Genomic DNA, 57671 nt, shown 5'->3' with positions numbered 1-57671 from the left:
TGCGTTCAGCTCCAGGCCGTCCAGGTAGTCTCTTGCCAGTTTAACGTCACAATCCAGTGCGTCGTTCAGGTAGTTAACAACAGGCTGCAGAGAGAATTCTTCAGCGTACTCGCCTTCGGTCGGACGACCCAGGTGAGAAGTAACCATCACTTTCGCGCCAGCTTCCAGGCAGTGTTTGATGGTTGGCAGAGACGCCAGAATACGCGCGTCAGAAGTCACTTTACCGTCTTTTACTGGTACGTTCAGATCGGCACGGATAAATACACGTTTGCCAGCCAGATCCAGATCGGTCATTTTGATTACAGACATTTTCGTCCTCTCTCTAAGTTGCAAAAATCAAAAATTTGCTGTGGCTTTCTTTACTTCGGAAAGCCGTGGCTCAAGCCTTCGAGCCACTGGTAACTGTTGCCATGGCCAACGCTGTATCCAGCATCCGGTTGGCAAATCCCCATTCGTTGTCGCACCAAATCAACATTTTTATCAGATGATGATTACTAACTCGTGTCTGCGAACCATCCACAATGGCGCTGTGGGGATCATGGTTGAAGTCTATCGAGACAAGTGGTGCCTCGGTATAGTCGACGATGCCGTTCAATGTACACCGAGCAGCCTCCTCGAGTGATTGATTTACGTCATTAACTTTCACTTTTGTGTGAACAGTAACACTCAAATCCATTGCTGTGACGTTAATTGTTGGCACTCTAACCGAAATCGCTTCAAATTTGTCAGAAAATTTCGGAAAGATTCTTCCAATTCCTAAATGTAATTTGGTGTCGACCGGAATAATAGACTGACTGGCTGCGCGCGTGCGTCGCAAATCTGGGTGATAGGCATCGATCACCTGCTGGTCGTTCATGGAAGAGTGAATCGTGGTGATGGTGCCTGACTCAATCCCAAACTGCTCATCCAATACCTTAATCACAGGCACGATACAGTTGGTGGTGCAAGAACCATTGGAAACAATGCGATCCGTCGGTTTGAGGGTTTCTTCATTCACACCAAAGATGATGGTGTTATCCAGGTCGTTACTGCCTGGATGGGAGAACAGCACTTTCTTGGCACCGGCGTCCAAATGTGCCTGACCGTGTTCACGGTTGCCAAACACACCCGTACAGTCGAGCACGATGTCGATGTCCAGATCTCGCCAAGGGAGCAAATTGATATCACTGAGGTGCAGGATGCGGATTTTATCGTCGCCAACAAACAGGGACTCCTGACTGTTGGTCACTTTCTTGAAAAAGCGGCCATGACTGGAGTCATACTGAAGCAGATGCGCCATGGCATCAGGCTCAGCTAATTCGTTCACCGCAACCACTTCTATCTGGTCACGTTTGTCACTTTCATACAGCGCGCGGAGCACGCTACGGCCAATGCGGCCAAATCCATTAATTGCGACGCGTAATGCCATATCCCTGCTGATCTGTGTCGTTAATGAAATGCGGCTGACAGTCTATCTCAAGCACGTGAATTTCGCACGCAGAATGTGACTGGTCTCTCATCAATTATTCTTAAGGATTGGATAAAGAGCGGGAAAGAAAAAACCCGCCAGTTGGCGGGTTTTCAGCATTGATTAGGTACTTACGCCAGCAGTTCTTTTGCTGTCTCAACCACGTTTTCAGTGGTGAAGCCGAACATCTTGAACAGCTCACCCGCCGGTGCAGATTCACCGAAGGTGTGCATGCCGATGATGCGACCGTCAAAGCCCACGTACTTGTACCAGAAGTCCGCAATGCCCGCTTCGATAGCCACACGTGCTGTCACGTCTGATGGCAGTACCGCTTCACGGTAAGCCGCATCTTGCTTATCGAACACGTCAGTCGATGGGATTGAAACCACACGAACATTGAAGCCCTGCGCTGACAGTTCAGTGCTTGCTTCAACCGCCAACTCAACTTCTGAACCAGTAGCAATCAGGATGAGCTCAGGAGTGCCAATGCAATCTTTCAGGATGTAACCACCCTTGGCGATGTTTGCCACTTGCTCGGCGTCACGCTCTTGTTGAGCCAGATTCTGACGCGAGAAGATCAGCGAACTTGGGCCGTCTTTTCGCTCAATCGCCAGTTTCCATGCGACTGCAGATTCCACCTGGTCACATGGACGCCATGTGCTCATGTTTGGCGTCAGACGCAGAGACGCGATTTGCTCAACTGGCTGGTGCGTTGGGCCATCTTCACCCAGACCGATAGAATCGTGGGTGTAAACCTGAATGTTCTGCACTTTCATCAGTGCTGCCATACGCATCGCGTTACGTGCGTATTCCATGAACATCAGGAAGGTCGCACCGTATGGGACGAAACCACCGTGCAGCGCGATACCATTGATGATCGCGGTCATACCGAACTCGCGTACACCGTAGTGGATGTAGTTGCCAGATGCATCTTCACCGGTCAGGGCTTTTGAGCCAGACCACATGGTCAGGTTTGAAGGTGCCAGGTCAGCTGAGCCACCCATGAATTCAGGCAACATCGCACCAAACGCTTCCAACGCGTTTTGAGATGCTTTACGTGAAGCAATATTCGCTGGGTTCGCTTGCAGGTCGGCGATGATTTGGTTGGCTTTTTCTTCCCACTCAGCAGGAAGGTCACCGTTTACACGGCGTTTGAATTCTGCCGCCAGCTCTGGGTGTGCAGCTTCGTACGCAGCCAGCTTCTCGTTCCAAGCCGCTTCTTTTGCAGCGCCTGCTTCTTTCGCGTCCCACTGACCGTAGACGTCAGCTGGGATTTCAAATGCTGGGTGTTCCCAACCGAGGAATTCACGCGCTGCTTTGATTTCGTCTGCGCCCAGTGGGGCGCCGTGACAGTCGTGAGAGCCAGCTTTGTTTGGTGAACCGAAACCGATGATGGTTTTGGTACAAATCAGGGTAGGGCGACCGGTTTCCGCTTTCGCCGCTTCAATCGCTGCGTTGATAGCGTTTGCATCGTGACCGTCGACTGCCGGGATTACGTGCCAGCCGTAAGATTCAAAACGCTTAGGCGTGTCGTCAGTGAACCAACCTTCAACGTGACCGTCGATAGAAATGCCGTTGTCATCCCAGAATGCGATCAGTTTGCCCAGACCCAATGTGCCTGCCAGTGAACATGCTTCGTGAGAGATACCTTCCATCAGACAGCCATCGCCCAGGAACACGTAAGTGTTGTGGTCAACGATGTCGTGGCCTTCACGGTTGAACTGAGCAGCCAGTGCTCTTTCCGCAATCGCCATACCCACAGCGTTGGTGATGCCTTGACCCAGAGGACCGGTCGTGGTTTCTACACCTGGCGCGTAGCCGTACTCAGGGTGGCCCGGTGTTTTCGAGTGCAGTTGACGGAAGTTTTTCAGATCGTCGATAGACAGATCGTAACCAGTCAGGTGCAGCAGAGAGTAAATCAGCATAGAGCCGTGACCGTTTGACAGCACGAAGCGGTCGCGGTCTGCCCACTCAGGGTTTTGCGGGTTGTGGTTCATGTGGTCACGCCACAGGACTTCGGCGATATCTGCCATGCCCATTGGGGCACCTGGGTGACCAGAGTTAGCTTGTTGTACACCGTCCATGCTGAGGGCACGGATCGCGTTTGCTAAAACCTTGCGAGAAGACATGTCTGCTCCTGAGATCATTAGAGGTTTTGAGTTATAGGCAATCCGGCACAATACTTGTAAACAAAAGCGGCCAGATTGCTGAATTCGGCGGGCAGATATTGTCGCAAGAGTCCGTCGGCTCTGCAAACGTTTTACATGGCTGATTTTATGGGATTCTGTCTGTTCAGAGCGTGAAATCTCTGCATCTATTTGTAACTACAAGATTACAGGCGCAAACGTTTACTTATTTACGCGGACTATTTGTGAGGTTGATTTATACGGCTCTCCGCGTAGAATGGACGTCCAGATGGCAAAGCATCTATACTTTTATACGGTCAAAAGACCAAAGGTGCTTGTGCAAACAGATATTCGGTATCAACCAAATTTATTATTGCTAGGGAAAAGACATGGCTAAACACCTGTTTACTTCTGAGTCAGTGTCAGAAGGTCATCCAGACAAAATCGCAGACCAGATTTCAGACGCCGTTCTTGACGCGATTCTGGAACAGGATCCAAAAGCACGCGTAGCCTGTGAGACTTACGTGAAAACCGGCATGGTGATGGTAGGTGGTGAAATCACAACCTCAGCATGGGTTGATATCGAAGAGCTGACCCGCGAAACCGTTCGCGAAATCGGCTACGTTCACTCTGACATGGGTTTCGACGCAGATTCATGTGCGGTTCTGAACACCATCGGTAAACAGTCGCCAGACATCAACCAAGGCGTTGATAAAACTGACCCTAAAGAGCAGGGCGCAGGCGACCAAGGCATCATGTTCGGTTACGCATGTAACGAAACTGATGTATTGATGCCAGCACCTATCACTTACTCTCACCGTCTGGTTCAACGTCAGGCAGAAGTTCGCAAAAACGGCACGCTACCTTGGCTGCGCCCGGATGCAAAATCTCAGGTTACCTTCCAGTACGACCAAGGTAAGATCGTGGGCATTGATGCGGTTGTTCTGTCTACCCAGCACTGCGACAGCATCTCGACGCCAGACCTTCGTGAAGCAGTGATGGAAGAAATCATCAAGCCAGTACTGCCAGCAGAGTGGCTGAACAAAGACACCAACTTCTTCATCAACCCAACTGGCCGTTTCGTTATCGGTGGCCCAATGGGTGACTGTGGTCTGACTGGCCGTAAGATCATCGTTGATACCTATGGCGGCGCGGCTCGTCACGGTGGTGGTGCATTCTCGGGTAAAGATCCATCAAAAGTTGACCGTTCTGCTGCATACGCTGCACGCTATGTCGCGAAGAACATCGTTGCTGCAGGCATGGCAGACCGCTGTGAAATCCAGCTGTCTTACGCTATCGGTGTTGCGGATCCAACGTCTATCATGGTGGAAACCTTCGGGACCGAGAAAGTGTCTCACGACATCATCATCGAAGCGGTTCGCCAACACTTCGACCTGCGCCCTTACGGCCTGCAGGAAATGCTGAACCTGCTGCAACCTATCTACAAGAAGACAGCAGCCTACGGTCACTTCGGTCGCGAAGAGTTCCCTTGGGAAAAGACCGATAAAGTGGCAGCACTGCGCGATTTCGCTCAAATCAAGTAATCGCAGTCTGAATACGAAAGGGAAGCTCAAGCTTCCCTTTTTTGTTTCTGTTCCCTACCCTGTCGGCTCCTGAATCTAAACTGCCGAACATGAACGAACTCCACTATCGTCTTACTCAACGCGTCAGCGAATGCATCACTCTGGCTAACAAGCAGCTTGGGAGTGAATTTGCGGTGCCTGCAATCCGGTTTGATATTCGTGGGAAAACGGCAGGAATGGCATTGCTTCAACGCTGGCAACTCAGGTTTAACCCGGTATTGCTGGAAGAAAACGTCGAGGCTTTTTTTGACGAAGTGGTGCCGCACGAAATCAGTCACTTGGTTGTCTATGCCCGTTTTGGAAAAGTGCGGCCGCATGGCAAAGAGTGGCAGGCGGTGATGTCACAGGTGTTTGGTGTAATACCCAAAACCACCCACAGCTTTGATGTCAGTTCTGTTCAGGGAAAAACTTTTACCTATCAGTGCGGCTGTGACCATATCGAGCTCTCTATTCGTCGTCACAATAAAGTTCAACGCGAACAGGTTCAATATGTTTGCCGCCGCTGTAAACAGCCGCTTGTTTTCATCCCCCCTATTGCATAAGCAACGCTTTACTTATCAATAAACTCTTCAATTAACACTAATTTAGTGCGATTTCGCTCGCAATAGTCTGTAATAATCAAACCACACAATTCCAACACCGAGCACTAATTACACATGAGAACATTTCTGATGCTGCTTTCGGCACTGATGATCCCTTCGATCACAACAGCAGCCGAGCATCCGCAATCCTTCAGTAAAGCCAAACGCATCGCGCAAAAAATCTATCAGGACTACCCCACTTCGTTTTACTGCGGCTGTGACATTGAATGGCAGGGCAAGAAGGGCGTGCCTGATTTTTCTGAGTGTGGTTATCAAGTTCGCAAACAGGAAAAGCGTGCCAGCCGCATTGAATGGGAGCATGTGGTGCCTGCATGGCAATTTGGCCACCAGCGTCAATGCTGGCAAGATGGAGGACGCAAGAACTGCAATCGCAATGACGTGGCTTTCAAATTGATGGAAGCTGACCTGCACAATCTGGTTCCAGCCATTGGCGAGGTCAACGGTGACCGCTCAAACTTCCGCTTCTCGCAATGGAATGGCAACGACGGGGCTTTCTACGGTCAGTGCGCGGCGAAGGTGAACTTCAAGCAACGCGTATTTGAGCCGCCAGCACAAAGCCGCGGTGCCATTGCGCGAACCTACAAGTACATGAACAAACAGTATGATTTCCGTTTGGCATCCGCTCAGAAAAAGCTGATGGACGCCTGGGACAAGACCTACCCGGTAAATGAGTGGGAATGTGAGCGTGACCGCCGCATCGCCCGCGAGCAAGGTAATCATAATCCGTTCGTGCAAGCTTCCTGCGAAAAGGCCGGTCTATAACCTCAGCGCCGGACTACTGACTACAGGCAGCAGCGTGATACACTGCTGCCTATTGTTATCCAGTCATGAAAACACCATGCGTATCCCAAGAATTTTCCATCCTGAGCCCCTGCCTGACACAGGCTGCGTTGCCCTAAGCGATGACGCTGCCAATCACGTTGGCCGTGTGCTTCGTATGCAGGCAGGCCAGGAAGTGTTGTTATTTGATGGTCACGGCGCAGAGTTCCCTGCCGTCATTGCCGAATCAGGTAAAAAGTCTGTCAGTGTCGATATTGTTGAGCGTGTTGAACGCAGCATCGAATCTCCGCTGGATTTGCACTTGGGGCAGGTCATCAGCCGCGGCGACAAAATGGAGTTCACTATTCAAAAATCGGTGGAGCTGGGCGTCAACGTCATCACCCCACTGATCTCTGAACGTTGTGGTGTCAAACTCAATGCAGATCGCTTCGACAAGAAACTGCATCAATGGCAGAAAATCGCGGTTGCAGCTTGTGAGCAATGCGGGCGCAACGTGGTGCCAGAGATTCGCCCTGTGATGTCGCTGGATGAGTGGATGCAGGAGACATTCGACGGGCTGAAATTGAACCTTCATCCACGTGCAAAATACTCAATCAATACCCTGCCCGAGCCAGTTAGCCGTGTGCGTTTGCTGATTGGCCCTGAAGGTGGTCTGTCATCAGAAGAAATTGAACGAACCCGTGAATTCGGGTTTGAGGAAACATTATTGGGGCCACGTGTTCTGCGCACTGAAACCGCAGCACTGACGGCAATCACTGCCCTGCAGGTTCGCTTTGGCGATCTGGGTTAAAGGCGACCTCGGTTAATAAGGATAAATTAATGATCAAACTGGGCGTAGTGATGGATCCAATCGAGTCCATCAACATCAAAAAAGACTCCTCCTTTGCCATGATGCTGGAAGCGCAAAAGCGCGGCTGGGAAATTCATTACATGCAAATGAATGACCTGTCTTTAGAGCAAGGCAAAGCGCTAGCACGCACCAAGATTGTCACGCTGGAAGAAAACCCGGAGAAATGGTTCGAGGTGGTCAGCGAGCAGGAAATTGCGCTGGCCGATCTCGACGCTGTCTTGATGCGTAAAGATCCGCCGTTTGATACCGAATACATCTACGCGACTTACATTCTTGAGCGTGCGGAAGTAGAAGGCTGTCTTATCGTCAACAAGCCGCAGAGCCTTCGTGACTGTAACGAAAAACTCTTCACTGCTTGGTTCCCAGAACACACGCCAATCACGCTGGTGACCCGTCGTGCAGACCAAATCAAAGCGTTCCAGGAAAAACACGGCGACGTGATCCTGAAACCTTTGGATGGCATGGGTGGCTCGTCTATCTTCCGCGTGAAGCAAGGCGACCCGAACCTGTCAGTGATCATCGAAACCCTGACTGGCCTTGGCAATAACTACTGTATGGCGCAGACGTTCGTGCCAGACATCAGCAATGGCGACAAACGCATTCTGGTGGTAGATGGTGAGCCGATGCCTTACTGTTTGGCTCGTATTCCTGCCAAAGGCGAAACCCGTGGCAATCTGGCAGCAGGCGGCCGTGGTGAAGCGCGCCCACTCAGCGACACTGACTGGGCAATTGCCCGTGCAGTGGCACCAACGCTGAAAGAGAAAGGCCTGATCTTCGTGGGTCTGGACATCATTGGTGACAAGCTGACCGAAATTAACGTGACCAGCCCGACTTGTATCCGCGAAATTGAAGCCGCATTTGATATCAATATCAGTGGCAAATTAATGGATGCCATCGAAGCTCGCCTGCAAAAATAACCGCACGGCAAACCGGGCGAAACTGCTCGCCCGGATCTGACATTCTTCAGCTTACTGCTCATAATGAAAGTAGGCTCATACGCAATGAAGGGCGCAATGTGGAAGACACAGTGAATTTAAAAAATCATTTCTTGGTCGCAATGCCCAGCATGGCCGATGAACGCTTCCAGCACAGTGTCGTTTACATGTGCGAACACAATGAAGACGGGGCCATGGGGCTGGTGATCAACCAGCCTATCAATATCTCCATTGCCAAGATGCTGGATCAAATCGAAGTGGAGCGCGAGCAGGATGTTACCCATCCAGTCAGCCTTGACCAGCCCGTGCTGTTCGGCGGTCCAGTTTCGGAAGATCGCGGTTTTGTCCTGCACAAAAACCTCAAGCTGTATGGCTCCAGTATCCAGCTATCTGATGAGCTGACCGTAACGACATCCAAAGATATTCTCAGTATTTTGGGAACCACTGAGGAGCCTGAGCAATTCATTGTTGCACTTGGCTACGCAGGTTGGGATGCGGGTCAATTGGAGCAGGAATTGGCAGAAAATAGTTGGCTGACGATTGAAGCCGATCCGAAAGTGATTTTCGACACCCCCATCAACGAGCGCTGGGAAAAAGCCCTCAAACAAATGGGCATAGACGCCTTGAACCTGTCCGCGGACATTGGACACGCATAAGAGTTTTCCATGAGTAACATTCAGACTGTGCTGGGTTTTGACTACGGCACGAAAAGCATCGGCGTGGCCATCGGTCAGGCCATTACCGGCACTGCCCGTCCGCTAAAAGCCCTCAAAGCCAAAGATGGCATCCCTAGCTGGGAAGCCATAGAAGTCATTTTGAAAGAGTGGACACCGGACCTGGTTGTCGTCGGTTTACCATTGGATTTACACGGCGGCGAATTGGAAACCATCACGCCCCGCGCCCGTAAATTTGCCAACCGCCTGAAAGGCCGTTTTGGTGTGAACGTGGAACTGCACGACGAGCGACTGACCACAGCAGAAGCCCGTTCTTCATTGTTTGAATACGGTGGCTATAAAGCCCTGGGCAAAGGGGAAATCGATAGCCAGTCAGCGGTCATCATTGTCGAGAGCTGGTTTGAAAACCAATACGGTGAATAAAAGAAAAGCGCCCTGAGGCGCTTTTCTTTCTCTGTGAACGACAACTTTCTACTGCCCCTCAATGCTGACATTCGCCAGCGACAAACTGCTGGATGACTGTTCCGCCATCTTCATCATAAGTTTGAGATCGTTGCGCGAGTCCGCATGATGAAGCGCTTCGTCTTTCGACACTTTGCCCGCCTGGAAAAGCTCAAACAGGGACTGGTCAAAGGTACACATTCCCGCGTTCTTGCCTTTGCGGATCGTTTCTTTCAGCTCATGCAACTCACCACGGCGAATTAAGTCCGACACATGAGAGGTATTGAGCAGAAGCTCATAAGCGCCATGACGACCGATGCCACTGACATCTGGCACCAGTTGCTGAGCCAGAATACCGCGAAGGTTGAGCGACAAATCAAACAGGAACTGTTCGCGACGCTCTTTCGGCACCAGATGCAACACCCTTTCCAGTGCCTGATTGGCATTGTTGGCGTGTAAGGTTGCGATACAAAGGTGACCGGTTTCAGCAAACTGCATGGCATATTCCATGGTTTCCTGCGTTCGGATTTCACCAATCATGATCATATCCGGCGCCTGGCGCAGCGAGTTTTTCAGCGCCACTTCGTAGCTGTCCGTATCAATGCCGATTTCACGCTGGGTCACGATGCATTTGTCATGCGGATGGATAAACTCAATCGGGTCTTCCACCGTCAGGATATGGCCGCTGCGGTGTCGGTTACGGAACCCCACCATCGCTGCCATCGAGGTTGATTTACCCGAACCTGTCGCACCGACAATTAGCACCAGACCACGTTTGGCTATCGACAAATCCTGAATCACATCCGGTAAACCCAGCGAGTAAATATCAGGGATTTGGGTTTCAATGCGGCGAAGTACCATACCCGGCAAGTCACGCTGCCAGAACGCACTAACACGGAAGCGTCCATTTTCAGTGACCAAAGCAAAATTCGCTTCACGGTCGGCATAAAACTTCTGCTCGGTTTCGGCATCCATGGCCTCAGTAACCAGCGCTTTGACACCTTCTAAGTCGAGCTTTCCAGCCACTGGTTTTAGGCTACCATCGACACGCAACATACAAGGCGCATCAACCGTGATGTAACAATCCGACGCTTTCTGCGCCAGCATCTTATCCAGAAGTTCTTGGAGCGTGTTCTGCATGGTTAGAAGCCCATCCCTGCGTTATCCAGTGCTTTGTTAGCTTCTGCCGTGTCCACCAGCCCTTGCATGGTGAGGTTACGAAGTGACTGTTCCATCGTCAGCATGCCAAGACCTGAGCCGGTTTGGATCATCGAATACATCTGGGCAATCTTGTCTTCACGGATAAGGTTTCGAATCGCCGGTGTCGCAATCATCACCTCATGGGCAGCAATACGGCCACCGGAAATCTGCTTCACCAGTTTTTGCGACACCACCGCACGCAGCGATTCAGACAGCATGGAACGCACCATCGGCTTATCCGCCCCCGGGAAGACATCGATAATACGGTCGATGGTTTTTGCTGCGCTGGAGGTGTGCAGCGTACCAAATACCAAGTGACCGGTTTCAGCTGCCGTCAGCGCAAGGCTAATGGTTTCCTTGTCACGAAGCTCACCGACCAGAATCACATCCGGATCTTCACGCAACGCCGAGCGGAGCGCATTGTTGAACGAATGGGTATCGCGGTGTACTTCACGCTGGTTGATCAGACAGTTTTTCTGTTCGTGGACAAATTCAATAGGGTCTTCGATGGTCAATACGTGACGATGCTGACTGCTGTTAATTTTGTCTATCATCGCCGCCAGCGTGGTCGACTTACCTGAGCCTGTCGGTCCGGTGACCAGTACCAGACCTTTCTGATATTCGGTAAATTGTTGGAACACTGCTGGTGCGTTAATCGCATCAAGTGTCGGAATTTTCGAAGGAATGCTACGGAAGACCGCGGCACAACCACGGGATTGATGAAACGCATTGACACGGAAGCGGCCGACAGACGCCAGCTCAAAAGAAAAATCGACTTCGAGGTTTTGTTCAAACTCGCGCTGCTGGGCATCGTTCATGATATCGAAAATAAGACGGTGCACCGCATTGTGGTCTAGCGGAGGCAGGCTAAGCTTGCGGACATCACCATCTACGCGGACCATTGGGGGAACCCCAGCTGAAAGATGTAGATCTGAAGCGTTATGCTTTACACTAAAGTCCAGTAATTCAGTAATATCCATTAACTCGTTTCCTCGCAGAATCTAACATGTGTAGTATCAAACAAAACCTAGAACAGGTCACCAGCCAAATAGACAGTGCCGCACAAAAATGCGGGAGAGACGCCTCTGTCGTGCAATTACTCGCTGTCAGCAAAACCAAACCCATTGAAGCCATCGCAGACGCCGTGGAAGCAGGTCACACCCTGTTCGGTGAAAACTATGTGCAGGAGGGTGTCGAAAAAATCACCCATTTCAGCGCCATTCACCCCAATCTTGAATGGCACTTTATTGGCCCTATCCAGTCCAATAAAACACGGCCGATTGCCGAGCACTTCGATTGGGTTCATTCGATTGACCGCAGCAAGATTGCGCAACGCCTGAGCGATCAGCGTCCGGATGAATTAGCGCCACTTCAGGTGCTAATTCAGGTGAACACCAGCGGGGAAACTTCTAAATCCGGTACCGGCTTTGAAGAAGTGAAAGCGCTGGCTGATGAAATCGATGCATTGCCGAACCTGGCGCTTCGCGGCCTGATGTGTATTCCGCAGCCGGAAGACGATCACCAGAAACAGCTTGAAGCCTTCGCGCCGCTGTCCGCGCTGTTTGAAGAAATGAAAGCAGGTCGACCGCAATTTGATACCCTGTCGATGGGTATGAGCGGCGACATGGATGCAGCGATTGCTTCCGGCAGCACCATGGTGCGTATCGGCACCGCGATTTTCGGTGCGCGTGATTATAGCAACCGCAAATAACCAATTAATCTAGGGTCTGTTGACCTTCTCAAAGGAGATATCATTGATGGAACAACGTACAGTCGCTTTTATCGGTGCCGGCAACATGGCTCGTTCAATCATCGCCGGGCTACTTGAGTCAGGTTATCCTGCTCAAAAACTCATTGCTGTCGATAGAAGCCCTGAAGTCAGTGCGAAACACAGAGAAACTTACGGCATCATCGCCAACGAAGATGCTGTTGCCAGCGCAAAGCAAGCCGACGTAGTTGTTCTGGCTGTAAAGCCTCAAGATATGGAAACACTGCTCCAAAATATGGAAGGTGTAGATTGGTCGAGCAAACTCGTGATTTCAATTGCTGCTGGCATTTCCAGTGCTCGCCTCAGTGAAATGGCAGGTTCACAACTTAAACTGGTTCGCGTGATGCCGAACACACCTTCACTAGTTAGTGAGGGTATGAGCGGTCTTTATGCGCCAGACTTCGTTAGTGATGCAGACAAGTTGTTCGCAGGACAACTGATGAAAGCTGTAGGCGAAATTTGCTGGGTTTCAGAAGAGTCTGGAATTAACGCTGTTATCGCCGCAGCGGGCAGTGCGCCTGCGTATTTTTTCCTGTTTATGGAAGCAATGCAGGCTGAAGCTGAGCGACAAGGCTTTGACAAGGAAACAGCTCGCTTATTAGTGCAACAGTCTGCACTGGGCGCGGCTAAAATGGTGGTTGCCAACCCAGACATTGAACTGGCAACCTTAAGAGAACAAGTCACGTCCAAAGGCGGCACCACCGCTGAGGCACTGAACGTATTTAATAACAAACAACTCACGGAAACGGTCTCTGAAGCCATGCAGGCTGCAGTGCGCCGCGCCGAAGAGATGGAATCGCTATTTTAGGGCTAATTTATGAACTCGATGAATTTTCTCGTTTCAACACTGTTCGATCTTTACATCATGGTGGTGTTGCTTCGGGTCTGGTTGCAGTGGGCACGCGCTGACTTCTATAACCCATTCAGCCAATTTGTGGTGAAAGCCACCCAGCCAGTGGTTTCACCGCTGCGCCGTATCATTCCTTCAATCGGAAGCTTGGATTTAGCGACTGTACTGTTTGCGTACCTGCTGTGTGTGGCGAAGTTCTTCACCCTGCAATTGGTCGGCTCGGGCACCCTGGTGTTTGATTCCAGTTACTTGCTGATTGGCTTGGTGGCGTTGGTGAAAGCCGCAGGTGGTTTGTTGTTCTGGGTACTGATCCTTCGCGCAATTCTGAGCTGGGTGAGCCAAGGCCGCAGCCCAATTGAATATGTGATGGTGCAGCTTACTGAGCCACTGGTCGCGCCAATTCGCCGCGTGATCCCACCTCTGGGCGGTCTGGATCTCAGCATCCTGTTCCTGTTCATTGCACTGCAGTTCCTGAATTTCTTTATCGGCGATCTGCTGAGCCCATACTTCGGCAATCTGTGGTTCGTGCTGTAAGTCATGACCGCACCACGCCCTGCCTGGCTGGATAACGATGACCTTATTTTAAGGCTCTATATCCAGCCCAAGGCCAGCAGGGACCAATGGATGGGGCAACACGGCGAGGAAATTAAACTCGCCATCACCGCTCCACCTGTTGATGGCAAAGCCAACGCCCACCTCACCAAATTCCTGTCGAAACAGTTCAAAGTGGCCAAAGGCCAGATTGATATCGAAAAAGGTGAGCTTGGCAGACACAAGCAAGTTCGCATTCATAGCCCTTCGCTTTGTCCCGATGCCATCAGTGATCTGATCCCCGCACTTAAGCAGTAATTAAAAGGTGCGTTCTTTCCCGGGCTACTAAGCAAATGGTCTTAGGCGACTCAGCAAATGGACGCACTGGTTTCACCCGACAAGGATATCCGTCATGAAACGTTTCTTTCTCCCACTGTTCAGCGCACTGATGCTGCTCTCCCCGTTCGCTCACGCTGGTCAGTCTAAAGATATCGGCACGCTGGAAGTGCATTACTCTGCGTTTAACTCCACGTTTATCACCCCAAAAGTTGCCAAGGCCTATGATCTGAAACGCAGTGGTGTAAATGCCATCCTGAACATCGCCATTTTAGATAAAGCACAGGCAGGAAAACCGGCACTCACAGCCACACTGACTGGCGAAGCGCGTAATCTTCTAGGAACCAAAAAGCCACTGACCTTCCGCGAAGTGCGTGAAGGCGATGCGATTTACTATCTGGCAGAGCTTCGGTTTGCCAACGAAGAAAATTATGCCTTCACTATTGATATCAGCGCTGAAGGAAACCGCAGCGGAAAACTGACCTTTAACCAGACGTTTTACGCTGACTGACCCCTGTTTATTCAGGTATCATGGCGCCCCATTGCGGCGCCTTTTTTTGGTTTTCGATTCGCGGCCGCCCCCAAATTCAGGAGAGAACAATGAGCAAAGTGGTTCTGGCAACAGGTAACGCTGGCAAAGTCAAAGAGATGGCTGATCTGCTACAGGATTTCGGTCTGGAAGTGTTTGCACAAAGTGAGTTCGCGGTAAAAGACGCTGACGAAACCGGCACCACCTTCATTGAAAACGCCATCATCAAAGCGCGCCATGCAGCAAAAGAAACTGGCCTGCCAGCCATCGCAGATGACTCCGGTTTGGAAGTGGATTACCTCAACGGTGCACCGGGTGTTTACAGCGCGCGTTATGCCGGCGAAGGAAAAGGCGATCAGGCGAATCTGGAAAAGCTGCTGGAAAACATGGCGGACGCACCGGATGACAAACGCACCGCGCGTTTCCACTGTGTACTGGTTTATATGCGCCACGCCAACGACCCAACACCACTGGTTTGCCATGGTAAATTTGAAGGCACCATCGCCCGCGAAGCGTCGGGCTCACACGGCTTTGGTTACGACCCAGTGTTTTACGTGGAAGAACATGGCTGCACGCTGGCAAACATTGAGCCTGCGGTGAAAAAGCAAATCTCACACCGCGGTCAGGCGCTGAAGAAGCTGTTTGCTGCCATGAGCGAAGAGAAGAAGTAATCCCCGATGGCGGTTCACATTCCCCTGAGCCTTTATGTTCACATCCCCTGGTGTGTGCAAAAGTGCCCGTACTGCGATTTTAACTCCCACACGCTGAAAGGCGAGGTGCCGGAGCGCGACTACATCGATGCCTTACTTGATGATTTGAGGAAAGACCTCAACCGTTTCAAAGGGGTGAGTGGCCGCGGGTTGCATTCCATCTTCATTGGTGGTGGTACACCGAGCCTGATGTCACCGGAAGAGATCACCCGCTTGCTGCAAGGCATCGAAGCGCAGATCCCGTTTGATGATGACATTGAAATCACCATGGAAGCCAACCCCGGCACCGTGGAAGCCGACAAGTTCGTGGCTTACCGCAAAGCTGGCGTGAACCGCATATCGATTGGCGTGCAGAGCTTTGATAACCAAAAGCTCGCCCGTCTTGGTCGCATTCACGGCGCGGATGAAGCCAAACGCGCCGCTAATCTTGCGCACGAAGCTGGGCTTAACAGCTTTAACCTCGATCTGATGCATGGTCTTCCTGATCAAACACTCGAAGGCGCGCTGGATGACCTCAAACAGGCGATTGCGCTCAATCCGCCGCACCTTTCCTGGTATCAGCTCACTATCGAGCCGAACACCCAGTATTACTCTAAGCCGCCCACACTGCCGGATGATGACGATCTTTGGGACATCTTCGAACAAGGCCACAAACTGCTGTCTGATGCCGGTTATGTGCAGTACGAAACCTCAGGTTACAGCAAGCCGGGATTCCAGTGCCGTCACAACCTCAACTACTGGCGTTTTGGTGATTATCTGGGTATCGGTTGCGGTGCTCACGGCAAAATTACCTTGGATGACAATACTGTACAGCGCACAGTAAAAGTGAAACATCCGCGCGGATATCTCGATCCTGAGAAAGACTACCTCAGCGAATTGCATATAGTGGAAGCAGATGAACTGCCGTTCGAGTTCTTCATGAACCGATTCCGACTGGTGGAGTCCTGCCCGAAAGCCGACTATCCGGCAAGAACCGGGCTGGCACTCGACACCGTCGAAACGCCGCTTCGACATGCGATTGAGGAAGGCTTGCTGGCTGAGACTGACACCCACTGGCAAGTGACAGAGAAAGGGCGATTGTTCCTGAACGATCTACTCGCAGGGTTCATCAACGAGTAGGCAGCCAATGCGACGCTGCCTTTTGTTCTCGATAGCAATGGACAGCGTTGTAGATGAAGAAGTATCTGATTGCCCTTGGCGCTCTGGCGAGTTTCCCGCAACTCGCTTTGGCGCAGAATGCCTTATATGCCGCTTTGCCCGATTGGGTAAAGCCTATCTCCCAAATTCCAGAGATCGACAAAAGCGCCCACTATTACGATCAACAATTTCTGATTGTTGATCGGCAGCTTAACCTTGTCGCGACAAATCCCATCGAATACAAACGCTACACCAGCAAAGTGGTGTCAATTGAAGGTGTTGAATCCGGCTCCCAGATCTCGATCGATTTCGATCCGTCCTATCAAAAAGTCGCTATCCACCGCCTCGAACTGGTGCGCGATGGCAAAGTGCTGGATCGAAAAGAAACTGCGGAGATCGACCGATTCAAACGGGAGGTTGATCTCGATTCACTGCTCTACAACGGCGATGAAACCCTGCATATCGTCCTCAATGACGTTCAGATGGGCGATGTGATTGATGTTAGCTACACAATAACCGGCTTCAATCCCGTGTTTGGCGAGCGTCGCGAATGGTACCTCAAAACCGGCTGGGCAAGTACAGTGGCGCTGGTTAATGCGCGTATTCTGGCCCCTTCAGACAGTGGCATTTCGGTCACCAATCTAGACGGAAAAGGACAGGGCGATTTTCGCCAGACCCGCGATGATGGCATCACCACCTTCACCTATCGTGAAACGAATGGCCTGTATGATTTCGACGAGCCAGAGCAGCCGCGTTGGTATAACCCCTACCCATATCTTCATGTTTCTAGCTATAGCAGTTGGAAAGATGTGGTGAGCTGGGCTTTACCACTTTACCAGGCCACGCCGGACGACGAAGAAGTGCAGGCATTGGTGAAAGACATCCAACAAACTTATCCGGATGCGCCGGAGAAGCAGGCTGTGGCTGCGATTCATTTTGTGCAGAACAACATCCGCTATCTGGGTATTGAAAACGGCATTGGCTCGCACAAGCCACGCCCACCAGAGCAAATCCTTTCTCAAGGCTACGGCGATTGCAAAGACAAAGCCCTACTGCTGGTTTCCATGTTGGAAGCCATGGGGATTGAGGCCTATCCGGCGTTAGTCGACACTTTCTGGCGTGAACAGCTGCCACACCAGCCTGCTGCCCCTTTCAGTTTCAACCATGTGATCGTAGCGCTGAAAAAGGACGGCGAATGGATTTGGGTGGATGCCACCCGCACCCATCAAGGCAACCGCCTCGATACCCTTGCCCAGTCAAGACTCGGCTATGGTCTGATCCTCAAACCTGACAGCAAGGAGCTCACCCAGATGGCAACACAGGAAGTTCCTGTGACTCAGGACATCGAGCAGCGTTATGTGGTCAATCATGCCAACGCGCAGAGCTATCTGGCGGTGAAAACCACCTATCGAGGGCTGGAAGCGGAACGCTGGCGCCGGTATTTGGAGTCAAAACCGTTGCGTGAACTGGGCGAGGAATATGCCAACTACTATGCAGGCTTCTTCAGTGGTCTCGATTTCTTGCGTCCGTTGTCTATCAGCGACGATAAAGATCTGAACGAGCTGACACTCAATGAAGCGTACGTGATTGAAGATCTCTGGTCGAAGACCGATGACACCTACTCGTTTGTGATTTCCGGTGACATTGTCGATGACTACCTGACCAAGCCGGATCTCATCCGTCGAAAAACCCCATTCCGCTTTGGCACCGATGGGGCAGTTCGCCAAAAAATCAAATTGAGCCTTCCTGAAAACTGGGACATTGAGCAATCGGAAAACACGGTGAGCAATCCGTTTTTCGAATTCAAAAGCTCACTGAAAACCGTGGCCGAACCCGGTGAAGTACTGCTCAATAAAACCTATGTAGAGGCAGATTATTATTACCGGGCGAAAACCCGCTATGTAGAAGCCAAAGAGCTGCGCCAGTACATGCGACATGTGGATGACGCCTGGCAAAACGTGGATTACGAGTTTACCTACAGACCGTAAAAAGACAGACAGCAGAAACAAAAACAGCGCGGAAATCCGCGCTGTTTTTCTATCATGTTTTCACTAGCGAACAGTGACAGTTTTCCAGCCTTTCAGCGCAGGAATAAGTTCAGAAATCTCTGATTCCCGATCCTGCCAGACGCCAAGACGAGAACACAGCTCCTGTCTGACACCCACGGTACGATTGCGCTGCACGCGGACTTCATTGGCAAGCTTGTCCTGAAGCGTTGCCATCTTCTTGGAGATAAATTCCATGCGATTGTTCTGACCAGCGCTCAATGCCGCAATGTCCATCAAACCACGGCTCGAAACGGTGGCGATTAACTGCGGCAGGCTTGATTCCAGTTCGCGTACTGTGTGGGTCAGCGCTCTGTGGTTAAGCTGTGGCGAATGATCTTCAGCGTAAAACGAGGCACTGACGCTGCGTTGCAGGTGCTGGTGGAACTGACCAAACTCACCACGAAGGCTGCTTTGCTCACCCAATTCGGCAGCCAACACGCCATCAAGCGCACGCCAGGAGGTTTGCAGCTCATCAGACAGCGATTTACTGATAAACGGTAAATCAGCACGCACTCTCTCGCTGTAAGCGGTGAGAGAAGCCTTCTGCGCGTCATTCAGACTAACGCGGTGTACATCAACATAGAGGTTGCCGTTGGGTTCGATACGGAACGTATTATTGTTCTGCTCGATAAAGATACTGTTGGACTTGATTTCGATATCGCCATGGAGCTCAGGGCGACAAGCGTCCGCCGCCGCAAGAAATGGCAGCATCGCCAACAACGCACAGGATACTTTCAGCATATTTGTCAGACTCACAATTCCCATAAACCTTCTCCGCATCTCAGGCTTAGACGGTGTCACCCGGTTTTGAAGTCACACCTGTCCAGGCACTAGAGTCTGACTGCAGACCCTAGAAGATTGAACGGCCGATGCGCTCTGCCAGCAGTTCTAGTGCTGCTGTGCCCGCGAGGGAGTTGCCTGATGGATCCAGCTCCGGTGACCAGACGGCGATAGACATTTCGCCCGGCACGATTGCAATGATCCCACCACCGACGCCCGACTTACCCGGCATGCCAACTCGGTAAGCAAACTCCCCTGCGCCATCGTACAAACCACAGGTCGCAAGAAGTGCATTGACCTGCTTACTTTGAGTCTGGCTGACAATTGTTTTTTCTGCGCCTAAAGGAAGTCCCTTATTTGCCAGATAGTTAAAGGTCTTTGCCAAATCCACACAACTCATTTGAAGTGCGCAGTAATGGAAGTAATTGGCCAGCACGGGCATCACATCGTTGTCAAAATTGCCAAAAGCCCGCATCAGATAAGCAATCGACGCATTTCGGTCACTGTGATCCATTTCGGAAGAGGCCACCATTTTGTCGTAGCAAATATGCTCGTTACCGGACAGGCGACGAACGAATTCCAGCATGCGTTGACGAGGGGCAGAAAGACGGCTGTGGAGCATGTCGCACACCACCAGCGCGCCGGCATTGATGAATGGATTTCGGGGGATCCCCTGCTCCATTTCCAACTGGATCATCGAGTTGAATGCCTGACCGGAAGGCTCTTTACCCACCCGATGCCAAATCTCCTCTGGCTGGTAATTTTGCAGGGCTAGCGTGAGACTGAGCACCTTGGAAATAGACTGAATAGAAAAGGCTTCTTCGGCATCACCCGCTTTGATGATTTCGCCGTCGTTGTAGCACACCGCGATACCCAATTTAGAGGCAGGCACTTTTTTCAGAGCCGGAATATAGTCGGCGACTTTGCCCTGTCCGATCAGCGGACGAACTTCTTCCAGGATACCGCTCAAAAGCTCTGGGGTGGGTTTCATTGCTATCTCCAGTGGTCAAAAAAGCCAACACGAGGTTGGCTTTAGGCTTTGCGACACTTTACACAGTCATGTCGCAAGAATGGTATGAGTTTTTTATTAATCGACGCGGGCGTACTTCATATCCCAAACGCCGTGGCCAAGACGGTGGCCGCGCGCTTCGAATTTAGTCAGTGGACGCTCTTCAGGGCGTGGAATGTATGGACCATCTACTGCTGTGTTTTTGTAGCCCGGTGCCACATCCATCACTTCAACCATATGTTCAGCATAGTTTTCCCAGTCCGTCGCCATGTGGAAAATGCCACCGATTTTCAGCTTGTCACGCAGCATTTGAACAAATGCTGGCTGAACGATACGACGCTTGTGGTGACGTGCTTTGTGCCATGGGTCTGGGAAGAAAAGCTGAACGGTATCAAGGCTCGCAACTGGCAGCATGTGCTCGAACACTTCAACCGCGTCGTGACACATGACGCGCAGGTTAGTAATTCCTGCGTCGCGCGCTGCCATCAAACATGCACCAACACCTGGGCTGTGTACTTCAATACCGATGAAGTTTTTCTCCGGTGCGTTTTTTGCCATTTCAACCAAAGATGCGCCCATACCGAAACCGATTTCCAGCACGACTGGGTTGTCGTTGCCGAACACTTCTGTCCAATTGAGTTGCTTCTCTTCGAAGTCGATCCCCATGGTCGGCCAGCAATCGTTCATTGCTTGCTCCTGACCTTTGGTCAAACGCCCTTCGCGACGTACAAAGCTTCTGATCTTACGAATAACTTTGCCGTCTTCGTTCAATTCGGTTTTGATGACTTCTGCCATGGTGTTATGCCTGCAACTCAATAATGAAGAAAAGTTAAGCGGATCGCGCATTATCCAAAGATTGCGCCTCGGTGCAAGTCTTGGACGCTTACCGTACAAATCTTTCCAGAAAACGTGGTCTTTTTTAATCAGCGACCGTAGTAGACTGTCCGCCAATAAAGATAACAAAGAGCAAGTAAAGTGAGTCAGTCTTTTTCCGATGCCATTTTGACGTGGTATGACAAATACGGCCGTAAAACCCTGCCGTGGCAGCAAGAAAAAACACCTTACAAAGTGTGGCTGTCAGAAATCATGTTGCAGCAAACACAGGTTGCGACGGTTATCCCCTACTTCGAGCGCTTTATGGCACGCTTTCCAACGGTTGTGGACTTGGCAAATGCCGAGCTCGATGAAGTGCTGCACCTCTGGACAGGGCTTGGCTACTACGCCCGTGCCCGCAACCTACATAAAGCGGCGCAGAAGATCGCCACTGAATTCGGTGGCGAATTCCCAACAAATATTGAAGACGTGATGGCGCTACCTGGTGTCGGCCGCTCCACTGCTGGTGCTGTGCTTTCACTGTCACTCGGTCAACATCATCCGATTTTAGATGGTAACGTGAAGCGTACCCTTTCCCGTCACTTCGCGGTTGAAGGCTGGCCAGGCAAAAAGCCTGTCGAGAATCTTCTTTGGCAACATGCCGAAGCAAACACGCCTGCCGAAGGTGTACAGCGCTACAACCAGGCAATGATGGACATGGGTGCGATGATTTGTACCCGAAGCAAACCCAAGTGCGATATCTGCCCCGTCAATTACAGCTGTGAAGCCAATGCTCAAGGACGTCAGGCCGATTTTCCCGGCAAGAAACCTAAGAAAACCATTCCGGAAAAAGAAACCTGTTTTGTTTTGTTCCAGTACCAAGACCAAATCTGGCTGGAGCAGCGACCACCAGCAGGACTTTGGGGAGGTTTGTGGTGCCTGCCAGAAACCTCAGAGCAAACCGCTGAGGGTTTCATCTCCCGTAAATTGGCGGAAAACAGCTATGAGAAACCTGAACATCTGACGGCGTTTCGTCACACCTTCAGCCATTTTCACCTAGATATCGTGCCTGTTCGCGTCAAGTTACACAGTAAACCCGATAACATTGGGGAAAACGGGATCATGGAAGGCAACGGCGGGCTTTGGTATAACTTAACCCAACCAGCGAAAGTCGGGCTGGCAGCACCAGTACAAAAGCTGCTTGAAAGCCTGACCAGAGAGCTAGAAGTCTAAAATAACTAGGAGCTTAATGATGAGCCGCACTGTATTTTGTCAGCGCCTGAAAAAAGACGCTGACGGTCTGGATTTTCAACTTTATCCGGGTGAGCTGGGTAAGCGCATCTTCGACAACATTTCCAAAGAAGCGTGGGCGTTGTGGCAGAGCAAACAAACCATGCTGATCAATGAGAAAAAGCTCAACATGATGGATCCAGAGCACCGCAAACTGCTCGAAGATGAAATGGTGAAGTTCCTGTTCGAGGGCCATGACACTGTGATCGAAGGCTACACTCCTCCTTCAGAGTAAGGCTTTCTGCACACAATCTGCCTTATAGCTTTGTATTTAAAAGCATCTTGATTACGCTAATCGGGATGCTTTTTGTTTTTACACGGGAACTGATCTTGCGCCGCTTATTCACTTTTCTTTTTATGGCAACGCTCATCTCCGGCTGCAGCCGGGAAATGGTCGAATCGACACTTGGGGTGAGTTATGAAACCACCAACCGTTTTGCCAAAAACCTCGCTCCCCTGCCGGGTCAGTTTGAAAAAGACTTTGCCGCACTCGATAAACTGATCAACGGTTTCAGCGGAGACATTGAGGTACGCTGGGGTAAAGACGAAGTCTACATTTCCGGTAAGCGCGATTACGTAAAATACACCGACAACTACATGAGCCGTGCCCGCGTCGATTTCGCCAACGGTCTGGTCACCATCGAAACCGTTGCCACCACTGAGCCAAAACAGCATCTCAAACAGGCAATTGTCACCACCCTTTTGACGCCAAACGATCCTGCATCGGTTGATCTTTATTCTGCCGCAGATGTTCCCTTGTCCGGCGCACCTTTCTTGCAAGGTCAAATTTTGGATCAGGATGGCAAAGAGATCGCTTGGGAATGGCGTGCCAATCGCTACGCCGATTATCTGGTCGCCAATAAAATCAAAACCAAATCACTGCGATTCCAGAAGGTTTTCTACGTCGAAATCCCCATGGTGAAAGATCACTCCAGTAAGCGTCGCTATCAATATGCCGATCTTATCCGTGACGCTTCACGTCGCTATGGCATCTCCGAAGAGCTGATATATGCCATCATCAAAACCGAAAGCAGCTTCAACCCCTATGCCGTCAGCTGGGCTAATGCCTATGGTTTGATGCAGGTCGTCCCCAAAACCGCAGGGCGTGATGTTTTCAAGCTGGTGAAAAAACGCCCGGGTGAGCCTTCGCCGGAATACCTCTTCGACCCGGCAAAGAATATTGATGCGGGTACCGCGTACTTCTACATTTTGAAAACGCGATACCTGAAAGATGTTCGCGATCCGCTGTCAAAACACTACAGCATGATCTCTGCCTATAACGGCGGAACCGGTAATGTGTTGAAAACCTTCCACCGTTCTGACCGAAAACGGGCAATGAACGATTTAAACCGCTTAAATCCTAATCAAGTGTATTGGGCATTAACCAATAAACACCCGTCGTCAGAGTCGAGACGTTATCTTCAAAAGGTCACTAAGTTCCAAAAAGAATTTCGTTCTATGCAATAAAAACGCGGGAAGCACTGGAAAAGCTGAGGCTTTTTAAACCAAACAGGTGAAAAAGCCATCAAACGGTCTTATTTGACGTTTTTTTTAAAAAAAGGTGTTGACGGTAAGCCTCAAAATCCGTTTAATGCACCTCGTTGCCTCGATAGCTCAGTCGGTAGAGCAGGGGATTGAAAATCCCCGTGTCGGTGGTTCGATTCCGCCTCGAGGCACCATATTCAGTGAAATGGTGCAGATACATCAGCAACGTTTCCACGGTTTGTGTGCCGGCTTAGCTCAGTTGGTAGAGCAACTGACTTGTAATCAGTAGGTCACCAGTTCGACTCCGGTAGCCGGCACCACTTTTTTGATGTAGAGTCTTGCGCTTACATCATTGCCTCGATAGCTCAGTTGGTAGAGCAGGGGATTGAAAATCCCCGTGTCGGTGGTTCGATTCCGCCTCGAGGCACCATTATTAAAAATGGTGTTTGATAAGGTAACTTATCAACAACATACAATTCCCCCTTAGTTCAGTCGGTAGAACGGCGGACTGTTAATCCGTATGTCGCTGGTTCAAGTCCAGCAGGGGGAGCCACTTAAGAAGCCTAGTCGAAAGACTGGGCTTTTTTTCGTCTATACGTTGGCGCGTTGCGCCAATATGCCGCTGACGGAAGGCCGCCCCACCTGCGCGGCCCGGTTCAAGTCCAGCGGGGGGAGCCACTTAAGAAACCTAGACTAGGCGTCCCCGACGAAAGACTGGCTTTTTTTCGTCTGTACATTGGCGAAATGTCACTGACGAAAGACTGCACCAATAAGAAAGCCTGCTTGTGATAGCAGGCTTTATCGTCTCAGTTTTACCCTTCTGACGTTTAAGCGTTGTATTCCATGCCCGCTGATAAGCGGAATGTGCCACGCGCGGTGCGTCCTTCATCAAGATAGGAAAAGTCTTCGCACAGCTCTGTGACCAAGGCTATTCCCCGGCCGCATCGGGCGACTGAGTCTTCGAGTGTGCTGTCACTTTCTTCGTAATAGAAGCCTTCCCCGTTGTGCGAGACGTAAAAGGTAAGTTCACGCTTAACCGGATTAAACGAAATCCCCACTTCCATAAAAGCGAAGCTGTCTAACGCATCAAGACGGGACTGACGCTCGATGTAGTAATCCAGAAAACCTTCATCATCGACTTTCAAATCAGAGGCCAGTTTCAGCAGGCCATGTTCCAACGCATTATTGGCAAGCTCCGACATGATGGTACACATCAAATCCAGATCGATATTGCTTCCCAGCGTGCCTTTGAGCATGCGACGGATTTCTCCCACCAGATTGACCTTTCTAAGCTCATTGGCACCAAAGTAAACCGTTAGCTGAGCGGGAGAGCGTCTGTCGTAAAAGTCCGGGTCGCCTGGCTGCAATTCAACGCGACTAAAAATAGGGGCTGTCATTTCAAGCATCGACATATCATCCCCGACACCACCACCTTTGGTGAAATTGCCCACATGGTCGCGCGTGACGTCGATGATGCTTGGCATGTTGTCTGAAAAAATCGCTTCCAGTCCTTCTTCGCCCAGCTCTCTACCGTCAGCATCGCGCGCTTCGATGACACCATCAGTGAAGAAAAACAGCTTGTCCCCTTCATCCAAACGCAGCGCAACGAGATTGGCTTCAAACTCATCAGAGTCCATCGCCCCCAGCGCCATATGCGCAGACGGCAGTCTTGCCTTGATGTCACCATGTTTATCGAGCAGGTAGCCGTCCGGCATTCCCCCGCCCCACCAATTCACCTCGAGCCCATTGGCAGACACTTCGAGCAAATTGGCAGCGACCAGCATGCCGGGAGGAAGAAACTTTTTAAGCGTTTCATTCATTTCTTTCACGATGTCGCCCAGAGCGAAACCGTGTTTAGTCATGGCAAAAAACGCCTTGGTGGCAGGAATAGTCGAAATAGCGGCAGGTAGGCCATGGCCGGTCGCATCCGCGAGCATGGCATAAATGCCACCCTGAGGTCTTGGCGTGACCAGCACAACATCACCGTTGAAGTTGGTGAACGAGCTGGTATAAAACTCAACCCCTTCCGCTTCCTGATAACAGGCCTGCATCAGGTTACTGAAGATGGTTTCCGCCATGGTGTGCTCATACAGGGTATGCGCCTGAAAATGCTTGAGCTTGTCACGCTGTTCAGAAACCTCGTTATACAAACGAATGTTACGGCAGTGGGCGCGAACTTTGGCCACAATGGTAGTGCGGCTGACCGGCTTGGTTAGGAAGTCATCCCCCAGCGTCATACAACGGTTAAAAGCATCGTTATCCGTAATCCCGGTCAAAAACACAATCGGCAAGTACTGGGATTTGTGACGCATGCGGATTTGCTTGGCCGCTTCAAACCCATCCATCACGGGCATCAGAACATCCATAATGACCAGATTGGGCAGCTCGTCGAGCGACTCCAGCATATCCAATGCCATCTGACCGTTATCCGCGATCAGCAACTCTTCAAATTCATCCTTGAGTACGTGCTCAAGGAAGCATTGCAGCGAGACTTCGTCTTCAACAATTAACGCTTTCACCCGCCACCTCCGAAAATCGAATTACTCGATGATAAATTTCTTTTCGAAACGGGCGATCACCAACACACGTTTTATCTGTGGCATGGTGTTGATCAGGCGGATATCGCCTTCCTTTTTATTGAGGAAGCTTTGCATATTCAGCAGCATGCCAAGTCCCGCACTGTCAATGTATTCGGTACCGCGAAAATCGACCACGATATCCTTGCCCTGACAATCGGTGTAGGCATCCCGAAACTCCTGTACAACGCTGAAGTCAAATTGCCCGTTAACATGGATTACGACTGACTTGCCGTCATTTTTTTCTTCACGACTGATGGCCATAGTGTCTCCTAAAACAATTCGATGTCGCCTTCATCTGCAGACATTTGTTTTGCCGGTGCTCGCTCCGCTGAGCCAGCCATTTCTTCGATATCGTCGACTGCTTGGTGCAGCGCGACCCAATCCACATTGCCAGACTCCAAGCTCGCCATGATGAGGGCGTTCAGGTCTTCCAGAATGTGGAGGTTGTTCAATACGTGTTGACCCTGCTGTGACACGATGTCCGCGAACTGCAGGCCCTGAATACTCTTCGATACTTCAGCACGCACCGCATCCCCCTGCTCAGTCATCTTGCCAATCTCCAGCGTGACCTGATGATTGACTTCCTGAACCCCTTTTAAGAGGGATTCAATGCGTGTTTTAGATTCAATTGATGTCGTCATATCAAGAGTGGCAATCTCACCCACAATTGCGCTGGTCTGTTTCACCGTGTCTTGCGCAAGGTTGATGTCACGGTGGATTTGACTGTTGAGTGACGTTGCACGGTTTGCCAAATCGCGAACCTCTGCCGCCACAACACCAAAGCCTCTGCCCAATTCACCTGCACGGGCTGCCTCAATCGCCGCATTCAACGCCAACAGATTGGTTTGGTCAGACATCGCCTGCACCTGATCAAGAAGACCAAACACCGCTTGCAGTTTTTCCGACATGTCATGAATGCAGTGAATCGCCGTAATGGACTTCTCTGATACCTGCACCAAAAGATCAATATACTGATCGATGGCCTGCTCGGTTTCAGGCAACACTTTGGCTAGGTTGAATTCACTTTCCTGATTGTTCAGCAGATCTGTCACCATGTGTTTTGCCAGAGTCGATTGCTCCCCTACCGCACGCTCCATACCAAAGAAGCTCGAGTTCAGGTTGTGCACAGAGTCGTTAATCACTTCCTGCTGCCTGTCGAGTTGCTCCCGAATCGGGATCAATTCAATGTTAAGGATGCTGTGAATCTTGCGCAGAATAGCCGTTGATTCATAGGAGACACTATTGTCATCCTGCGGCACCTCAACGGTATACTCTGCCTCAACGTGCTCCACCTTCCCATCTTGTTTGACCAACAACAACACAGCCAAAGACACAATGACCGCTGCAGATATCGTTAACGGTGTTTGTGCAATGACCAGCGGATAACAACCCGCTGCAATGCCCAATAATGCGATGAACCATCTCACACTTTGTTTACCCATATACTTTGCCTACTAGGTAAGTCGCGACTTTTTCTAAAGGCAGCACTTGTTGTGCTGCTTCTATTTCTACTGCTGCCTTTGGCATGCCCCAAACCACTGAGCTCTTTTCATCCTGCGCAACAGTCACCGCACCGGCATGTCGCATTTCCAACATGCCCTGAGCGCCATCTTTGCCCATGCCTGTAAGCAGAATCGACAGCGCGCGGCTACCTGCTGCTTCCGCCACAGAGGAAAACATCACATCAACAGACGGCTTATGGCGTTGCACTGGCTCACCGTCACTTCTCACACAGTAGTAGCGACCAGAGCGTTTAACGACCTGCATGTGAAAATCACCGGGTGCGACATACACCCGCCCGTTTACAAGCGGCGCTTTATCAGAGGAAAGTTCTTCAACATGGAGCTTGGAGGCACGGTTAAGCCGCTCGGCAAAAGATTTACTGAACAGCGCTTTGATGTGCTGGGTGATAACAATCGGCGGCATCATTTCGGGCAAAGCTTCCAGAACATGCCGGATAGCTTCTGTCCCGCCTGTTGAAGCACCAATAGCAATAATGTCGAAGTCTGAATCGAGTTGGCGGCCAGAAACACTGATCTGTCCTTGGTTGCGGTGTGTGGCGCCAGCAATGTTAGCCGTTGCCGCCATTTTCACTTTCTCAATGACCAGTTGACGGTAGTTACCCATCTCTGCGGCCACGTTTTCTGTCGGTTTGGGAAAATAATCCACTGCTCCCAAATCAAGCGCTGCCAGCGTGGCATCTGCTCCATGTTGGGTCAGTGTGGATATCATCACTACCGGCATAGGATGAAGACGCATCAGGTTACGCAAAAATTGCACGCCATCCATCTTGGGCATTTCAATGTCCAAGGTGATCACATCTGGTTTGAGTTTTTTGATTTTTTCCCGCGCTTCATAAGGGTCAACCGCGGAACCCACCACCTCAAGTTGAGGATCTGAATCGATAATTTCACTGAGCAATGCTCTAAATACGGCAGAGTCATCGACAATCAGTACTCTATGTACTTTTTTTCCCATTAGAAAAGCTCCGCACTGTCGTCATCATCTCGTTTCGCCTCATTGACCAGGCGACGTTTATAGCTGATCTCTTCTGCTTCTACCTCTGCACGATATCCACGCAGTTTTTTGACCCAGGCTTTTCCCGTGATCGGATCGAAAACCACCTTTCGTGGAAACTCGCTGCCCAAATCCTCTCCTGCCAGATTCAGACCTTCGTTTTTCACATAATTTCGGATGAACTCAATGTTCTTCTCACCCACATTGGCTTGCTTGCCCGTCCCCATTACCATGCCACCGCCAAAGAGCTTTACCCGCAGTCGGCTTTTAACAGCGCCCTGCTGGATCAAGGTGTTTATCAAAAGCTCCATGGCATAGTTGCCATATCGCGCAGCATTGGAGCGCCATTGAGTCGGATCCCATCCCTCAATATTGTCGGCATCTCCAAACGGCAACATAAAGTGATTCATTCCACCAAGTTCGATGAAGGGATCCCACACACACGCAGAGATGCAGGATCCCAGCCCGGTCGAGATCAATTCACGCTCGGTCGTGACATACACTTCCCCGGGCTGAATCTTTACCATCATCATTTGCTTACCGGGGTGATAAAAACGCCTCGCCCCTGCCCCAATCGGACAACCGGTAAGCTCCAAAATCTTGTGCATAGGGAGCTCTACTCGATGTTAATGCTGCTCAGGATCTTGAAGTCAGGGTTTGCGAAACATGGTTTGACCCAGGTTCTCAAACCGGCTTCCCATCTGTCCGATGCTTTCTGAGTGACCGATAAATAAAATGCCGCCGCTGGCGAGCTTTTCCCAATAACGTTCTATCAGCATCTGCTGAACGTCTTTCTCAAAGTAAATCATGACATTACGGCAGAAAATGGCATCAAGCGGGCCTTTGTGGGGCCAGTTCCCCATCAGATTCAATTGCTTGAACGTAATGGCCTGTTGCAACGAGGGCTTCACTTTCAAAAGCTCCTGCTTCTTGCCTTTACCGCGAATGAATCCATGTTTAAGCATTAGGTCGGGGATGGCCTTCATCGCCTCAATGCCGTACGTCCCGTTTCTCGCCACTTCGAGTACTTGCGTGTCGAGGTCCGTCGCTAAAATCTTGCAATCATAATTTGGCGTTAATACGCCGCATGCCGCTAATGTCGACGCGATGGTATAAGGCTCTTCACCGGTTGAGCAGCCTGCCGACCAAATCCGGATACGGCGTTTTTTCTGCTGCTGCCACTCTGGCACCATGGTGTTCACTATGTAGTCAAAGTGATGCTTCTCGCGAAAGAACTGGGTTTTATTGGTCGTGAGGGCGTTGATAAACGCCACCCGCTCATCAAGATCATTTTCAACCCGGTAGAAATAATCTTTGAAGTTGTCCAACCCGGTTCGACGGAGTCTGCGCGCCAACCTACCGTAGACCATCGAAGTTTTACGCTCAGAGAGAGAAATCCCCGTCTCCCTGAGCATAAAGTCCTGAATGAACTTGAAGTCCTTATCAGTAAACTCAAACTCGCGCTGCTCTTCGATTTGGCTCAGCGCCTGAATGGCGTTCACTGTTAGAATTCCTCCCAGTCATCTTCATCTGACGTCGGCGATGCAGCAGGCGTTGGCGCATTCACCGCCTTTTTAACCGGAGCAGGCGCTGGTGCTCTCGGCGCGGCAGGTGCACTACCCGTGAAGCTTTTGATCGGTTCTTTGCTGACGCCGAAGCCCGTTTTGCTGCTGTCGACCTGGAAGAAACCAATCAGATTGAGAAGCTCACTGCCCTCGTCACGGAGCGACTGGCTCGCCGCAGAGGCTTCTTCCACCAATGCTGCATTCTGTTGGGTCATCTCATCCATCTTGACCACGGCTTTCGATATTTCATCGATACCTGTCGCCTGCTCCTGACTTGCGGAATTAATTTTGCCAATCAGGGTGCTGACTTCGCCGACGGCGTCCACGATCTCGTTGAGCATTTCGCCGGACTCATCCACCAGCCTTGAGCCCTCGGATACTTTCTCGACGCTATCTTTAATGAGGTCTTTGATTTCTTTCGCTGCCCCCGCGCTTCGCTGCGCGAGATTACGGACTTCACCTGCAACCACCGCAAAGCCCCGCCCCTGCTCACCGGCTCGGGCCGCTTCTACCGCAGCGTTCAGTGCCAGCAGGTTGGTCTGGAAGGCAATTTCATCAATCACGCTGATGATGTCGGAGATGCGTTTGCTTGCCTTGTTAATCTCACCCATCGCCTGCACGGTCTGTTTCACCACTTCACCACCCTTCTGGGCTTTGGTGCTGGCATCTTGCGACAGGCGGTTAGCAGAATTGGCGCTTTCTGCATTTTGCTTCACGGTTGAGGTCATTTCTTCCATGCTGGCAGCGGTCTCTTCAAGGCTTGCTGCCTGCTCTTCGGTACGCTCACTCAGGTCTGAGTTACCCTCAGCGATTTCACCGGAAGCCGACGCCACACGCGCTGACGAAGCCGTGATTTTTTCCACCATGTCGCGAAGGTTAGTGATGGAGGTATTCACCGCATCGCTCAGTTGGGCAAAGTCGCCTTTATAGTCTTCCGGCATGTTCACTTTGAGGTTTCCGGTCGACACTTGGGACATGACGTCCTTACAGTTATTCAGCGGCGACGCCATAGAGTCGAGCAGGCCGTTTATGCCCTCACTGAGATTGGCCATAAAGCCGCTGTATTTTGAAGTATCGATGCGGGAATCAAGACGCCCTTCAGAAGCAGCTTCAATCAGCCCCTGAACATCGCGCTGACCTGCCATTTGCTCAGTGATGTCTTCCCATTGCAGCGCAGGGCCAATGTAGTTTCCTGCTGCGTCATACATAGCGATACAGGTCAGGGTGAACTCAAGCTCACCGACTTTGATCTCTGCGGTGTACGGCAAGCGATCGGGGTTACCGATAATCCCACGTTGGTGCGCCGGGTTCTTATGGAAGATATCGATATTTTTACCCACCAAGTTATCAGCCTGAAAACCCGGGAAGATACCGCGCAGGTCGCTTTCGCGACTGCGGAGCAGGTTCTTCAATGCAGGGTTGTAGTAGGTTATGTTGCCGTCTTTATCCGCCATCATGATGTTAGTGGTCATGCCTTCAACGGCAGAGACTAAGCGGCCAACTTCCACTTCACGCTCACGCTCAGCGGTCACATCGCGCCACTCAAGGCTGTTACCGATGTAATTGCCACTGGCATCCACAATAGCTGCCACGTTCAGCTCGATGACGATGCCTGCAACCTGAATATCGGTTTTATAGGGCAGGTTATTGGGGTCAGAAAGCAGCTGGCGCTGGTGAGCAGGATTTTTGTGGAATTCATCAATGCAGCGTCCCATTAACCAGTCTTTCGTCGCCATGAAGCCAGGCCAGACTTGTTTAAATGACGCTTGATGAGTTTCGAACAACCTGACAGTTTCTTCGTTGATGTAAGTAATGGCGAAGTCTCGGTCAATAAGCACCATCGCCGTCAGTGATTGATCAATCGCCGCTTGCAGTTGGGCGCGCTCATTGTCCGCTTTCAGATCCTCGGTAATATCATCCCACTCCAGCGTATTGCCGATGTAATCACCGTTCTCGTCGGTGACGGCACCAACAACAAGCTTAAGGGTGACATCTTCTACCTGGATGTTGGTTTCGTAGGGAAGATTCGCCGGGTTTGAGAGCATCTGTCGCTGGTGCGCTGGATTGGAATGGAACATGTCGATGCAGGTTCCTTCAATCCAGTCTTTGTCCGCACGGAAGCTTGGCCATTTCGATCGGAAAAGGGCTTCATGCGTCTTCAACAATTCCACCGATTTGTTGTTCACATAGAAGACCTTAAAATCACGATCGACCATCATCAGCGCCGTCTGTGCTGTATCCAGTGCGGACACAATATGTGCCTTTAAACCCTGATCTTTTTGTGTGTTTTCAGCTGCAGCTGTTTGCTCTTTCTTCCACCACGACATAATTGTTATTCCTCGCTAACCAGATCTGGCTGCGTTACTTCATGCAACTCGTCAAAATCGAACAGTTTTTCTAAACGGATTAACACCACATGCTTACCATCTACTGAGGCGATACCTTCGATATACCGCTCATCGATTTTCACAAAGCCGGGTGCAGACTTTATTTGGCTTGCTGAAAGCTGATAAACCTCAGCAACCGCATCCACAATGACACCAAGGGACTGGCCTTTGGCATTTCGCACAATCACCACAACGGTGGTTTTGCTGAGCACGGACGGATCCATGCTGAAACGCTGCCTGAGATCCACAATGGGAATGTATTCCCCACGCAGTTCAAGCACGCCCAACAAATAGCTTTCACTATTCGGGAGCTTTCGGACTTCTGACCATCCACGTACTTCTTTCACATCAAGGATGTTCAATCCATATTCTTCTTCATCGATGAGGAAGCTGAGGTATTCCATAACGTCTTCTGACATAACCCCTCCTTAATGCACCAGGTTGTCGATATCGAGCAGCGCATCCACATCCAGGAGGCTCATCACCTGCGCATCCACATTCAGTAAGCCGCTGACAAACGGCATCACAACAGAGTCACCGATAGGTGGGATCAAGTTGTTGTTTCCCATGTCGATCACGTCCGACACGGCATCAACAACAATCCCCATCATGCGATGGCCTGCGTTTTCACCCGCTTTGAGGATCAGCACCACGGTCGTGGGCAGATACTCCACTTTGCCGATATTGAAGCGCACACGGAGATCCATAATCGGCACGATCATCCCGCGAAGGTTGATCACGCCGAGAATAAATTCGGGAGCGCGTGGAATGAGTGTGGGTGATTCCCAAACGCGAATCTCTTCGACAGTTTGGATGTCAACGCCATACAACTCATGGGCGAGATCAAAGCTCAGGAAGTCAGAACCTTGCAGTCTGTCCTCACTTTCCATCGCGCCTTCTTTACTCTCTGCTACAGCCAGGGCTTGCTCGCTCATTTGCTCCTCCTATGCCGCAATATGGTTGTTGGCGTCACCGACGCGACTCAGGAACCCCGTCATCAACCCCTGCACATCCAGGATGAGGGAAACGGAACCGTCACCAAGAATCGTCGCCCCCGAGATCCCGTTGACACGGGTGTAGTTAGACTCGAGGCTCTTAATCACCACCTGTTGCTGCCCAAGCATTTCATCAAGCAACAATCCAATACGGTTGCCACCCGCTTCCACCAGACACAACAGCTGCTTATCGAGCGCGCCCGATTCACCAAGGCAAAACTCTTCTTTCAAGCGAAGGATGGGAATGTTTTCGTCCCGCAGGCGATAGAGCTCAACGCCGCCAGTCGCGACTTTGACACGATCCGATTCGATCTGGATCGATTCGATAATCGAAATCAGTGGGACGACAAACACCTGATCAGCCAGTTTGACCAATTGACCATCAAGAATAGCCAGCGTCAGTGGCAGACTGATACGGAACACGCTGCCTTCATCAGGCTTGGAGTCCACTTCAATGTGACCGCCAAGATCTTCGATGTTACGTTTCACCACGTCCATCCCGACACCACGGCCAGAGACATCAGAGACCACTTCTGCCGTTGAGAAGCCCGGCGCGAAGATCAGGTTGTAGACTTGGTGATCGGAAAGATCGTCAATCGACGTGTCGGCATGCAGCAAGCCCTTCTCGATGGCTTTTTTCCACACTCTTTCTTTATTCAGACCGGCACCGTCATCACGCACTTCGATGACGATGGATCCGCCCTGATGATAGGCATAAAGATTGACGCGTCCTGTTTCGGATTTCCCTTTAGAAGCGCGTACATCCGGCGCTTCCAAACCATGGTCAACCGCGTTACGCACCAGGTGAACCAATGGGTCTGTGATTCGCTCCAGCACGGTCTTATCGAGTTCGGTTTGCTCACCTTCGATGATCAATTCAACGTTCTTACCCAATTGGGAAGACAGGTCGCGGATGAGGCGCGGGAAGCGGTTAAACGCAAAGCTAATAGGGAGCATGCGGATATTCAGCACACTCTCCTGCAGCTCTTTGGTGTTTTGCAGCAATTGATCCAACCCTGCTTGCAGGCGTTCAAGTTTGCTTTCAGAAAAATTCTGGCTGAGTTCAGTGAGCATGGACTGTGTAATAACCAGCTCACCGACAAGATTGATGAGATTGTCGACCTTATCGATCTCAACACGGATGGAGGAAACTGCATCGGCTTTGGATGCTGGTGCTTTCGCAGGCGCTTTTGGTTTGGCTGCGGCCGCTAGTTCTGGCGAGTTTTCTGCTGGTGCCGCCGAAGATTCAGTGCTTGCCTGCTCAACAGCAGGCTCTTCCACCTTGACGCCTTCCGCCTGAGTGATTTCCAAATCACATTCGTCTTCTACCCATTCAAAGATTTCTTCAATCTGATCACGGGTAATGACGCTGTCGACGGTGATTTTCCAGCTGAGATAGCACATCTCAGGCTCAATTTCACCGAGGGTCGGCAACTTGTCCTGAATACATTCGATAATACAGTCAGCGCCAAGGTCGAACATCTCGCGAAGGATTCGAACCGGATCGTTGCCCGAGAAAAACATCTCTTTGTGAGGCTGGAAAAATACGACCCAATCGCCCGCGCCACCACTCTGCTCTGTCGTTGGCTCTTCCGCTTCGGTTGCAGGAGTTGCACCACCGGAAGTCGGGCCACCATTAAGCAACTCGTTCAATTGGTCAGTCAGTGCGTCTCTTAATACGTGGTCGAAGTCTGTATCAGTTTCATAAGCCACCAGCATGCTGTTGATGCAATCGCCCCCTTTGAGGAGCAAATCAATGGTAGCAGCATCAAGACGACGTTTCCCTTCCCTGGCTTCGTCAAGCAGTGTCTCCATGACATGAGTAAACTGGCTGATCTCATTGAGATTAAAGGTCGCACCACCGCCTTTTATCGAGTGAGCAGCCCGGAAAATTGTGTTGATAATATCAAGATCAACGTCTGCATCCGGGTCAAGGGCAAGCAGCTCACGCTCCAGGACTTCAAGGTTCTCACGACACTCCTCATAGAAAATCCGGCGCAGTTGGTCCATGTCCAAAGCCATAGCGATCTCCTTGGTGGAACACTTAAATAACGCGTTGTAGAGTCTTCAACAGAGTGTCAGGGTTGAACGGCTTAACAATCCAGCCAGTAGCGCCGGCAGATTTACCCATACTCTTTTTCTCTGCCGACGTTTCAGTGGTCAGCATCAGAATCGGTGTGAATTTATATTGCGGTACAGCACGTACCTGACGGACAAATTCCAATCCATCCATGTTTGGCATGTTGACGTCGGAGATAATGACATCGTATTGGCCCGACTTGGCTTTTTGCAGCGCTTCAGCGCCGTCGTTGGCGGTTTCTACCTGATAGCCCGCTTCTTTGAGCGTGTGGCTTACCATTTGACGAATAGATACAGAATCGTCCGCAGCTAGAATTTTTCGCATACTGTCACCCTGATTGAACTACCTGAAAAACTTACTCAGCAAAATCGACTAAACCTAACGGCTCAACCAATCCTAATGTTTTTGCTGCTCCCACCAATTCACCGGACGCGCCTTCCCACTTCCAACTGATTGATTGGTTGTGGCAAAGGTTTCTGGCGGTAAGTAGGAGTTGTAATCCTGGTGCATCAACACGTGATACTTCGCTACCATCGATCAGCAAGCTGTCTGACTTCTCTAATTCGGCTTGCAGGCGATCTTTTAGGTCCATCACCTGTGTAATGTCTAGTTGTTCCCCCAATGAGAATCCCATCGCAGAATTCCCTCCCCTAACAATTGACTTACGTCGAAAAGTTTTATGTACCACTAAGTGTAGCAATAATGGGAAAAATGAAAGTTTTTTAACCAATTGGATTTAAAGTGCGACATTCGGTAAATATTCCGACACCTTTGACCAGAAACCCTGTCATGGAGGTCGATGGATTTTCAGTTTTCAGAAAGTGAATGCCAGCGGGAAAGAAGTGATAAACCCATCACATTACAATGAAAACAGGTCAAAGCTCAGCCAGCGCGATGCAATTCACACCAAATAAAGCAAAAAAGCAGCAGTCGAACGATTTGAGTGAGAAATTATTTTGACAAGAACCCGGCTCTGCTATTTAATGGCGCCCGTTGCCTCGATAGCTCAGTCGGTAGAGCAGGGGATTGAAAATCCCCGTGTCGGTGGTTCGATTCCGCCTCGAGGCACCATATTTCAGTAATCGATAATTCGATTGCAAGGAAATGTGGCTCAGTAAGAAGCAACGTTTCCACGGTTTGTGTGCCGGCTTAGCTCAGTTGGTAGAGCAACTGACTTGTAATCAGTAGGTCACCAGTTCGACTCCGGTAGCCGGCACCATCTAAAACGAAAAAGCCTCGTCATTGACGAGGCTTTTTTGTATCTGCAATTTATCATCAGCCAAAAGAAAAAAGGGTTGAACGCTCGTCCAACCCCTTCTGGAATTATACCAATCACAGTAGGTAGGTGATCAGAAATAGCGCAGGAAAAATGCTCGAGAACAAGGCGGAAAATTTCGATAAGTAGCTATTCTACAATCAAATTTTACAACGCAGTTATCGAGCATTTTAACAAGCTAGGGCGAGCAGATATTTACTACGATTGGTATTAGTTAAATATCGATTGCAGCCAGCTTACCGGGTCGGGCTTGTCGCACCGTTTGCGCCAATGGCCTTTCGGGTCCCACATTGGCAACTTACTCTCGCTGAAGCAATCAGTCACAAACTGCCCTTCCCTGACCTGATACGGCACGCTGGCAAGTTCAGAAGGCCAGTTCAGCGTCAAAGGCTCAGGTTGCCTTGCTTTGATGTAATCCGCATACAAACGCAAAGCACCGGATGAGCCAGTCAGTTTGGTCGACTTGTTATCATCACGGCCTAGCCAGACCGTGACCACTTCACGGCCATCAATGCCGACATACCAGCTATCACGGTTGTTGTCTGTGGTGCCTGTTTTACCCGCAAGACCTGCCCAGCCAAATGAGGGGTTGAGATAACGGCCAGTTCCGGTTCTTACCACTTCCTTCATCGCGTACATGGTCAGCCAGCTTGCCTGCTCAGAGACTGTCTGACTCGACTTCGGCCAATTTCGGTAAAGCACCTGACCATCACGGGTAACGACTGCACGCAACGCTGTTAAATCAGCTTTCCGTCCGCCACTGCCGATGGTTTGGAACATCTGCGTGACTTCCATCGGCGTCAACGTAAATGCTCCGAGAAGCAATGACGGCACACGGGTGATTTGGTCGGGGTCGACACCCAGTTCTTCATAGGTATCAATGACCGTTCCCAAGCCCACAGCCAAACCGAGATTAACCGTCGGAATGTTGTAAGAGTGCGCCAGCGCTTTGAGCAAAGGCACCTGCCCACGGAATTTTCGGTCGTAGTTGCGCGGCTTCCACTCGCTGCCCTGATCGCCTTTCAACACAATGGGTTTATCATCCAATGGTGACGCCAGATTGTATTTGTCAGGATCTGACAATGCCGCCAGATACACTGCCGGTTTGGAAAGCGAGCCAATCTGTCGGCTACCATTGAGTGCCCGGTTAAAACCCGCATAACCAGGACGGCTGCCACCGACCATGGCACGAATCTCCCCACTTTGGCGGTCTGCAATCACCACTGCCGCTTCCAGATCTTTTCCGGCAACTTTCTTTAGTTGATCAACCTTCTTAACCACGGTTTTATCGATGATCGACTGAGACAAAGGATCTAGCGTACTGAACACGCGGAGGCCACTCTCTGGATTGAATTGGCTGCCAACGCGCTCGCGGATTTCGCGGGTCAGTTGTTCAAAATAAGCAGGCTGTCGGCTGTTAATGCTCGGGGATTTCTGAATACCGAGTTTGCGCCCCGCAGCTTCTGCGTATTGACCAGAAGAGATAACACCACTTTCCATCATCATACGAAGGATAAGGTCACGCCTTTCCTGCACACGCTCTGGATAGCGCCAAGGGTTGTAGTACGAAGGGCCTTTGACGATACCCACCAGCAACGCCAACTGATCAATACTGAGCTCTTCAATTGGACGACCAAAGTAAAGGCGCGCTCCCAAAGGGAAACCATGGACTCCCTTGCCACGTGCCTGACCCAGATACACCTCGTTCAGGTAGGCTTCGAGAAGTCGGTCTTTGCTGTAGCGATAGTCCAGCAGCACGGCGATATAAGCTTCCTGCGCTTTACGCCACAAGGTGCGGTCGCGGGTGAGAAACAGGTTTTTCGCCAGCTGTTGGGTGAGAGTTGAACCTCCCTGCACCGTTCGGCCTGCTTTGAGGTTGACCACCAATGCACGGGCAATCGCAAGAGGAGATACACCATCATGGTGATAGAAGTTTCTGTCTTCCGTGGTCAGTAGCGCATCAACCAGAAACTCAGGGAATCGTTCACGAGGCAGGAAGATACGCTGCTCATCCGTGTTCGACTCCATGGTGCCCAACAGCTTGGGTTCAATTCGTAGATAACCCAGTTGCTTACCACTGTCGAGCTGCTTCAGGCTTTGCACGCCTTCCCCAGAAAAGGAGATCATCACGTGTTGCGCCTGCTCCGGCCCGTCTTCAAACTCAAAAGGACGACGGATAATCTCGACGCGGGTTTTCGACGCGGAATACTCACCCGGCCGGCTTGGATTGCGCACACGCTTGTAGTTGAGGATGTCGAGCTCGCGCTTCAGCGAATCAATGGTAACGGCTTCTCCGGGTGCAAGATGCAGAATGCGGCCATATACCACGGCAGGCAGTTGCCAGATTTGCCCGTCAAAGCGTTCCTGGATTTTGCTATCCAGATAAATCCCCCAAATCGCCATGACTGCCAGAAAAACCAGCGTGCATTTAAAGCCAAAGGAGAGCAGTTTTTTGCCCCAGCCTTTCTTCGCTGAGGCCGTTTTTTTCTTGCCACCACGCGGGCTCGCCGTTTTGCGTCGCGTGCGGGGTTTGGTGTTCTTAGTTTCTTTTGTCATGAAGTCTGGTTCAGGCTTCCGGTTTAAAGTGTTTTTTAGTTAATCGTGTCGGCTGATGATTTGCTGGATCATCTGGCCACACATGTTTCGGGTAGCGCCCTTTCATTTCTTTCTGCACTTCGCGGTAAGCGCCTTGCCAGAACCCTGCCAAGTCTTGCGTAATTTGCAGCGGCCTTTGTGCCGGACTCAATAGCTCAACCACTAAAGTCACTTTGCCATCGGCGATAGTCGGTGATGTCGCCTGACCATACATCTCTTGCATTCTGACCGCCAAGACCGGTTTTTGTCCCTGTTGGTAGCGAATAGCGTATCGCGAGCCTGTTGGTACTTCGTAAGTTTCTGGCAGCAGTTGGTTAAGCTGTTTGGTGATATCCCAGCCAAACCAAGCTTCCAGTGCACTGAAGAAGTCGATTTTCTTCAAATCCTTCAAGCTACGAACACCGTTCATAAAGGGTGCCAGCCAATCGTCGAGTGATCCCAACAGCGCAGATTCATCAAGCGGAGGCAGCGAAATCGCTAATTCCCAGCTTTGCGCAAACCGCGCCCGGTTTAAAAGGCTTACCGCTTTGTCTGACATCGGTAATGATGTTTCGCCTTTTCGCTTAATCGCCTGAATCAGCGCGCGGGTCAGCATGTCATCACTTAATCGTGCTATTGCTTTTTTAGTGACAACGATGTCACCGCAGCAAAGGTGTTCCTCGGCAACCAACGCGCCTTTCTTTTCGTCCCAGTCTACCCATTCGCGTTCAGAAAACAGTGAAGGCAAACGGGTTTGCAACGTTGAGAAATCCGTACGCACGGCGGTAAAAATGCGGCTATCACCCTGCGCCACACTCATTAAGTCCACCGCAATTAACGCTTCTTCCCTTGAGAATGGATGATCGGCATCGACTTGCGCCCCATGCCCATTACTTAATAAGAAGCGACCATTGTTGCCGCGGGATTTGGCAATCCTATCCGGCCACGCCGCGGCAGCAAGGATGGGCAACCAGTCACCGGATAAATCCTCAGACAGTGTGCACTTCATTCTTGCAGCCAATTGTCCGGCACGCTGGCGGCAGGTCGGCTTTTTCATTGCCATCATCAATTGAAGGCGTAAATCAGGGTCGGCTTTGCCTCGCGGTGGCTCTTCTGCCCATGCTGCCAGCCAGCAGGCTGTGGAAGTGGCTTCCTCTCCAAACACCTTTGCCGCTATAAGCATTGCACCAAGACGGGCATCTGTTCCCAACTCAGTCACCTGCTTGCCTTTTTGTGTCAGCGCTTTGTGTTCATCGAGAATATCCAGCTGTCGCAATAGGGTAACGGCTTGCTGCCAATGTTGGGTCGGCGGAAGGTCAAGCCATTGCAAATCTTCCGGCGCACAGCCCCACTGCACGATTTCCAGCACCAGTTGCATCAAGTCACTGGTAACGATTTCTGGATCTGGAACTGCCCGCATCCGCTGGAACGAGTCTTCACTGTAAAGACGAAGACAAAGGCCTGCTGATAAGCGACCTGCCCGCCCCATCCGTTGAATCGCAGACGAGCGCGCAATCTGCACCGTTTCGAGCTTGGTGATGCCAGTTTTGCGGTTAAAGCGCGCCACGCGTTCAAGCCCGGAGTCCACCACCAAGCGAATGCCTTCAATCGTCAAACTGGTTTCAGCAATGTTGGTTGCAAGTACCACCTTACGTTGGCCTTTCGATGCTGGTGCGATCGCCGCCTGTTGTTCTTTGGCATTCATCTGACCAAACAGCGGGCAAACCATCACACCATGGGGCACTTTCGTTTCCAAGACTTCGGCGACACGGGTGATTTCCCCTGCGCCTGGCAAGAACACCAGCGCTGAGCCCTCTTCTTCCTGCATCAATTTCGCAACGGCAGACGCCACTAAACCCTCATAGCCGTATTGTTTGGCGATCGGCTGATAACGCACTTCAACCGGAAAGCTTCGCCCTTCGGAAGTCAGTACTCTCGCTTGAGGTAGCAGGGTCGTTAGCGCTGCATCGTCCAGTGTCGCTGACATAACCAATAAGGTTAAATCATCACGAAGCGCGCCCTGTACATCCAAAGAGAGCGCCAGCGCAAGATCCGCATGAAGGTTGCGCTCATGGAATTCATCGAAGATAACCAAACTGACACCGTCGAGTTCTGGGTCAGATTGGATCATTCTTGTCAGTACGCCTTCAGTGACGATCTCAAGGCGGGTTTTGTCACTGACACGGGTTTCTCCACGCACACGTAAACCTATCGTCTCACCCACTTTCTCACCGCGCTGGGAAGCCAGAAAGCGGGCAATGTTTCTTGCCGCTAGACGACGGGGTTCCAGCAGGATGATTTTTCCTTCGAAGACATTTTTCTCCAGCAGCGCCTGCGGCAATCTTGTCGATTTACCTGCCCCCGGCGGCGCTTTAAGAATCACTTGCGAAGATTGGGTCAGTGCGGAGATCACGTCTTCTAAGACGCTGTCGATAGGGAGCTGTGACAATGGAAAGGCCTTTATGTCAGAATTACGCGAACAGTATACCCAAATCACGCAAGGATGCAGGACGTTGAGCAAGGAAACGCGAAGACTCTTCTTCGCTTTGGATTTAAGCGACACGCACAACGCCAACAGCCGCAGCACCATTGTTGCGCTCAAGCAAACGCTAGCCGAGCGCGGTCGGCCCGTTCCCGATGAGAACCTCCATATTACCCTGGCGTTTCTCGGCGAAGTCGACAGTCCTGCCTATCGCTCGCTGTGTGAGGTTGCAGATAAAATATCGCTTCCAGCCATCTCTACCCAAACCACAGAAACCGGCGAATTCCCCAAACAGGGCATCCTCTGGCTCGGGATTGAGGAGAATGCCACGTTAAGCGCATTGTCCAGCCAGCTGCAGGAGGCTGCCGCCAAGATCTTAGGTCGCTCTGCAGAACATAATTTCGTGCCGCACATCACCTTAGCGCGCCGAGCCAGACCGACAGAAAACCGACGTTCGCTCCGAACGCCGCTCACTTTTTATCACTTCGGCATTTATGCATCAGTACCGGCTGAAAATGGGCACGGCGTACATTATCAATGCCTGAATCGTTGGACATTAACCCGTTGATGTTCGTCGGTATATTTATCAAGGACAACCATGAAATTTGACCCTCCATTACAACCGGCCACCTTAATCCGTCGCTATAAACGTTTTCTTGCCGACGTGACATTGACGGATGGTTCTGAAGTCACCATGCACTGTGCGAACACAGGTGCCATGACAGGTTGCGCCACACCGGGGGATACCGTGTGGTATTCCACTTCTGACAACCCCAAGCGCAAATATGCCAACAGCTGGGAGCTGACAGAAACTCAACACGGGCACCTTATTTGCATCAATACTGCACAGGCTAATCGTCTGGTGGTGGAAGCGATCAAAGAGGATGTGGTGGCGGAATTGCAGGGTTATGAAACCCTTCGTACCGAAGTACCGTATGGTGAAGAGAAGAGCCGCATCGACATCCTGCTTCAATCACCGGACAAAGAAGACTGCTATATAGAGGTGAAAAGTGTCACGTTATTGGAAGAAGATGGACAAGGCTTCTTCCCGGATACTGTCACCACTCGGGGTCAGAAACACTTACGGGAATTGGGCGTGCTCGCCCAACAAGGAAAACGCGCGGTGCTGTTTTTTGCCGTGCTTCATTCTGGAATTGAGAAGGTGTCAGCGGCAAAACACATAGATGCGGTCTATAATCAGCTACTTATAGACGCTCAAGCACTTGGTGTGGAAATTCTGTGTTACCAAACGACACTTTCATCAGTCCATATGAGCATAAATAAACGGGTCCCGTTCTCCCAGAATTGAGAAAAAATGTAGACATCTTCACACTGGGATGACAAGAGGCAAAAACAAAGATTGCCTCGTTATAGGGTTTCTGATATAGATACCGCCCTCTTTTGACCGAGCAGGTCAGGGTGTATTTAGGAGAACGCTTAATGCCAGAGAGCAAAGTTAAAAAATCGCTGGGCATCCTGGCTACGGCCGGGTTAGAACCTTACCAAGAGAAGGCTGGCGAGGAGTACATGAATGATCAACAAGTTGATCATTTCCGTAAAATCCTCCAAGCGTGGCGTAATCAGCTTAGGGAAGAAGTTGACCGTACTGTACATCACATGCAAGACGAAGCGGCTAATTTCCCTGATCCTGTTGACCGTGCGGCACAGGAAGAAGAGTTCAGCCTGGAATTGCGTAACCGCGACCGCGAACGCAAGCTGATCAAGAAGATCGACAAAACCCTTCAGCGTCTGGAAGACGATGATTTCGGTTTCTGTGATTCTTGTGGTGTTGAAATCGGTGTACGTCGCCTTGAAGCCCGTCCTACTGCGGATCTATGTATTGACTGCAAAACCCTTGCAGAAATCAAAGAAAAGCAAATGGCAGGCTAAGCCTACCGCTTTACCGAGATTCATGGCAAAAAGGGAGCTAAGGCTCCCTTTTTCCTTTTTCAGAGAAACAGAAAATGCAATACGTCGGGCGATTCGCCCCTTCGCCATCAGGCCCCCTACACTTTGGGTCCTTAGTGGCAGCGCTGGGAAGCTACCTTCAGGCCAAAGCCCATCAAGGTAACTGGTTGGTTCGTATCGAAGATATCGATCCGCCACGGGAAGTCGCCGGGGCGGCTGATGCCATTCTCAAAACACTGGACGCCTACGGCCTTCATTGGGATGACGGCATCCTTTACCAGCATGACCGCTACGATGCCTATCAAGCGCAGATCGAGCACTGGCTAAGAAATGGTGAAGCCTACTTCTGTCAATGCACCCGACGCCAGATAAAAGACGCCGGTGGCATTTACCCTGGCACTTGCCGACAAAGGACACTGGGCGCTGATGGTTCTGCTGTTCGTGTCTGCATTGATAGCCCGGTGACAGAGTTTGTTGATATCAAACATGGTGTGATGCCACTCGACCCTGCGATGGCAGCGGAAGACTTCATTATTAAGCGCCGTGACGGGCTTTATGCCTACAACCTGGCGGTGGTAATGGACGATATTCATCAAGGTGTCACAGAGGTCGTTCGTGGCGCGGATCTTATTGAGCCGACGGGAAGACAGGTTTCTCTTTATCAAAAACTGGGCGCACCTCAGGTGAGTTATTTACACTTGCCACTTGCACTCAACGCCGACGGTAATAAGCTTTCTAAGCAAAACCATGCACCGGCCATCGACAATACCCATCCTGGTCCCGCCCTTGAAGCTGCATTGGCATTTTTAGGGCACCCTGTTCCTGCTGAATTACAGGGGGCACCGGTGGAAGAATTGCTCCTTTGGGGCGAGAAAAACTGGCAGATAAGCAAGCTGCCAAATGAGACGGAAGTGATTACAGCTTTCTAAAATACGGAGCGGTGATATATCATATGCCGTCGTTTTTATGGCCCGACCTGTCAGATACGAGGTGAGTTATCTTTAATCGAGTTACCAGCTTTTGCCGTAAGGTATTGAATCGCGATAATAAAACACGCGCGATTGATGACCTGAAGCTAGAAGTTATTCCACGCCAAGAGCACGGTATATCAAGAAAAGATATCAGCGAAAATGCGCTGAAGGTGCTCTATCGCCTGAATAAAGCAGGCTTTGAAGCATACCTCGTTGGTGGTGGTGTGCGTGATTTGCTGCTGAATAAACAGCCAAAAGATTTCGATATCGCGACCAACGCGACGCCGGAAGAAGTGCGTAAGCTGTTCAGAAACTGCCGCCTGGTTGGCCGCCGTTTCCGTCTGGCACATATTCTCTTCGGTCGTGACGTGATTGAAGTGGCGACCTTCCGTGGTCACCACGGCGCTGATAAAGGTGATAAGTCTGCCAGCCAGTCGAATGACGGCATGCTGCTGCGTGACAACGTTTACGGCACCATCGATGAAGATGCAGAGCGCCGTGACTTCACCGTCAATGCCCTTTACTACAACATTGATGACTTCTCGGTACGCGATTATGCAGGTGGTGTTGAAGACCTGAAAAACCGCGTGATCCGCCTGATTGGCGATCCGGAAACCCGTTACCGTGAAGACCCGGTTCGTATGCTGCGTGCAGTGCGCTTTGCCGCGAAGCTCGACATGCAAATTAACGAAGCGACAGCCGCACCAATTCCTGCGCTGGCTCACCTGCTTCGTGATATTCCTGCCGCCCGTCTGTTTGAAGAAAGCCTCAAGCTTTTGCAATCCGGCAACGGCTTGGATACCTATCGCCTGCTGCGTGACTACAATCTCTTTTCGCCACTGTTCCCGATCCTTGATGAGCATTTCACCGAAGATCGCAGCAGTAAATGCGAGAAGATGTTGGAGCTGGTACTGAAATCTACCGACGATCGCGTCGCCAATGACCAGCGCATCAACCCAGCCTTTATGTATGCCGCTATGCTGTGGTACCCGCTGGAAACCCGCGCAGAAGAAATCGCCTTCGAAAGTGGCCTGAGCTACTACGACGCCTTTATGGTCGCGGCCAATGACATTCTGGATGAGCAGGTGAAGAGCATCGCGATCCCGCGCCGCTTCACTGCAATGATTCGCGATATCTGGCAATTGCAGCTTCGCTTGAGCCGCCGCTCAGGTAACCGCGCTTACAAACTGCTGGAACAAAACAAGTTCCGCGCTGCGTTCGATTTCCTTGAAATGCGTGGCAAAATTGAAGGCGGACAACTGGAAGAGCTCGCCACCTGGTGGGATGACTTCCAAAGAGCGAACCGTGACGATCGCCATGACATGGTGCAGGTGCTGAACAAGGCCAGTGCAGCGAAAAAGACCCGACGTCGCCGCAAAACCAAGCCTCGCAGCCGAAAGCCTAAACCGAAGTCGAATACAGAATCATGATCCGCGCTTACATTGCTATAGGCAGTAACTTAGGTAATCCGGTAGAAAAAGCCCAACATGCGATTGAGGCACTGAAACATCTACCAGGTACCCGCTTTGTCTGTACATCTTCGCTCTATAGCAGTAAGCCGATGGGTCCCGCCGACCAGCCCGATTATGTGAATGCGGTTGCAGCCATTGACACCGAGCTTCAACCGTTAGATCTTCTTGATCATACACAGCGCATTGAGCTGGAGTTTGGCCGCGAGCGTAAAGAAGAACGCTGGGGACCACGAACTCTGGACTTGGATATCCTGCTGTATGGGGATCTCCAGCTGGAAAGTGAACGGTTAACCGTTCCACACTACGGGATGAAAGTGCGTGAATTCGTGCTTTACCCTCTCGCCGAAATAGCCCCTGACTTGCAGCTGCCTGATGGCAGTGCTGTCGCAGAGCTGGTCGCCGTCACGGATAAAAACGGCCTGACTGCCCTCGCGTAAGCACACTCGCCTAGGCACCGAAACAAAACAAGCAGGGTTTGGGAGACAAGATGAAAAAAATTACGATTAGTACCTTAATGGCATGGAAGCAGGAAGGACGTAAATTTGCTTCGGCAACTGCTTATGACGCCAGTTTTGCCCAATTATTTGAAGAGCAGGAAATGCCTGTGTTGCTGGTTGGCGACTCACTAGGCATGGTTTTGCAAGGAAAGAGTGACACCCTTTCAGTCACGATTGACGAAATCGCTTATCACACGCGCAGTGTGCGTGCAGGTAGCCCAAATAGCCTTCTGATGGCCGACATGCCATTTATGTCATTTGCCACGCCAGAAGAAGCCTGCAAGAACGCAGCAGTTCTAATGCAAGCCGGCGCCAACATGGTGAAAGTGGAAGGCGGCGCTTGGCTGGCTGATACCATCACCATGCTGACCCAACGCGCTGTGCCTGTATGTGCGCACCTTGGCCTGACCCCTCAATCCATTAATATCTTCGGTGGCTTTAAAATTCAGGGCCGCGAAGAGGAAAAAGCAGAGCAAATGGTTCAGGACGCACTGGCGCTCGAAAAAGCCGGTGCTCAGGTTATCTTGCTGGAATGTGTGCCAAAAGCGCTGGCAGCGCGCATCACTGACGCTGTCCGTGTACCTGTCATTGGTATCGGTGCAGGTAATGCGACGGATGGCCAGATTCTGGTGATGCACGACATGTTCGGCATCTCTGCTAACTACATCCCACGTTTTTCCAAAAACTACCTGAAAGAAACGGGCGACATGCGTCTGGCTGTGTCCCGTTACATTGAAGAAGTGGCAAGCGGCGAGTTCCCTGGCCCAGAGCAGACGTTTAACTGAGGAATGCCGATAAATGCAAGTAATCGCTGAGATTGCCCCACTCCGTGAACAGGTTCAGCAATGGCGCCGTGAAGGCCAGCGCATTGCGTTTGTCCCTACCATGGGTCACCTGCACGACGGTCACCTCACTCTGGTTCGCAGAGCCCGTGAGAATGCCGATGTAGTGGTTGTTAGCATCTTCGTTAACCCAATGCAGTTTGATAAAGCAGATGATTTGGCGGCGTATCCTCGCACGCTCGATGAAGACATTGCCAAACTGAACACTGAAGGGGTTGAGGTGGTATTCACCCCGACCGCCGACATCATGTACCCCAATGGCATGGACAATCACGCATTTGTGGATGTTCCGGGCCTTTCCGGTGTGCTTGAAGGCGCATCCCGTCCAGGCCACTTTAAAGGCGTAGCAACCGTTGTTTCCAAGCTGTTCAATATGGTTCAGCCGGATGTGGCTTGCTTTGGTGAGAAAGACTTCCAGCAACTTGCCGTGATTAAAAAGATGGTGGACGATCTTTGCCTGCCTATCGAAATCATTCCTGTTGCGACCGTGCGTGAAATGGATGGGCTTGCCATGAGCAGCCGTAATACCCGTTTGACCGTCGATGAGCGTCAACGTGCACCAGTGCTGGCAAAAACTCTGCGTTGGATCAGTAGCCAAATGCGTGGTGGCCGTAACGACTACAGCGAACTGGTGCTGGACGGTAACGACCAGCTGCGCGCAGCGGGTCTAGAGCCAGACGAGATTTTCATCCGTGATGCCAACACCCTGCAACCTATCAGCGAGCACACTTCTAAAGCCGTAATTCTGGCAGCTGCTTTCCTGAGCCAAGTGAGACTTATCGACAACCTTACTGTTGATTTGACCCCACAGGTCGCTGACGACAGCGAAGAGTAATACGCTCGCACTCAGATAGTAAAAAACCGCCGGAAGGCGGTTTTTTTATGCTCATAGTGCTCTTAGCTTCGAAGGCCGATACCACGACTAATGAGATACCACGCTAACGTGTACAGTCCGACAACAAACAAACTTAATACCGCAAATGACGTCACGATATTCACATCAGACACACCAAGAAAGCCGTAACGGAAAGCATTCACCATGTAGACGATAGGGTTCAGCTTCGACACGCCCTGCCAGAATTCAGGAAGCAGGGAGAGCGAATAAAACACGCCACCCAGATAGGTCAGCGGTGTCAGTACAAAGGTCGGGATGATACTGATGTCATCAAAGCTTTTTGCAAATACTGCATTGATCAATCCACCCAGTGAAAAGACCACCGATGTCAGGAATACCGTGGCCACAATCACGCCGAGATGGGCAATTTTAAGGTCGACAAAAAACAGCGACACCATGGAGACCATCACCCCAACCGCCAAGCCTCTTGCCACACCGCCGCCGACATAACCGGCGATCATGATGTAGTTCGGTACAGGCGCAACCATTAGTTCTTCAATGTTCCGGTGCATTTTGGCACTAAAAAAGGAAGAGGCCACGTTGGAGTAAGAGTTGGTGATCACCGACATCATAATAAGACCCGGTACGATGTAAGCCATGTAACTGAAGCCGCCCATTTCACCAATCCGGCTGCCAATCAGGTTACCGAAGATGATGAAATACAAGGTCATGGTAATGGCAGGCGGAACCAACGTTTGCACCCAGATACGGGTAAAGCGGGTCACTTCCTTGATGATGAGGCTTTTAAAAGCCACCCAGTAAAGTTTATTCATGCTTTGGCCTCCGCATTTTCGCGCACCAGCGTCACGAACAACTCTTCCAATCGGTTAGCTTTATTTCTCATCGAAAGCACCTGGATACCTTGCGCGGTCAACTGTTCGAAGACCGTGTTCAGGCCTGTGTGTTTATGCACATCAACTTCCAGTGTGTGGTCATCGACTTGCACCCACTGAACGCCTTCCAAGCTTTTTACTGAGCTGTCCGGCGCGAGATCCAGAACAAAGGTTTCCACATCCAGTTTCTTTAAAAGCGCTTTCATCGAGGTGTCTTCAATCAGCTCACCACGGTTAATGATGCCGATATTACGACACAGCATTTCCGCTTCTTCGAGATAATGGGTGGTCAGGATGATAGTGATGCCCTGCTTGTTGATTTCCTGCAGGAAAGTCCACATCGAGCGGCGCAGTTCAATATCTACACCCGCTGTAGGCTCATCCAGAATAAGCAGTTTTGGCTCGTGCATCAGGGCGCGCGCAATCATCAGACGGCGCTTCATACCACCAGAAAGATTACGGGCTGATTCGTTGCGCTTCTCCCAAAGGTCGAGCTGGGTGAGGTATTTTTTAGCGCGGCGCTTGGCTTCTTCACGCTCTACGCCGTAGTACCCAGCCTGATTAACAACGATTTGTTCCACTTTCTCGAACTGATTGAAGTTAAACTCCTGAGGCACCAGTCCAATTTGTTTTTTTGCTTCGACCAGTTGAGTGTCGATGTCGTAACCGAAAATCTTCACCTTGCCAGACGTTTTGTTTACCAGTGAGCTGACGATCCCAATCGTCGTGGATTTTCCAGCACCGTTAGGACCAAGAAGGGCGTAAAAATCGCCCTCCTCAACCGATAAAGACACCCCTTTAAGCGCTTTGACATCTGTGCCATATACCTTGACCAGATTGTCGATTTCAATTGCTTTCATAAGTGTTATTTATTCTTTTATGGCATGACTTCCGTTAGCCGCTTGGCAGCATTGAGCGCATCGTAACGGGAGTCGAACATGTGCGTGTCAGCGACCCAGTCGCCAACATGAAGGCGTTTCAGCTGTTCTGTGGTCTGCTCATGAGGACTGAGCAAGAACACAGTACAATTCGCTTCGCGGGCATCGGCAATGGCGTTTTCCAGCGCGAGACCCACTGTCATGTCAATCAGAGGCACATCACTCAAATCCAGGATCATGACGCGATAGTCGCCGATACTGGTGTGTTGTCGGGAGATGGCTTTGGACACGCTGAAGATCATTGGGCCGGAGAGATAGAAAAACAACACCTTTCCATCAGAATTATCTAATAAATCTCGCTCTTCGTCTGTCAGAGGAACATCATCCTCATCCGCATCACTGATGGCTTTCACCTGCTTCGCCTGCTCTCGGCTGAGCCTTTCAATCACGATCACGTTGGAAATGAAAACACCCAAGCCAACAGCAACAATCAAATCGACAAAAACAGTCAGCGCCATGACGCCATACATAATAGCCGTTTGGTGCTTACTCACTTTGTGGGCGCGCTGCAGGAAACTCCAGTCAAGAATGTTAATACCCACATAGAGTGCGATACCGGCCAACACAGCCATTGGAATCGGCTCTGTCAGGAAGCCTGCGACCAACACCACTGCTGCAAGAATAAGGGCACGAACAATCCCTGCCAGCGGTGAGCGGGCGCCAACCTGAACGTTCACCACGGTACCCATGGTGGCACCGGCTCCTGGCAGTGCTCCGAACATACCCGAGATAATGTTCGCAATGCCCTGACCACGGAGCTCTTTGTCTGAGTTGTGCTCTTCCCGGGTCAATGAGTCAGCAATCACTGCCGTCAGCAACGTATCGATACAACCCAAAGTACCCAGCACCAGCGCATCAATCACCATAGTGGTGAGCTGTTCTGGAGTAAAAGTCGGGAACACAATTGACGGCAAACCTGTCGGTATTTCACCGATACGGCGAATGCTCTCGATATCAAAGAAAATGACAGATAACAGAGTTACCAATACCAGCGCAACGAGCTGGGCAGGAATGTACTTACGGTATTTTTTCGGAAAGTAAAACAGAATGCCCAAAGTCAGAAGGCCGAGGAAGAGCTCTTTGAAACTGAGATTCGAGACGGTTTCTGGCAATGCCTGAATCGTTCCCAGCACGCCGCCAGGAGGCGCTGCCTGTCCCATCAATGGGCTAATTTGCAGCAGTATCAGTATCACACCAATGCCGGACATAAAGCCGGATACCACGCTATATGGCATTAAGGTGACGTACTTACCCAGTTTCAACGTACCCAGTAAGACCTGAAAAGCACCTGCCATCATAACGACAGTAAAGGCCATTGCCATGCCCGTTTCTGGATATCTCGCCATCATAGAGGTGAGGACAGCCGTCATGATGACTGTCATCGGGCCGGTCGGTTCAGAAATCAGTGTGGAGGAGCCGCCAAACAGCGCAGCAAACAAACCAACGAGAATAGCGCCCCAAAGACCTGCTTCAGCACCAGCGCCGGAGGCGACACCAAATGCAAGCGCGAGGGGAAGAGAAATGATGGCAGTAGTGACACCGCCGAAAATGTCGCCTTTCAGGCTCCAGTGTTTGAATCGGTCTAATTTCACAACTTGCTCCCTTTTAATACTTCCTTTTCGGCAAGCTACCCAATTACCCAAGTAGGTAATCAGCTCTCCTATCCGTGCTCTCCAACAAATCAAAGACGCAACTTTTCCCAAACCATCCGCGGTTCTTTGCGGCTGGTGTACACATTTTGTTCCCAAATGGTTAGCGGGGAGGAGATAAAGCGCGCCCTAGTATACCGATCAATTACGGTAACAGGGATCTGTTATATCAACCATACTGCTGGTAGGAGGAGCTAAAATGTTGAGTAGAAAGTGTTAAATTGTATCTAAATATGATCTTTTGTGGTGTATAGTTGCTCGCAGAATTTTTTAGGGGGCGCCATGGCTCAAATTAAGCAGCTTCTTTCGAATAATGTGAAATGGTCCAAAACCATCAAAGAAGACAATCCGGCTTACTTTGCGGAATTAGCAAAATCCCAGCACCCTGAATACCTATGGATAGGTTGTGCTGACAGTCGCGTACCGGCGGAGCGTCTGACAGGTCTGGACTCGGGTGAGCTATTCGTTCACCGAAACGTGGCCAATCAAGTTGTCCACACTGACCTTAACTGCCTTTCTGTGGTTCAGTATGCTGTTGACGTGCTTCAGGTAAAACACATCATCATCTGTGGACATTACCGTTGTGGTGGTGTGCACGCCGCGATTGAAAACCCCGAGCTCGGCCTTATCAACAACTGGCTTCTTCACATCCGCGACCTCTACCGAAAGCACAAACGCTACCTAAGCGGCCTCACATTAGAAGAGCAGGGTAATAAACTCTGTGAAATCAATGTTGCCGAGCAGGTCTACAACCTTGGCAATTCCACCATACTGCGTGCCGCCTGGGAGCGCGGGCAGGACGTAAAAATTCATGGTTGGTTCTATGACATCAGTGATGGTGTACTGAAGGATTTGGGAATGACAGCGAATAGCGTTGCGACATTGGAAGCAGGCTATGAGTCAGCCATGTCAGAGCTCATTCCTGAATAACCTCTGAAATACTCAGACACAAAAAAGCGACCAGATGGTCGCTTTTTTCATGGCTGTTAGGTGATTAGCCTTCCAGTGGCACCACTTTACCGATGTACGGCAGGTGACGATATTTCTGAGCATAGTCGATGCCCACACCCACAACGAATTCGTCAGGGATTTTGAAGCCATACCAATCTACATGTACATCGACTTCACGACGCTCTGGTTTGTCGAGCAGCGTACAGATGCGGATAGATTTAGGCTCACGAATAGACAGGATTTCGCATACTTTGCTCAGGGTGTTACCGGTGTCGATAATATCTTCCACCAGCAACACATCTTTCCCTTTGATGTCGTCATCCAGATCTTTCAGGATACGCACATCACGGGTACTTTCCATCGCATTGCCGTAGCTTGATGCTGTCATGAAGTCGACTGAATGAGGCAGCTCAATGGCACGCGCCAGATCCGCCATGAATACAAAAGAACCACGCAACAGGCCAACCATGACCAGGTCCTGAGAATCTTTATAGTGCTCAGTGATTTCAGCACCCAACGCCTTCACACGCTGTTGGACTTCTTGCTCTGAAATCATCACTTCTACGGTATGTTTCATTTTAACCCTCGACGGCTATCCGCCAGACTACCTGTGTAAATGAGGTCGGACATTCTACCACTGCCGCTTGCTCAAGCCTACTCTCGATGCACGTCAAAATTTCGACGCTCCATAGCGTCAAGCCGTTGTTAAGCAACTTGTTGCTGTTGTACACTTCGCAAGCAGTTGTTATTTAGCGTGTTACATCAATATAAAGTTTGTCCGATATAGGCAGACTAAATTCGTTATAAGTTGGCAGGAACCAGGATGACTACATCAAGTGGACGTACAAGGACCCGTTTGTCGCCTGAGCAGAGGAAGGAACAACTGCTCGGCTATGCGCTGGAAGTATTTTCCAAGCGTGGCATCGGGCGTGCAGGGCATGCAGATATCGCAGATATGGCACAAGTCTCTGTGGCAACCGTATTTAATTACTTCCCGACCCGGGAAGATCTCGTCGAAGCCGTACTCAAAGAAGCAGAAAAAGAGTTTCAACAGATTATTGCCCGCCACCTTCACTTGGGTAAAAAACACGTTCGTAATTCATTGTCGTTCGTGACTTCCGCGGTGATCGACGCGGCGCTGGCAGACAAAGAATGGCTGAAAGTCTGGTATGAGTGGAGCACATCTATTCGTGAAGACATCTGGCCAAATTTTGTGGAAGGCAAAAACGTGGTTTTGGAGCAATACACCGCCCTATTCAATCACGGTATTCAAGAAGGTGTGATCCCAGAGCGCCGCTCAGCCATTGAGCTGGCCCGACTCTTTGATGGCGTATGCTACATTCTTTATCTTCAAACTAACCAGCAACCGGATAAAGAAGCATTGATTCGTCAGGCGGATGGTTACATTGACATGCTTTGCGGCCACTAAGTCCCGCAAGCAACCAAGAAAAAACCGGCTTACGCCGGTTTTTTTGTATTCTATGTCAACTCACTCAAATTAGGAGGCTTCGAACAGCACCGGTGGGTGTGGTCTGATATCGAGTCTAACCTTGTCACCCATATCCAAAAGTTGGTTAGAGTAAACCATTAAGCTTTGTCCATTCACATCCACGAGATAGCGGCAACTGTCACCCATAAACTGCACATCACTTACGACACCATTGCCAGAATCATCTGGGGTAATCGAGAGGTTTTGTGGGCGGATAAGCCATTCCAAATCGCTGCCATTGGCGGCTTGCTCTACTGGCCACTCTCCCAATGGCGTATACATTTTACTGTCGCCATTCACAGATACCGGCACATATGAGCCGTGTCCAAGAAAATCTGCCACAAAACGGCTGCTTGGGCTGTAGTAAAGATCGGTCGCACCACCGTATTGCTCAATCACACCTTTATTCATCACCGCCAATTTATCGGCGAAAGCAAAGGCTTCTTCTCGACTGTGGGTGACGAAAATGGCCGTCACACCCTGCTCTTTGAAAATCTTTCGGATTTCTTTGATTAGACTGTGGCGCACTTGCGTGTCGATATTGGAAAAAGGTTCATCCAGTAACAGAAGATCTGGCTTACCAGCCAACGCTCGGGCAATCGCAACACGCTGTTGTTGACCGCCGGAAAGTTGATGCGGATAACGGCTTTCGAGACCATCCAGTTTTACCAGCGCCAGCATTTCTTGGACACGTGCGTTGGTGGCCAATTTGTCCCAACCTTTCAGACCGAACGACACATTCTCTGCCACCGTTAGGTGTGGGAACAGGGCATAGTCCTGAAAAATCATGCCGATATTGCGCTGCTCAGGCGGCACATTCAGCGAGGGGCCTACAATCTGACGGCAATTAATCATCATCTCGCCACTGTCTAAAGGCAGCAAGCCAGCGATGGCTTTCAGCAGAGTCGTTTTACCGCAGCCGCTTGCCCCGAGTAGGCAGACAATTTCGCCTTTTTCAACGCGGAACGTGAGATCATTCAGCACTGCCTGGCCGTTATAACGACAAATCAGATTGCTTACAGTCAGTGCACAACTCATGAGTGGCTTTGCTCCAAAGAACGGTTAATCATGATCAAAGGGATAAGTCCAACCAACACCAGTAATACTGCTGGTAACGCTGCATATTCAAGGTGTTCGTCGGAAGCATAGTTAAAGACATAGGTCGCCAGCGTTTCGAAATTGAAAGGGCGAAGCAACAATGCTGCATTAAGCTCTTTCATCGATTCAATAAATACCAGCAGCATGGCAATCAAACAGCCTCGGCGAATAAGAGGTAATTGCACGCGCTGAATCATGCTACGTACATTACAGCCCATGGTGCGCGCAGCCATATCCAGCGACGGTGAAACCTTTGCAAGACTCGATTCAACACTGCCGATTGCAACCGCACTGAAACGTACCACAAATGCCGTCAACATGGCGAACATAGTGCCGGAAAGAAGGAGTCCCGGGCGTCCCCAATCCATGGCTTTAGCAATATCATTGATAATGTGATCAGCACTGGTCAGGAAAATCAGCACACCTATCGCCAACACAGTCCCTGGTACCGCATACCCCATTGAGGCGATACGGATAGGCACATTACTCGCAGCACGGCCGGAAAGACGCTTATAGAAATTCACCAGTAGCGCAATAACCAATGCCACCACGGCAGCAATTGCCGACACATAAAGGCTGTTCACACTGTATTGTGCAAAATCTTCCACCGAACTGCTGGAATGATAATCCCACGCATAGATAAGAAGTTGGCCAAGCGGCGCGATAAACGCGATGGTGAAAAGCCCCCAGCACCATACTGTCGCCAGCACTTTGTATTTGCCTCGAAGCGGTGATTTGGCAATGGTATCCGGCGTAACATTCTGACTGAAAAGCTTTTGCTTGCGGCGGCTATAGCGCTCACTGCTGATCAGCACAAAAATCACCACTAGCATGATGGCAGAGATTTTTGCCGCGGCATTGAGGTTGGAATAACCTAGCCAAGTATCGTATACCGCCGTTGTCAGCGTACTCACGGCGAAATAGGAAACGGTACCAAAATCACCGAGCGCTTCCATGGCAACCAGCGAGGCACCCACTGCAATAGCAGGACGGGCAAGCGGCAGTGATACACGGAAAAAGCTTTGTGTTGGGGTGCAGCCCAGCAGGCGTGCAGATTGGGTCAGCGTCAGGCTTTGTTCCATGAAGGCCGCACGGGCAAGAAGGTAGATATACGGGTACAGCACTAACGCCAAGACAAAACATGCACCTGGCAAGGTGCGTAAATCAGGGAACCAGTATTGCGCGGCTGACGTCCAGCCTGTCACATCCCTTAGAAGGAGTTGAATAGGGCCAGCAAAATCAAACCAATCGGTATAGATATAACCAACAATATAGCCGGGCATTGCAAGGGGAAGTACCAAGGCCCACTGCAACCAACGATCTCCGGGAATGGCATAGTTGGCCATCAACCAGGCTGAGGGAATGCCCATTAAAAGGGAAAGAGAGACAGTGCCTAAGACCAACAACGCGGTATTTAGCGTGTAAGTACCCATCACCGTAGACATCAGGTGACCAAAGACTTCGTCGGATTCACCAAGCGAAGTGTAAAAGATTGCCAAAATAGGCAAAACCAGCAGCAGGGAAAACACCCAACTACTGGCTTTCAAAAATCGATTCTGTTCTAACATTGCCTACAACATTATGGCGTCAGAATGCAGTAAGGGGGAACCAAGTTCCCCCTTCACCATTACAGGTCGAATTTCACTTCATCAAGAAGCTTCATCGCTGTTGCGTAGTTATCCGCAATGGTTTCAAGTGGCAGATCGTCTGCGTTGTATTCACCCCAAGAGGCCACCAGCTCAGAGCTTG

At 50.7% G+C, this 57671-nt stretch carries 57 protein-coding genes and 6 tRNA genes (2 of these 63 running past the window's edge); 34 read left to right on the top strand and 29 right to left on the bottom strand.

All coding sequences use genetic code 11. The features are described from left to right. From D515_RS07485 to tkt, 3 genes are all read right to left on the bottom strand, one after another. A protein-coding gene (locus tag D515_RS07485; protein ID WP_002537500.1) for a phosphoglycerate kinase crosses the window boundary here: on the bottom strand, nt 1-309 show its start. Its footprint begins 855 nt before the window's first position; 309 of the gene's 1164 nt are visible here — the first part of the coding sequence; its start codon is at nt 307-309; its stop codon lies off the left edge, out of view. Nucleotides 310-379: 70 nt separating this feature from the next. After that, complete coding sequence (epd, locus tag D515_RS07480; RefSeq protein ID WP_002537498.1) at nt 380-1408, bottom strand: erythrose-4-phosphate dehydrogenase; 1029 nt, start codon at nt 1406-1408, stop codon at nt 380-382. 170 nt (nt 1409-1578) lie between these two features. Then, nucleotides 1579-3576 carry a transketolase gene (gene tkt, locus D515_RS07475; protein ID WP_002537497.1) on the bottom strand — a complete coding sequence of 666 codons (1998 nt, stop codon included), beginning with the start codon at nt 3574-3576 and terminating at the stop codon, nt 1579-1581. A gap of 386 nt (nt 3577-3962) precedes the next feature. Here tkt and metK point away from each other — a divergent pair, with 386 nt between their 5' ends. The 7 genes from metK to ruvX all read left to right on the top strand — a co-directional run bounded on the left by metK (nt 3963) and on the right by ruvX (nt 9420). Next, the gene (metK, locus tag D515_RS07470) at nt 3963-5117 is read left to right on the top strand and encodes a methionine adenosyltransferase (RefSeq protein WP_002537496.1); all 1155 of its coding nucleotides are present in this window, start codon (nt 3963-3965) and stop codon (nt 5115-5117) included. Nucleotides 5118-5206: 89 nt separating this feature from the next. Beyond that, entirely contained in the window at nt 5207-5698 is a 492-nt protein-coding gene (locus D515_RS07465; protein WP_002537495.1) for a SprT family zinc-dependent metalloprotease, read from the top strand. A 114-nt stretch (nt 5699-5812) separates the two neighbouring features. Beyond that, on the top strand, nt 5813-6520 hold the full coding sequence (locus D515_RS07460) for an endonuclease (RefSeq protein WP_192815499.1): 708 nt from the start codon (nt 5813-5815) through the stop codon (nt 6518-6520). Between the two features lie 76 nt (nt 6521-6596). Further along, entirely contained in the window at nt 6597-7328 is a 732-nt protein-coding gene (rsmE, locus tag D515_RS07455) for a 16S rRNA (uracil(1498)-N(3))-methyltransferase (RefSeq protein WP_002537493.1), read from the top strand. Between the two features lie 29 nt (nt 7329-7357). Continuing rightward, on the top strand, nt 7358-8305 hold the full coding sequence (gshB, locus tag D515_RS07450; protein WP_002537492.1) for a glutathione synthase: 948 nt from the start codon (nt 7358-7360) through the stop codon (nt 8303-8305). A gap of 110 nt (nt 8306-8415) precedes the next feature. Further along, nucleotides 8416-8979, top strand: a complete 564-nt coding sequence (locus tag D515_RS07445; RefSeq protein ID WP_039849759.1) for a YqgE/AlgH family protein — start codon at nt 8416-8418, stop codon at nt 8977-8979. A gap of 9 nt (nt 8980-8988) precedes the next feature. Further along, entirely contained in the window at nt 8989-9420 is a 432-nt protein-coding gene (ruvX, locus tag D515_RS07440; protein ID WP_002537490.1) for a Holliday junction resolvase RuvX, read from the top strand. Nucleotides 9421-9468: 48 nt separating this feature from the next. Here ruvX and D515_RS07435 read toward each other — a convergent pair whose 3' ends face one another. Both D515_RS07435 and D515_RS07430 read right to left on the bottom strand, forming a co-directional pair. Further along, nucleotides 9469-10578: a PilT/PilU family type 4a pilus ATPase gene (locus D515_RS07435; protein WP_002537489.1), complete on the bottom strand. Its 1110-nt coding sequence runs from the start codon at nt 10576-10578 to the stop codon at nt 9469-9471. 2 nt (nt 10579-10580) lie between these two features. Further along, the gene (locus D515_RS07430) at nt 10581-11618 is read right to left on the bottom strand and encodes a type IV pilus twitching motility protein PilT (RefSeq protein WP_039849741.1); all 1038 of its coding nucleotides are present in this window, start codon (nt 11616-11618) and stop codon (nt 10581-10583) included. A gap of 26 nt (nt 11619-11644) precedes the next feature. On the opposite strand from D515_RS07430, the gene D515_RS07425 reads away from it, so the two are divergent. From D515_RS07425 to D515_RS07390, 8 genes are all read left to right on the top strand, one after another. Further along, nucleotides 11645-12349: a YggS family pyridoxal phosphate-dependent enzyme gene (locus D515_RS07425; RefSeq protein WP_002537487.1), complete on the top strand. Its 705-nt coding sequence runs from the start codon at nt 11645-11647 to the stop codon at nt 12347-12349. A 46-nt stretch (nt 12350-12395) separates the two neighbouring features. Continuing rightward, a complete protein-coding gene (proC, locus tag D515_RS07420) occupies nt 12396-13214 on the top strand; it encodes a pyrroline-5-carboxylate reductase (RefSeq protein ID WP_002537486.1) in 819 nt (272 codons plus the stop codon). Between the two features lie 9 nt (nt 13215-13223). Continuing rightward, entirely contained in the window at nt 13224-13790 is a 567-nt protein-coding gene (locus D515_RS07415; RefSeq protein ID WP_002537485.1) for a YggT family protein, read from the top strand. Between the two features lie 3 nt (nt 13791-13793). Continuing rightward, the gene (gene yggU / locus D515_RS07410) at nt 13794-14105 is read left to right on the top strand and encodes a DUF167 family protein YggU (protein WP_039849739.1); all 312 of its coding nucleotides are present in this window, start codon (nt 13794-13796) and stop codon (nt 14103-14105) included. A 94-nt stretch (nt 14106-14199) separates the two neighbouring features. Next, nucleotides 14200-14634, top strand: coding sequence for a DUF4426 domain-containing protein (locus D515_RS07405; protein WP_002537483.1), 435 nt, complete (start codon nt 14200-14202; stop codon nt 14632-14634). Between the two features lie 89 nt (nt 14635-14723). Next, nucleotides 14724-15323, top strand: a complete 600-nt coding sequence (locus D515_RS07400; protein WP_002537482.1) for an XTP/dITP diphosphatase — start codon at nt 14724-14726, stop codon at nt 15321-15323. Between the two features lie 6 nt (nt 15324-15329). Continuing rightward, a complete protein-coding gene (gene hemW / locus D515_RS07395) occupies nt 15330-16481 on the top strand; it encodes a radical SAM family heme chaperone HemW (protein WP_002537481.1) in 1152 nt (383 codons plus the stop codon). Between the two features lie 53 nt (nt 16482-16534). Continuing rightward, nucleotides 16535-18487 (top strand): DUF3857 domain-containing transglutaminase family protein, encoded by a 1953-nt coding sequence (locus D515_RS07390; RefSeq protein WP_002537480.1) that lies wholly within the window; start codon nt 16535-16537, stop codon nt 18485-18487. 63 nt (nt 18488-18550) lie between these two features. On the opposite strand, the gene D515_RS07385 is transcribed toward D515_RS07390, so the two are convergent. The 3 genes from D515_RS07385 to trmB form a co-directional block, all read right to left on the bottom strand. Beyond that, nucleotides 18551-19312 (bottom strand): DUF2884 family protein, encoded by a 762-nt coding sequence (locus tag D515_RS07385; protein WP_002537479.1) that lies wholly within the window; start codon nt 19310-19312, stop codon nt 18551-18553. Nucleotides 19313-19397: 85 nt separating this feature from the next. Further along, nucleotides 19398-20318 (bottom strand): glutaminase B, encoded by a 921-nt coding sequence (gene glsB, locus D515_RS07380; RefSeq protein WP_002537477.1) that lies wholly within the window; start codon nt 20316-20318, stop codon nt 19398-19400. Between the two features lie 96 nt (nt 20319-20414). After that, nucleotides 20415-21131 (bottom strand): tRNA (guanosine(46)-N7)-methyltransferase TrmB, encoded by a 717-nt coding sequence (trmB, locus tag D515_RS07375; protein WP_002537476.1) that lies wholly within the window; start codon nt 21129-21131, stop codon nt 20415-20417. Nucleotides 21132-21311: 180 nt separating this feature from the next. On the opposite strand from trmB, the gene mutY reads away from it, so the two are divergent. The 7 genes from mutY to D515_RS07340 all read left to right on the top strand — a co-directional run bounded on the left by mutY (nt 21312) and on the right by D515_RS07340 (nt 24477). Further along, nucleotides 21312-22382, top strand: coding sequence for an A/G-specific adenine glycosylase (mutY, locus tag D515_RS07370; protein WP_002537475.1), 1071 nt, complete (start codon nt 21312-21314; stop codon nt 22380-22382). A 19-nt stretch (nt 22383-22401) separates the two neighbouring features. After that, the gene (locus D515_RS07365) at nt 22402-22674 is read left to right on the top strand and encodes an oxidative damage protection protein (RefSeq protein WP_039849736.1); all 273 of its coding nucleotides are present in this window, start codon (nt 22402-22404) and stop codon (nt 22672-22674) included. Nucleotides 22675-22796: 122 nt separating this feature from the next. Then, nucleotides 22797-23906, top strand: coding sequence for a membrane-bound lytic murein transglycosylase MltC (gene mltC, locus D515_RS07360; protein WP_152442353.1), 1110 nt, complete (start codon nt 22797-22799; stop codon nt 23904-23906). A 136-nt stretch (nt 23907-24042) separates the two neighbouring features. After that, nucleotides 24043-24118: transfer RNA gene (locus tag D515_RS07355), tRNA-Phe, on the top strand. A gap of 50 nt (nt 24119-24168) precedes the next feature. After that, nucleotides 24169-24244 (top strand) — tRNA-Thr (locus D515_RS07350). A gap of 34 nt (nt 24245-24278) precedes the next feature. Then, nucleotides 24279-24354 (top strand) — tRNA-Phe (locus tag D515_RS07345). Between the two features lie 47 nt (nt 24355-24401). Next, a tRNA-Asn gene (locus tag D515_RS07340) sits at nt 24402-24477 on the top strand. 274 nt (nt 24478-24751) lie between these two features. Here D515_RS07340 and D515_RS07335 read toward each other — a convergent pair. Genes D515_RS07335 through D515_RS07280 form a run of 12 tightly spaced genes read right to left on the bottom strand, consistent with a single transcriptional unit; the run spans nt 24752 to nt 36681 of the window. Further along, nucleotides 24752-26443 carry a SpoIIE family protein phosphatase gene (locus tag D515_RS07335; protein WP_002537469.1) on the bottom strand — a complete coding sequence of 564 codons (1692 nt, stop codon included), beginning with the start codon at nt 26441-26443 and terminating at the stop codon, nt 24752-24754. 21 nt (nt 26444-26464) lie between these two features. Beyond that, nucleotides 26465-26764 carry an STAS domain-containing protein gene (locus tag D515_RS07330; protein ID WP_002537468.1) on the bottom strand — a complete coding sequence of 100 codons (300 nt, stop codon included), beginning with the start codon at nt 26762-26764 and terminating at the stop codon, nt 26465-26467. An 8-nt stretch (nt 26765-26772) separates the two neighbouring features. After that, nucleotides 26773-27945: a methyl-accepting chemotaxis protein gene (locus D515_RS07325; protein WP_002537467.1), complete on the bottom strand. Its 1173-nt coding sequence runs from the start codon at nt 27943-27945 to the stop codon at nt 26773-26775. Then, the gene (locus tag D515_RS07320; protein ID WP_002537465.1) at nt 27938-28981 is read right to left on the bottom strand and encodes a protein-glutamate methylesterase/protein-glutamine glutaminase; all 1044 of its coding nucleotides are present in this window, start codon (nt 28979-28981) and stop codon (nt 27938-27940) included. The genes D515_RS07325 and D515_RS07320 overlap by 8 nt, the downstream gene beginning before the upstream one ends. After that, nucleotides 28981-29628, bottom strand: coding sequence for a chemotaxis protein CheD (locus D515_RS07315; protein WP_039849735.1), 648 nt, complete (start codon nt 29626-29628; stop codon nt 28981-28983). Before D515_RS07315 ends, D515_RS07320 begins: the two co-directional genes overlap by 1 nt. A gap of 42 nt (nt 29629-29670) precedes the next feature. Beyond that, the gene (locus tag D515_RS07310) at nt 29671-30522 is read right to left on the bottom strand and encodes a CheR family methyltransferase (protein WP_002537461.1); all 852 of its coding nucleotides are present in this window, start codon (nt 30520-30522) and stop codon (nt 29671-29673) included. A 2-nt stretch (nt 30523-30524) separates the two neighbouring features. Next, nucleotides 30525-32912 (bottom strand): aerotaxis transducer Aer2, encoded by a 2388-nt coding sequence (aer2, locus tag D515_RS07305; protein WP_002537460.1) that lies wholly within the window; start codon nt 32910-32912, stop codon nt 30525-30527. A 5-nt stretch (nt 32913-32917) separates the two neighbouring features. Beyond that, nucleotides 32918-33391 (bottom strand): chemotaxis protein CheW, encoded by a 474-nt coding sequence (locus D515_RS07300; RefSeq protein ID WP_002537459.1) that lies wholly within the window; start codon nt 33389-33391, stop codon nt 32918-32920. Nucleotides 33392-33400: 9 nt separating this feature from the next. After that, nucleotides 33401-33907 carry a chemotaxis protein CheW gene (locus tag D515_RS07295; protein WP_002537458.1) on the bottom strand — a complete coding sequence of 169 codons (507 nt, stop codon included), beginning with the start codon at nt 33905-33907 and terminating at the stop codon, nt 33401-33403. A 9-nt stretch (nt 33908-33916) separates the two neighbouring features. Further along, complete coding sequence (locus D515_RS07290; RefSeq protein ID WP_002537456.1) at nt 33917-35989, bottom strand: chemotaxis protein CheA; 2073 nt, start codon at nt 35987-35989, stop codon at nt 33917-33919. Between the two features lie 22 nt (nt 35990-36011). After that, nucleotides 36012-36371, bottom strand: coding sequence for a response regulator (locus D515_RS07285; RefSeq protein WP_002537454.1), 360 nt, complete (start codon nt 36369-36371; stop codon nt 36012-36014). Nucleotides 36372-36402: 31 nt separating this feature from the next. Next, entirely contained in the window at nt 36403-36681 is a 279-nt protein-coding gene (locus D515_RS07280) for an STAS domain-containing protein (RefSeq protein ID WP_002537453.1), read from the bottom strand. A 361-nt stretch (nt 36682-37042) separates the two neighbouring features. On the opposite strand from D515_RS07280, the gene D515_RS07275 reads away from it, so the two are divergent. Together D515_RS07275 and D515_RS07270 are read left to right on the top strand one after the other, a co-directional pair. Beyond that, nucleotides 37043-37118: transfer RNA gene (locus D515_RS07275), tRNA-Phe, on the top strand. 72 nt (nt 37119-37190) lie between these two features. Then, a tRNA-Thr gene (locus D515_RS07270) sits at nt 37191-37266 on the top strand. 267 nt (nt 37267-37533) lie between these two features. Here the strand turns inward: D515_RS07270 and mrcB are convergent. Then, complete coding sequence (gene mrcB / locus D515_RS07265; protein WP_002537451.1) at nt 37534-39879, bottom strand: penicillin-binding protein 1B; 2346 nt, start codon at nt 39877-39879, stop codon at nt 37534-37536. 10 nt (nt 39880-39889) lie between these two features. Beyond that, on the bottom strand, nt 39890-42346 hold the full coding sequence (gene hrpB / locus D515_RS07260; RefSeq protein WP_002537450.1) for an ATP-dependent helicase HrpB: 2457 nt from the start codon (nt 42344-42346) through the stop codon (nt 39890-39892). Between the two features lie 13 nt (nt 42347-42359). On the opposite strand from hrpB, the gene thpR reads away from it, so the two are divergent. The 8 genes from thpR (at nt 42360) to panC (ending at nt 48904) form a co-directional block, all read left to right on the top strand. After that, complete coding sequence (thpR, locus tag D515_RS24985; protein WP_002537449.1) at nt 42360-42947, top strand: RNA 2',3'-cyclic phosphodiesterase; 588 nt, start codon at nt 42360-42362, stop codon at nt 42945-42947. A gap of 30 nt (nt 42948-42977) precedes the next feature. Beyond that, entirely contained in the window at nt 42978-43688 is a 711-nt protein-coding gene (gene sfsA / locus D515_RS07250) for a DNA/RNA nuclease SfsA (protein WP_002537447.1), read from the top strand. Nucleotides 43689-43819: 131 nt separating this feature from the next. Then, nucleotides 43820-44269 carry an RNA polymerase-binding protein DksA gene (gene dksA, locus D515_RS07245; RefSeq protein WP_002537446.1) on the top strand — a complete coding sequence of 150 codons (450 nt, stop codon included), beginning with the start codon at nt 43820-43822 and terminating at the stop codon, nt 44267-44269. Between the two features lie 74 nt (nt 44270-44343). Further along, nucleotides 44344-45216 carry a tRNA glutamyl-Q(34) synthetase GluQRS gene (gene gluQRS, locus D515_RS07240; protein WP_039849734.1) on the top strand — a complete coding sequence of 291 codons (873 nt, stop codon included), beginning with the start codon at nt 44344-44346 and terminating at the stop codon, nt 45214-45216. A 68-nt stretch (nt 45217-45284) separates the two neighbouring features. Continuing rightward, nucleotides 45285-46688: a polynucleotide adenylyltransferase PcnB gene (gene pcnB / locus D515_RS07235; protein WP_083939849.1), complete on the top strand. Its 1404-nt coding sequence runs from the start codon at nt 45285-45287 to the stop codon at nt 46686-46688. Next, the gene (folK, locus tag D515_RS07230; protein WP_002537441.1) at nt 46685-47167 is read left to right on the top strand and encodes a 2-amino-4-hydroxy-6-hydroxymethyldihydropteridine diphosphokinase; all 483 of its coding nucleotides are present in this window, start codon (nt 46685-46687) and stop codon (nt 47165-47167) included. The genes pcnB and folK overlap by 4 nt, the downstream gene beginning before the upstream one ends. Before the next feature lie 50 nt (nt 47168-47217). Then, nucleotides 47218-48012 (top strand): 3-methyl-2-oxobutanoate hydroxymethyltransferase, encoded by a 795-nt coding sequence (panB, locus tag D515_RS07225; protein ID WP_002537440.1) that lies wholly within the window; start codon nt 47218-47220, stop codon nt 48010-48012. A gap of 13 nt (nt 48013-48025) precedes the next feature. Further along, entirely contained in the window at nt 48026-48904 is an 879-nt protein-coding gene (gene panC, locus D515_RS07220) for a pantoate--beta-alanine ligase (RefSeq protein ID WP_002537439.1), read from the top strand. A gap of 62 nt (nt 48905-48966) precedes the next feature. On the opposite strand, the gene D515_RS07215 is transcribed toward panC, so the two are convergent. From D515_RS07215 to D515_RS07205, 3 genes are read right to left on the bottom strand one after another with little or no spacing between them, the layout of a single operon-like run. Continuing rightward, nucleotides 48967-49737, bottom strand: coding sequence for an ABC transporter permease (locus tag D515_RS07215; RefSeq protein ID WP_002537437.1), 771 nt, complete (start codon nt 49735-49737; stop codon nt 48967-48969). After that, nucleotides 49734-50657, bottom strand: a complete 924-nt coding sequence (locus D515_RS07210) for an ABC transporter ATP-binding protein (protein ID WP_002537436.1) — start codon at nt 50655-50657, stop codon at nt 49734-49736. Before D515_RS07210 ends, D515_RS07215 begins: the two co-directional genes overlap by 4 nt. Nucleotides 50658-50674: 17 nt before the next feature. Beyond that, entirely contained in the window at nt 50675-52327 is a 1653-nt protein-coding gene (locus D515_RS07205) for a SulP family inorganic anion transporter (RefSeq protein ID WP_002537434.1), read from the bottom strand. A gap of 339 nt (nt 52328-52666) precedes the next feature. Here D515_RS07205 and can point away from each other — a divergent pair, with 339 nt between their 5' ends. Beyond that, nucleotides 52667-53314 (top strand): carbonate dehydratase, encoded by a 648-nt coding sequence (can, locus tag D515_RS07200; protein ID WP_002537433.1) that lies wholly within the window; start codon nt 52667-52669, stop codon nt 53312-53314. Nucleotides 53315-53378: 64 nt separating this feature from the next. Here the strand turns inward: can and hpt are convergent, their stop codons facing one another. Further along, the gene (gene hpt / locus D515_RS07195; protein ID WP_002537431.1) at nt 53379-53912 is read right to left on the bottom strand and encodes a hypoxanthine phosphoribosyltransferase; all 534 of its coding nucleotides are present in this window, start codon (nt 53910-53912) and stop codon (nt 53379-53381) included. A gap of 246 nt (nt 53913-54158) precedes the next feature. Between hpt and D515_RS07190 the strand changes: the two genes are divergently transcribed. Next, complete coding sequence (locus D515_RS07190; RefSeq protein ID WP_039849733.1) at nt 54159-54764, top strand: TetR/AcrR family transcriptional regulator; 606 nt, start codon at nt 54159-54161, stop codon at nt 54762-54764. Nucleotides 54765-54833: 69 nt separating this feature from the next. Here D515_RS07190 and D515_RS07185 read toward each other — a convergent pair whose 3' ends face one another. The 3 genes in view from D515_RS07185 to D515_RS07175 are tightly spaced (at most 59 nt apart) and all read right to left on the bottom strand, a layout consistent with a single transcriptional unit that may run on beyond the window. Beyond that, a complete protein-coding gene (locus D515_RS07185) occupies nt 54834-55862 on the bottom strand; it encodes an ABC transporter ATP-binding protein (RefSeq protein WP_002537427.1) in 1029 nt (342 codons plus the stop codon). Continuing rightward, complete coding sequence (locus D515_RS07180) at nt 55859-57490, bottom strand: ABC transporter permease (RefSeq protein WP_002537425.1); 1632 nt, start codon at nt 57488-57490, stop codon at nt 55859-55861. The genes D515_RS07185 and D515_RS07180 overlap by 4 nt, the downstream gene beginning before the upstream one ends. A 59-nt stretch (nt 57491-57549) precedes the next feature. Next, nucleotides 57550-57671, bottom strand: the 3' end of a protein-coding gene (locus D515_RS07175) for a Fe(3+) ABC transporter substrate-binding protein (RefSeq protein ID WP_002537424.1). 895 nt of this gene lie beyond the right edge of the window; the window shows 122 of its 1017 coding nt (coding positions 896-1017); its start codon lies beyond the right edge, outside the window — the gene reads right to left on this strand; it ends in the stop codon at nt 57550-57552.

This window comes from Grimontia indica (genome assembly GCF_000333895.2).
In the GTDB taxonomy this organism is placed as follows: domain Bacteria; phylum Pseudomonadota; class Gammaproteobacteria; order Enterobacterales; family Vibrionaceae; genus Enterovibrio; species Enterovibrio indicus.
This window is presented reverse-complemented; position numbering and strand designations above follow the sequence as displayed.

Coding starts and splice junctions, on each gene's coding strand:
- D515_RS07325 (WP_002537467.1), bottom strand. CDS start 27,945: ATGGGTAAACAAAGTGTGAGATGGTTCATCGCATTATTGGGCATTGCA.
- rsmE (WP_002537493.1), top strand. CDS start 6,597: ATGCGTATCCCAAGAATTTTCCATCCTGAGCCCCTGCCTGACACAGGC.
- epd (WP_002537498.1), bottom strand. CDS start 1,408: ATGGCATTACGCGTCGCAATTAATGGATTTGGCCGCATTGGCCGTAGC.
- glsB (WP_002537477.1), bottom strand. CDS start 20,318: ATGAAACCCACCCCAGAGCTTTTGAGCGGTATCCTGGAAGAAGTTCGT.
- D515_RS07430 (WP_039849741.1), bottom strand. CDS start 11,618: ATGGATATTACTGAATTACTGGACTTTAGTGTAAAGCATAACGCTTCA.
- D515_RS07365 (WP_039849736.1), top strand. CDS start 22,402: ATGAGCCGCACTGTATTTTGTCAGCGCCTGAAAAAAGACGCTGACGGT.
- panB (WP_002537440.1), top strand. CDS start 47,218: ATGAAAAAAATTACGATTAGTACCTTAATGGCATGGAAGCAGGAAGGA.
- D515_RS07400 (WP_002537482.1), top strand. CDS start 14,724: ATGAGCAAAGTGGTTCTGGCAACAGGTAACGCTGGCAAAGTCAAAGAG.
- dksA (WP_002537446.1), top strand. CDS start 43,820: ATGCCAGAGAGCAAAGTTAAAAAATCGCTGGGCATCCTGGCTACGGCC.
- gluQRS (WP_039849734.1), top strand. CDS start 44,344: ATGCAATACGTCGGGCGATTCGCCCCTTCGCCATCAGGCCCCCTACAC.
- hemW (WP_002537481.1), top strand. CDS start 15,330: ATGGCGGTTCACATTCCCCTGAGCCTTTATGTTCACATCCCCTGGTGT.
- D515_RS07300 (WP_002537459.1), bottom strand. CDS start 33,391: ATGTCAGAAGACGTTATGGAATACCTCAGCTTCCTCATCGATGAAGAA.
- D515_RS07435 (WP_002537489.1), bottom strand. CDS start 10,578: ATGCAGAACACGCTCCAAGAACTTCTGGATAAGATGCTGGCGCAGAAA.
- D515_RS07180 (WP_002537425.1), bottom strand. CDS start 57,490: ATGTTAGAACAGAATCGATTTTTGAAAGCCAGTAGTTGGGTGTTTTCC.
- ruvX (WP_002537490.1), top strand. CDS start 8,989: ATGAGTAACATTCAGACTGTGCTGGGTTTTGACTACGGCACGAAAAGC.
- metK (WP_002537496.1), top strand. CDS start 3,963: ATGGCTAAACACCTGTTTACTTCTGAGTCAGTGTCAGAAGGTCATCCA.
- D515_RS07460 (WP_192815499.1), top strand. CDS start 5,813: ATGAGAACATTTCTGATGCTGCTTTCGGCACTGATGATCCCTTCGATC.
- D515_RS07315 (WP_039849735.1), bottom strand. CDS start 29,628: ATGCACAAGATTTTGGAGCTTACCGGTTGTCCGATTGGGGCAGGGGCG.
- D515_RS07280 (WP_002537453.1), bottom strand. CDS start 36,681: ATGGGATTCTCATTGGGGGAACAACTAGACATTACACAGGTGATGGAC.
- folK (WP_002537441.1), top strand. CDS start 46,685: ATGATCCGCGCTTACATTGCTATAGGCAGTAACTTAGGTAATCCGGTA.
- D515_RS07405 (WP_002537483.1), top strand. CDS start 14,200: ATGAAACGTTTCTTTCTCCCACTGTTCAGCGCACTGATGCTGCTCTCC.
- D515_RS07215 (WP_002537437.1), bottom strand. CDS start 49,737: ATGAATAAACTTTACTGGGTGGCTTTTAAAAGCCTCATCATCAAGGAA.
- D515_RS07465 (WP_002537495.1), top strand. CDS start 5,207: ATGAACGAACTCCACTATCGTCTTACTCAACGCGTCAGCGAATGCATC.
- D515_RS07330 (WP_002537468.1), bottom strand. CDS start 26,764: ATGGCCATCAGTCGTGAAGAAAAAAATGACGGCAAGTCAGTCGTAATC.
- D515_RS07190 (WP_039849733.1), top strand. CDS start 54,159: ATGACTACATCAAGTGGACGTACAAGGACCCGTTTGTCGCCTGAGCAG.
- thpR (WP_002537449.1), top strand. CDS start 42,360: ATGTCAGAATTACGCGAACAGTATACCCAAATCACGCAAGGATGCAGG.
- mltC (WP_152442353.1), top strand. CDS start 22,797: ATGGCAACGCTCATCTCCGGCTGCAGCCGGGAAATGGTCGAATCGACA.
- D515_RS07425 (WP_002537487.1), top strand. CDS start 11,645: ATGTGTAGTATCAAACAAAACCTAGAACAGGTCACCAGCCAAATAGAC.
- can (WP_002537433.1), top strand. CDS start 52,667: ATGGCTCAAATTAAGCAGCTTCTTTCGAATAATGTGAAATGGTCCAAA.
- gshB (WP_002537492.1), top strand. CDS start 7,358: ATGATCAAACTGGGCGTAGTGATGGATCCAATCGAGTCCATCAACATC.
- D515_RS07290 (WP_002537456.1), bottom strand. CDS start 35,989: ATGGCTTTGGACATGGACCAACTGCGCCGGATTTTCTATGAGGAGTGT.
- D515_RS07285 (WP_002537454.1), bottom strand. CDS start 36,371: ATGCGAAAAATTCTAGCTGCGGACGATTCTGTATCTATTCGTCAAATG.
- aer2 (WP_002537460.1), bottom strand. CDS start 32,912: ATGTCGTGGTGGAAGAAAGAGCAAACAGCTGCAGCTGAAAACACACAA.
- hpt (WP_002537431.1), bottom strand. CDS start 53,912: ATGAAACATACCGTAGAAGTGATGATTTCAGAGCAAGAAGTCCAACAG.
- mrcB (WP_002537451.1), bottom strand. CDS start 39,879: ATGACAAAAGAAACTAAGAACACCAAACCCCGCACGCGACGCAAAACG.
- D515_RS07295 (WP_002537458.1), bottom strand. CDS start 33,907: ATGAGCGAGCAAGCCCTGGCTGTAGCAGAGAGTAAAGAAGGCGCGATG.
- trmB (WP_002537476.1), bottom strand. CDS start 21,131: ATGGCAGAAGTCATCAAAACCGAATTGAACGAAGACGGCAAAGTTATT.
- D515_RS07320 (WP_002537465.1), bottom strand. CDS start 28,981: ATGGGAAAAAAAGTACATAGAGTACTGATTGTCGATGACTCTGCCGTA.
- panC (WP_002537439.1), top strand. CDS start 48,026: ATGCAAGTAATCGCTGAGATTGCCCCACTCCGTGAACAGGTTCAGCAA.
- proC (WP_002537486.1), top strand. CDS start 12,396: ATGGAACAACGTACAGTCGCTTTTATCGGTGCCGGCAACATGGCTCGT.
- D515_RS07210 (WP_002537436.1), bottom strand. CDS start 50,657: ATGAAAGCAATTGAAATCGACAATCTGGTCAAGGTATATGGCACAGAT.
- tkt (WP_002537497.1), bottom strand. CDS start 3,576: ATGTCTTCTCGCAAGGTTTTAGCAAACGCGATCCGTGCCCTCAGCATG.
- D515_RS07185 (WP_002537427.1), bottom strand. CDS start 55,862: ATGAGTTGTGCACTGACTGTAAGCAATCTGATTTGTCGTTATAACGGC.
- D515_RS07390 (WP_002537480.1), top strand. CDS start 16,535: ATGAAGAAGTATCTGATTGCCCTTGGCGCTCTGGCGAGTTTCCCGCAA.
- D515_RS07415 (WP_002537485.1), top strand. CDS start 13,224: ATGAACTCGATGAATTTTCTCGTTTCAACACTGTTCGATCTTTACATC.
- D515_RS07385 (WP_002537479.1), bottom strand. CDS start 19,312: ATGGGAATTGTGAGTCTGACAAATATGCTGAAAGTATCCTGTGCGTTG.
- sfsA (WP_002537447.1), top strand. CDS start 42,978: ATGAAATTTGACCCTCCATTACAACCGGCCACCTTAATCCGTCGCTAT.
- yggU (WP_039849739.1), top strand. CDS start 13,794: ATGACCGCACCACGCCCTGCCTGGCTGGATAACGATGACCTTATTTTA.